Here is a 57,340-nt window from a genome sequence, read left to right on the forward strand (position 1 = left end):
CACGGTGCTCTTGCCCACGCCGCCCTTGCCGGACATAACCACGATCTTGTGTTTTACGCGGCGCAGGGTGCGGTTCATGCGATCCTGCTCGGGAGCCAGTTCCTTGTGGCCGCCGCAGCCGGAGCCGCAACCGCCGGAATGGCTGTGGTTGCCGGAATCGGAGGAACAGCCGCTGGAAGAACAATCGGTGCTGGTGCAACCGCAGGCTTTTTCACTCATCTCGAAAATCTCCTTGATGTGTCCGCACCGTGTGCGCAACACGCAGTATGTTCAATGGCCGCCTTGGACGGCTTTGGGGACATGATGTACAAACGTCCGGCCTCAGGGCAGGTCGAGCAGCTTTTGCCACAGGTCTTCAAATACGGGACGCCATGCATCCGGCCGGTACTCCACGAGGGACTGGCCGAGCAGCTGGGCCTTTGTGCAATCGTCCGACCATCCGAACTCCGCCAGCAGGGGAATGTTCTCTGTGTGGCACCATGCACGAACCTCGTCGGCAAGGCCGCTGTGAATATCCGCCTTGTTCAGCGCCACGGCGGCAGGAACGCGGAAATGGCGCGTAAGCCCTGCTATCCGTTTCAGATCGTGCAGCGCGGAACGGGTCGGCTCGGTTACTAAAAGGGCCAGATCGGTATTTGTCAAGGAAGCGATAACAGGGCAGCCGATGCCGGGGGGGCCGTCGGTGAGAATGACTTCAACGCCATGCTCCTGCGCCATCTTGTTGGATTCCGTCCGCACGGTGGTGACGAGTTTGCCGGAGTTTTCTTCGCCTATGCCCAATGCCGCGTGCACCATGGGACCGAAGCGGGAATCGGAGCAATACCATTCGCCGCACAGGCGTTCTTCCATGCGTATGGCTCCGGCAGGGCAGATGAAGGCGCACAGCCCGCAGCCCTCGCACAGCTCGGGACGGTGGCGTATGCCGTCGGCGATGGCGTTGAAGCGGCATTTTTCCTGACACAGGCCGCAATCAATGCACTGTGACTTGTCGAAAACAGCCCGCTGACCGCTGTAGAAGGGCGTGGTCACGGTCTGGTGCGGTCGGGCGATAAGGTGCAGGTCGGCCGCATCCACATCGCAGTCCGCAATGACCTTTGCTGGTCCGGAAGCGGCAAGGGCGGCAGTGATGGTGGTTTTGCCGGTTCCTCCCTTGCCGCTGATGACGAGAAGTTCACGCATTGCCGGCACCTCCTGCCTGTTGGCGCGGCATGTTGCCCTGAATGGCTTGCCAGAGGGCATCGTATATGCCTGTGGTTTCGGGCAGGGCGTCTATGAGCAGGGAACCTGCGGCGCACGCCGAGGCGGCTGCCTGACTGTAGGGAAAACGGGCCAGAACAGAGATGTCTTCATCCCGCAGCCAGTCGTCCAACGCCGTATTGTCCATTCCGGCGGACATGCCGTCCCTGTTGACCACCACACCGAACGGCTGACCCAGCAGGCGCAGAGTTTCCACGGCGAGGCGCAGGTCGTGCATGCCGAAGGGCGTGGGCTCTGTTACCAGTACTGTGTAGTCAGCTCCTTCCAGAGAGGTGATGACGGGGCAGGACGTACCGGGGGGGCAGTCGCGCAGCACAATGCCATCGGCATAGGGTGCTGTCTGCATTTCTTCCAGCAGGGCGCGGATGAGGGGGGGCGACATGGCCTCGCCTATGCGCAGTTTGCCGGAAACAAGGTGCAACGGATTGTCAGCGCTTCCGGTTGTCCCGTGGCTGAGAACACCCATAACCCGGCTGCCTTCCGTTATGGCTCCTGCGGGGCAGGCTTCCATGCACAGGCCGCAGCCGTGGCACAGCTCGGGAAATTCCATGACTTCACCCATCCATGCCAGCGCCTTGAAGCGGCATTCCCTGACGCATATGCGGCAGGATTCGCCGACGCACCGCTCCTGATTGATGCGGGGTACCGGCGCATGCGCCTCTTCTTCGCGGGTCCATTCCGGCGAGAGGAATATATGGCTGTTGGGTTCTTCAACGTCGCAATCCGCAAGGGTGACGCGAAGCCCCGTTCTGTTCAGTCGGGCGGCAAGGTTGACCGAAAGAGTGGTCTTGCCTGTGCCGCCCTTGCCGCTGGCAATGGCTATGTGCATGGTGTTTCCCGTTCAGATCCGGCTGTGGCGTCCTCTCCGGCCAGAGAACTGTGGGGTGTCGGATTCATTTGCCGGGCCATGCGGTTGAGACAGCTGCCGTCGCGCAGTCTCCTGCGCCGGCCCCTGCCCATGTCCTTCTGCCATTGTGCGGATTGCATTTCCGCATCGTTCTGCATGGCCGCATTTCTGCGGAAACGTCCCTGGCCGTTGCCAAGGCCGCGGGGCCTTTGATCCTGCATGGCGGCAGTTGCCGTTTCAGGTGTCATCAGGTTTTCATTTCGTGTCTGGTCTTCATTTTGCGTCTGGCCAAAGCCGTTACGATTGCCGCAGCGGCACTGGCCGAAATTACTCTGGTTACCACCTTGAGAGCCACCACGGTAACCATTGCGGTTTTGCTGTGTCTTATTCATGTGTCCTCCCTTGCTATTACCAGTGTCCTTCACGGTCGGGAGCATCAGCTTTGGAAAGTTCGCCGCGTTTGAACGCCTCAAGCGCTTCGGCCGCGGTTGTCGCTTCGGAGTAGTAGACCGCGATGTTGCCCTTGTTGAGGGCCAGGAAGGCCTTGGGACCGACGTGGCCGGTGATGAGGGTGCGGGCGCCGGTATCAGCCACGTTCATGGCAGCTTGAATGCCGGCACCCTGAGGCAGGTTGAGGTTCTGGCTGTTGTCGCGGTATTCGGTATTGCCGCTTGCCTCGTCCACGATCAGAAAACCGGCGGCGCGGCCGAAACGGGGATCGAGGGGGCTTTCCAGTGAGGTGCCCTGTGCGGTGATGGCGATTTTCATGATATCTCCTTGTTCTGTAGCATCGGTTTGCAGAAAGGCGTCATGCTCGTGACCGGGCGTCTGACCATATGTCTGATCTGGGGCATTTCCGGTTGAAACCGGAAACGGAGAGCCGTGACGGCAGCGGCCTTGCTGGCGCATGCCACCTCCGCCCCGCATGTTCCTGCAGCCGGGCATGGTGAGCGATTCCAACGCGTCTGAACCTTGTGCGTCTGAACCCTGTACGTCTGGGCGCAGTGCGTTCGAGCGCAGTGCGGTGAGCACGTCGTCGGCAGATCCGCATACCCACGGCTTTACGGCAACTCCCGCTTCGCTCAGTACCCGCTGGTCACAGCCGCACAGTGCGCCGCAGACAAGCAGGGCAACGCTGTAGCGGGTGAGCAGGTCCAGACGGTCTTTTCGTGCAAGGCCGTCAACAGGCACGGTACCCAGCAGACGGGCATCGTTTTCCTGAACCTGATGGATGGCATACGTGTCGGCAGATTCGAACAGAGATGCCAGCCGGTCGTTGTATTGGGCGAGACAGACGATCATGTTCCTTCCTGTGTTGAGTTTGGCGTCAGGCTGGTTCGGTGCGGGGGGAATGCGCATTCCGTCTGGTCTGCGGCTATGGTCCTTCCCGCGTCTGGCAGATTGCCGTATGGGGCTTCGTGCTCCATTCGGTCATTGCCTGATGCTGTCCGGCTATAGGCAGGAATGATGCCAAAGAACGAAGTGTCGTTATCTCGATAGGTTGTGATAATTACACTGGAGGCACAAGGGAATATCGGGCTAATTACTAGCCCGAAATGGAGGCTGGTTGGCGAATTATTCGCCTACATGAGAGCCGTTCGTCCGGTGGCGCGGACTGTTAGCTTTGTGGGGAATTGTCTGTCTGGGGAGGGGAGGTGTTATTCGTCTTGGGGGGACGTATCAGGGCATCGCTTGAGCAGGCTGCGCAGGGTATCCTTGGTGATGCCCAGTTCGCGGCAGGCAGCCATGCGGCGTCCGTCGTGGCGGGCGAGCGCGGCCTGCGCGGCACGGCATTTGATCTCTTCCATGGTCATGGGAAGGTCGGCTCCGGCCGTGACTGCGCTCCCCGTCTGCGGAGAGCTTGAGGCTGACGGATGCAGAGACTCGGGCAGGTGGTCGAGCTGAATGAAGCCGCTGCTGGCAAGAATGAAGGCGTATTCAAGAATATTCTCCAGCTCGCGGATATTGCCGGGAAAATCGTGGCGCAGGAGAACGGCCATGACATCTTCGGAAATGCCCTGAATATCCTTGCTCTTCAGCGTATTCAGACGGCGGACGAAGTAGTCCGCCAGCAGGGGAATGTCGCCGGTGCGCTCGCGCAGCGGCGGAAGGTGCAGCCGCACCACGTTGAGCCGGTAGAAGAGGTCCTGCCGGAATCGTTCGTCGCGCACGCGCTGTTCAAGGTCTGCGTTGGTGGCGGCTATGATGCGGGCGCTGGTTTTTTCCGGTGCCACGGAACCGAGCGGCTCGTAGGTGCGTTCCTGCAGCACACGCAGCAGTTTGACCTGCACCGAGTGGGGAATGTCGCCTATTTCGTCGAGGAATATGGTGCCTTCCTTCGCCAGCTTGAAGCGGCCTGCCTTGTCCCGTTTGGCATCGGTAAAAGCGCCAGCCTTGTAGCCGAAGAGTTCCGACTCCAGCAATGTTTCAGGCAGTGCGCCGCAGTTGACCGCCACGAAAGGATCTTCTTCCCTCGGGCCAATGTTGTGCAGGGCGCGGGCGATGCGTTCCTTGCCGGTGCCGGATTCGCCGGTAATGAGCACGGTGGCGTCGCTCTGGGCAATCTGGGGCAGAATGGTCATGATGCGGCGCAGCGCGGGGCTTTTGCCGATGATGTCCTCAAAGGTGAAGGCGGACTCCATCTCCTTGCGCAGCAGGGTTATTTCCGTGAGGTCGCGGAAGGTTTCCACACCGCCGATAAGCTCGCCTGCAGCATCCCGCAGGGGCGAGGCGCTAATGGAGACGGGCACCCGTGTGCCGTCCGTGCGCACGATGAAGATGGATTTGCCTGAAATGCTGCGGGAATGGGCAATGCAGTCTTCAAGGGCGCATTGTCCGTCGCACAGGCTTGAGCGCAGCACCTCCCAGCACTTGCGGCCGATGGCTTCGGACGCGGGTATGCCGGTTATGGCCTCTGCCGCCTTGTTGAAGAAGGTGACATTCCACTCCCGGTCCACGGTGAACACGCCGTCCGCTATGGACTGCATGATGGCTTCGCAGGGGATGTTGCCGGGAAGGGACATGGCGGCTCCGTGAAAAAAGTCTGCCCCCGTGGTGTGCGGGGGCAGTTCGTTAATTTCTTTTCTTGTTCAGGGCTTCCCGCAGCCAGTTGTACCAGCCTTCCAACCCTTCGCCGGTGCGGCAGGAGGTGAGGAATACGGGCATGTCCTTGTTGAGGTGGGTGGCAAAACGCGTGGCGCGTTCCACATCAAAATCAACATAGGGCAGCAGGTCGCTCTTGTTCAGCACCATGGCGGAGGATTTTTCGAACAGCACGGGATACTTTTCCGGCTTGTCGTCGCCTTCCGGCACGCTGAGCAGGGCTATCTTGAAATCTTCGCCGCAGTCGAATTCCACGGGGCAGACAAGGTTGCCCACGTTTTCCACGAACAGGATGTCGATTTCGTCCAGATCGAAGTTCTGGATGGCGGCCATGATCATGCTGCTGTTCAGGTGGCAGCCGCCGTCGGTATTGATCTGCACGGCCTTGGCGCCGGTTGCGGCCACGCGGCGCGCATCGTTGCTGGTCTGGCAGTCACCTTCGATAACAGCCATGGTGAATTCGTTCTTCAGGTCGGAAAGGGTGCGCTCCAGCAGCGAGGTCTTGCCCGCGCCGGGGGAGCTTATGAGGTTGAGCACCAGAATACGATGACGGGTGAACAGTTCTCTTACCTGTTCCGCCATCTTTTCGTTGGCTTCAAGAATATTGCGGACTACGGGAATTTCCATGTGCGTGCTCCATTACTCGGCTTCAAGGTGGTCCAGATACAGTTCCTTTCCGGTCAGCACCTCGTGCGCGAATTCCCTGCCGCAATGCGGGCAGGGCATGTAGAACAGGTCCGGATTCTCCGGAACGAATTCCTTGCCGCAACCGCCGCACGCCACGGTAACCGGAATTTCTTTCATTTCCAGTGTGGCGGCTGCAAGAGGTGTTTCCTGCGTCTGCACTTCAAAGGCAAACTGCAGTGCTTCAGGCACGATGTTGGTCAGTTTGCCATGGCATACACGTGCCATGACAAGCCTGGTGGCACCATGCTTGTTAAGCTCTTCCTTGATTATCTCTATGAGACTGGATGCTATTGCCATTTCATGCATGGCGGAAACCTACTGTAAAAAGAAACGTCCGTCCAGTGGGTTAGCAGGAGTGGCATTGAGTGACCAAACGGTTTTTCAAGAGGGTTTGCATACATACATCTCTGGTGATATAGAATGGATGCGCTGGGTTCCTGTTCCGGGGGGAGCAGGTACGGATTATTCTTAAAAGGCGTTTCTGGTCTGGATAACGCTGTTATGATGCGAGGGGGATTTTGATGGCGGGCGGGAAGATGCATAAAGGTGGAGTGTATTCCTCGAAAGGAAACAGCTGGATAGGTACCGGCACCACAAAACGCAAGGTGATGTCCAAAAAATACTGGTATGCCTTGGAGTTGCCGGACGGTACCTACAAGGTGCAGCCCCTGACGAGCAACATGGTGCCGGCAGGGACGCCGCGCACGGTGTCTGTTCCCGACTTTCGCAGGAATTATGAGTTCGAGCCGGATTTCTATGTGGACCCGCAGCGGTTCACCGATTTCATGCCTGAGCTGCAAGCCGTTGCCGCAGAGCCGGTTCTTGAAGAGGTGTCGGAGGAAAAGCTTGAACGTAAGCCCCCCCGGCAGGCAATTCGGCAGCAGAGCAAGGAAGAAATAGACCGGCTGGAAATAGAGGCCAGAACTGATTTCGGCATGGGGCTGACCTTTTTCAGAACAGGCAACACACGTAAAGCATTGGAAATTTTTAATGCCATTCCTGATATGAATGTGGACTGGCAGCCTGAACACAAGCACATGTTTTCTGAATTCGGTGCAGGATTGAGAAAAACCCGCTTGCTTGACGTGGCCTTGAAGCATTATTTCAAAGCTCTGGAGCTTGCGCCGCAGGACGAGAACCTGCACCATAACATTGCGCGCGTGTTCTATGAGCAGAGCAAGTATGACACCTGCAAGGAATGGCTGGAAAAATCACTCAAGATTAATCCTTCCCTTGTCCCTTCCAAGCAGTTTCTGACTTTCCTGCACAAGTCGGGGAAGTTGCCATCCTATCGGATTTGATCTGAGAATCCGGCGTGCAGTCCGCGCCGGTCGGGAGCATGCGTTTTGGAAATCGACAATTTTCGCGGCGTCTATTCCTCCCGGGAAACAGACCGCACGGCGCAGACTCCCGGTGCAGCCAGAACGCGCAAGCGCTACTGGCTGGTATGGGGCGATACCGACAATACCGTTATCGTGCAGCCCCTTTCCGCATCGCTTGAGCCTGCCGGAGTCAAGCGCATCATCCCTGCAGAAGATCTGGAAACCATGTACACCGAAGAGCCTTCGGTGGTTCCTTCGTTTTCCCAGCCTCACCTGACCGAACCGGACGGATGGGAGCGCATTACCGCCCCGCCTTCTTCCGCGCCCGCCGGGGATGAGAGCCTGTCGGGCGACGACTTTCTTCAGTTATCCCGCGAGGTGCGGCGTCAGGCCATTGATCTTGACGATTCGGGCCTTCTTTCCGGATTGCTGGATGCAGGGACAGGTGAGCCGGTTACAACGGGCAAAGCGGATTCTGCGTCAGGAGCGGAGGAAGCGGGCGCCCCTGTTGCCACCGGTCGGGATGCACGCCGTCAGGCTGCTGCACCTGTCGTTACCCCCGCCGCCGTATCCGGAGCGGATGAGGCTGCGGCGGAAAAAGAGCGGGAGCTGCGTGCCGTGTTCGGTATGGCACTCATGGAGCTCAAGCGGGGCAATACGGGCAAGGCTCTGGGCATGTTTGAAGGGCTGGTGGATGAAGACGGACTGGTTGCCGTGCACAAACATGTGTTTACAGATTTCGGCATCAGCTTGCGGAAGAGCAAGCTTTTGGATATGGCGCTCATACATCATCTCAAGGCAGTGGAACTGAGCCGTAATGATGAACATGCGCACCATAATGTTGCCCGTATCTATTACGAACTGGGTGACATCCATAACGCTGTACGCTATCTGCAGAGGTCTCTGGAATTGAACCCGTCACTTGCTCCTTCCGATCGCTTCCTGCGGTTCATCCGCAAACAGCGCAGAGGGAACGAAGTACCAAAGCTCGACATGTGATTAACGCGTAAACGAGGCATAGATGAACAAGAATATAGCCATGCTCATCCTTTCCGTGGTGCTGCTGGCAATGATTCTGATCGTGTTGAACCAGTGGGCGTTCGGCCCGTCTTCCGCACCGCAGAGCGGGGCGGAGTTTTCCGACATCCTGAAGAAGTCTCCCGTGGTCAAGGTGCCGCAGGATGCTCCCGGTGTGCGGATTCCCGTGGGGAACCAGTCCGAAGCGGAAGCTACCATGGGGGCCACGGCGGAGAACGGACAGGCCAGCATGGCAAGCGGTTCATCCGCAGCACCTGTTGTGGAGCAGCCACAGGCCGCAATCCAGCCTGAATCGCGTTCCGAAACTGAATCGGGCGCTATGAAGCAGGCCCCGCAGCCTGTGCAGGCCGTACGTCCCGAGCCGGTAATATCCGCTCAGGCCAAGCCCGTTCAGGAAAAGCCCGCACAGGTTGCCAAACCGGCCCAGACTGCCAAGCAGGCTGCACCGGTGAAGAAGGAAACTGCACAGGCCGCACCCAAGGCAGAGGCCGCGAAAAAAGCCGATACCGCCAAGCCTGCTGCGCAGGCAGCTCCCAAGGCATCGGCAAGCAAGCCTGCGGTGAATGCGTTGCAGCTGGTTTCATTCTCGGTAAACGGCAACACCGGCGTGCTGGAGATTGTTGCTACCGGCGCCTTTGACTACAAGGTGTTTTCGCTCAAGCAGCCCCAGCGTATCGTCATTGACCTGAACGGAAATTTCGAAAAGCTGACGGCGCCTTCTCTCAAGGCAAATGCCCTTGTCTCCGGCGTGCGTCTGGCCCGTCACGAGAAGAGCGTGCGAATTGTCATGGACGTTCCCGGTACTGTTTCGCGCAGCTGGGATGCTGTGCAGTCCGCCAGCAACAAGCTGCGGGTGAAAGTGAAATAATCGTTCCGTGTAATAGAACATAAAAAAACGAGGCCCATGGGCCTCGTTTTTTTTGTGACGATGTTCGTCCGTTATTCCGGTACGTCGAAACCGATGTTCGTAATGGCTGCACGGATGGCTTTGATATCCACCGGTGCTTTTTCGGTCCAGGAAGCTTCACCCTTCTGCAGGTCCACATCTACCGAGTCCACACCGGGAATTTTGGAAACGGCTTCGGTAACGGATGCCTTGCAGTGGTTGCAGGTCATGCCTTTTACTTTGATGCTGGGCATGGTTTTTCTCCATGGTTAACGGTTGTCTTTTCGTATCCATTCATTATTGTAAGTAGTGACGGCACAATGCGCAAGGCGCGATGCAGAGAATAGACATCGCCTATATGTGGCCTCTGTCAGAATACGGCACGACTATCGTGTTGATTCCGACCCTCACCCGGCACCATGCTTCACCCGACCTCGGCCGGAAAAACATAGGATGTGGATATGACCGATACGCTATCAGATTCCCGTTCAGAAACGGAGAAATCTTTGCAGGAAATACAGACTGGCAACGCGACGGAAGTGAAAAATGTGCGCATGCCCGTGCGCGGCATGACCTGTGCGGTATGCGCAGGACGCATTGAAAAGGTCGTGGGCAAGATGGAGGGGGTTTCCACTGCCAGCGTCAATCTGGCTTCCGAACTGCTCGACGTGCACTACGACCCCGCTGTGCTCACGCCGGAAACCATTGCGGAACGGGTCAAATCCATCGGTTTTGAGGCCTTGCCGCCCGCACCGGCAGTGGCGTCTGATGTTCTGCGTTTCGGCATACGCGGCATGCACTGCGCCGCCTGCTCCGGCCGCATTGAAAAGGTCGTGGGCAATATGGAAGGCGTGGATACTGCCGAAGTCAGCCTTGCCACGGATTCCGCCACCATTCATCTGCAGTCGGGCGTGTCGCACCGAGAGATGATAGACGCCATTGTGCAGCGTGTTTCCGCACTGGGGTTTGAGGCCGAATATGTGGCCGAAGGGCAGGATGACGCGGGCGGACTGTGGCAAATTCAGCAGGAAGAAACGAAAAAGCGCCTTGCCCTTATGCGCGGGCGTCTCATTCCGGCTTTCCTGTTCGCGCTGCCACTGCTTGTTCTCACCATGGGTGAAATGCTCGGTATGCCTCTGCCTCAGTCCATTTCTCCTCATCATGCCCCGCTGAATTTTGCCCTTATCCAGCTGGCGCTGGTGCTGCCTGTCATGTGGTCCGGCAGAGATTTTTACCGCATCGGTTTCCGCAATCTCGCGCAGCTTGCGCCGAACATGGATTCGCTCATAGCGGTGGGTACGGGTGCCGCCTTTGTCTACAGCCTGTGGAATACGGTGGAGATCGGCTGGTTCGGGCCGCATTCCGAGCGCAGCATGCAGCTGGTTATGGACCTGTACTATGAGTCCGCGGCCGTGCTTATCGCCCTTGTTTCGCTGGGTAAATATTTCGAGACCCGTTCACGTGCGCACACCTCGGACGCCATACGCGGTCTTATGGAGCTCACGCCGGACACGGCAACACTGCTCAAGGACGGGGAGCAGAAGGTCATACCCGTGGAGCAGGTGCACAAGGGTGATCTGCTGCTTGTAAGGCCGGGTGAACGCATTCCCCTGGACGGCACGGTGACGGAGGGGCGCTCCAGCGTTGACGAATCCATGCTGACCGGTGAATCCATGCCTGTTTCCAAGGACACGGGAGATACCGTTGCCGGCGGCACCATGAACCGTAACGGGGCGCTGACCATGCGCGTGGACCGCACAGGCGGCGACACTGTTCTGGCCCGCATTATCCGGCTGGTGCAGGATGCACAGGGTTCCAAAGCCCCCATCGCCAACCTTGCGGACAGGGTGAGCCTGTATTTTGTGCCGGTGGTCATGGCGCTGGCACTGGTTTCCGGTGTGGTGTGGTATCTGAGCGGTGCTGACTTCACCTTTGCGCTGCGCATATTCATTTCCGTCATGGTCATTGCCTGCCCCTGCGCCATGGGGCTTGCCACGCCCACATCCATCATGGTGGGTACAGGGCGCGGTGCACAGTTCGGCGTGCTCATAAAGAACGGGGCAGCACTGGAGGCAGCCGGTTCCGTGAACACGCTGGTGTTTGACAAGACGGGAACGCTCACCGTTGGCAAGCCTGAACTGGTGGATGTGGTGATGCTGGCGGATATGCAGGAAGCGCAGGTGCTGCGCCTTGCCGCATCGCTTGAGGCGGTATCGGAACATCCGCTTGCCGAGGCTGTAGTGCATGGTGCTGTTGCGCGCGGTGCATCATCTGTTTCCGTGCAGGATTTCCAGTCCGTGACCGGCAAGGGCGTGCAGGGTGTTGTGGATAGCCTGCTGGTGCGCATCGGCAATGCTGGCTTCGTGCTGGGGGATATTGCCCCCGGTGCTGATAGTCCGAAAGCCGGGAAGGTTGAGGAGCTCATGACCGCGCAGGCGGAACAGGGGCGTACTCCGCTGCTTGTTTCAGTACGTGACGCCAATGCGGAAGCCGGAGCGGCCGAGATTGTGGCCATACTCGCCATTGCCGACAGGCTCAAGGACGAAGCGCCCGAAATGGTGCGCAGGCTGGGCGACATGGGCATTTCCGTTGTCATGCTTACCGGCGACAACATGCGCACGGCCAAAGCCGTTGCTGCACAGGCCGGAATTGAAAAGGTGATCGCTGAAGTCATGCCCGATCAGAAGGATGGCACTGTGGCATCCTTGCAGGAAGAGGGCCGGATTGTCGGCATGGTGGGTGACGGTATCAATGATGCTCCCGCACTGGCCCGCGCGGATGTGGGCATTGCCATGGGTACGGGCATAGACGTTGCCGTGGAAGCGGGAGATATTGTGCTGATGAAGGGTAGCCTTGACGGTGTGCTTACAGCCATTGCCCTGAGTCGTGCAACCGTGTCCAACATAAAGCAGAACCTGTTCTGGGCGTTCGGCTACAACGTGCTGGGCATTCCCGTGGCCATGGGACTGGTATATGCCTTGTTTGACGGGCCTACGCTTTCTCCCATGATAGCTGGTGGTGCCATGGCGCTGAGTTCTGTTTCCGTGGTATCCAACGCTCTGCGTCTGCGCTTTTTCAAGCCCTGACCGGATCGGAGAATGAAAGACGAAAACCCCGCCGCTGGCGGGGTTTTTTATACTGCAGACAAAGACATTTCTGGTATTTTTTGGCTCCGCCGGGCAGGAACCTGACGTTCCTGCACCTCGCATAAGCAATGAGAATCCGTTTTTTGACCTCGGTTCCGGCTTAACGGAAATGCGGTTGTACTGAAAACGAGGGGGTTTTCAGATTGCTGACAAAGTCATTTCTGGTATTTTTTGGCTCCGCCGGGCAGGAACCTAACGTTCCTGCACCTCGTATAAGCGATGAGAATCCGTTTTTTGACCTCAGTTCCGGCTCAACGGAAATATGGTTTTACTGAAAACGAGAGGTTGTCATCAATCTGAAAACCCCGCCATAGGCGGGGTTTTTCGTGTCATGGTATTGGAGCGAGGGTCAATGCAGTTCAGCTATCAGTTCAGCTATCAGTTCAGCTGTCAGGCCAGCCTCAGTACTGCTTGATGTATTCGTCCAGACTCTCGGCCGAGCAGTTCTTGCTCACCCAGAATGCCGCTGCCCAGACCATGAGGGCGGTTGCCTGTGTGTCGTCCAGCCTTTTGAGCTTGGCCTCAAGGCTTGCCTTGCTGGCACCGTGCTTCACATGGATGTTCTGCACCTCGCACGCGTCGCGGGTGCGCAGCAGAAGATAATCCAGCCGCGTGTTTTCGGGCAGGAGTTTCATATCCTTGTGAGCTTCGACAATGGTCTTGAGTTCAGGAGCTGAAAACTGGCTTTTGATCTGCATGGTGGCGCGGAAGAAGGTATCCACCGCCCACGGCAGGATGAATTCCGCTCCGGCGCTTTTAGTGCGGAAATAATCTTTAAGCCACTTCTCCTGATCGTTGGTGATCCGTGCAGCTACTTGTGGCATTCGCTGGTCCCCACGCTTATGGGTAGGAAATTCTTAAGAAATTTTCCCCCATGTCCCCCCAAGGGTCATGGTATTTGGCCCAAACACTACACTACATTTTGTGGATACTCAAGAAAGTATCTAGACAACATATCACATTCATCATTGAAATTGTATTAATATTGTCTACACGCGCACGCGGCCCACAACGCAAAAGGCCCTTCCGTATTACGGAAGGGCCTTTGTTTTACAAGGAAAAACGTTGTTATTCTATGGTGATGTCGTGGTCTATGTGCATGCCTGAAGGAAGCCGAACCGGCAGGGCTGAGAAGTTGCGTATGACCACATCGCCGGTGATGACAATATCTTTGCCGAAGACCACGTCGCCCTGCACCGTGAGCGACCGGCATGCGGCAAGTTTGGGGGCACCGTGCGGGAAGCGTTCTTCCAGCTTGTCGATGCTGCCGTAATAGGCTTTGTCCAGATCAATGACGATAGGCGGGAGCAGGCGTGCCGGATTTGGAATGAGCGTGGCGTCCTTGCGCATGACAAAGCAGTCGGACATGACGGCAAGCAGGTCTGAGCACATCTTCACTGGCAGGAACCGGTCACGTGAGGTGACAATGGCCTGTGCTCCGGGGAAGCACGATATGGCTGCCCCCATGGCGCTTTCCACCTGATAGACCTTGGCAGAGTGCTGGTCGCGCGGGTTGACGGTCTTGGGGTTCAGGATAATCGGCAGCTTGAGCAGTCCATGGCGGCGAATGTGCTCGCGCAGTGCGTGCAGGTCTATCCATATGTTGTTGGTATTGAACAGGCCGTAGCGCTCTATGTCCTGAAATTTGTCCAGATCGTCAGAAGGGCATTGCGCCAGTTCGCGCAGGATGAGTCCGCCTTCGCGGGTGCGGGCAAGGTGTCCGCCTTTGCGGTCGGAAACCGTGCGCGGTGCAGCTTCCATGAGGAAGGGGATTCCTTTTTCAGCAATATAGCCGAGGATACGCATGTCCAGCGTGGCGCCGAGGTTGTCGGAATTCGAGATGAATGCGTAGCGTTTGCCTGCTTTCAGCAGCCTGTCGAGCAGGCCGGAAAGGGCAAGGGCGGAATACAGGTCGCCGTGGCCGGGCGGGTTCCATTCATGGTCTGGGTTTTCCGGATACTCGGCCGGTTGCAGCGTGGTGCGGTCAACCTTGGGAAACTTGTGCTGCATGAAGCAGTTGGAGATCATATCTTCCGCATCGAGCCTGCTAAGTGCATCCGCCGTATCGGTTTCGGTGTTGAAGCTGTTCATGAGGGCCAGCGGAACATCCTTCCCGCACTGTTGCGTCAGGGCGCGGGTCTGACGGACAATGATTTCCAGAAAGGACTGTCCGTCGCGGACGGTGATGAGCGATTTGGCATAGGTCATGCCCATGCTGGTGCCAAGCCCGCCGTTGAGCTTGATGACCACCGCATGTTCCGTTTCCTGCATGCCCCGTTCGGTATAGCGTTCCAGCGACGATATGCAGGGCAGGTCTTCAGATCCTACAGGGCGGATGGTCTCGTCGGGAATAAGGCCGGTGTGCTTGTGTACGATCTCGTCGTAATACGCTCCGAAAAGAATGATGAGCTGGCGCGGCAGTCCTTGCTCGGCCATCTTGCGCGCAAACAGGGCGAAGGGGTTTTCGTCTGTTGGCTGCACCGTGCCACTGCCCGCAGAATGATAGCTTGTGCGCGGCAGAGTATCGGATCTCATATGCGATCTCGTAACGCTTTGGCTCATGATGCACTCCGTGAAAAATGGTTGCTTGCTTGGCACATATCAGCGGATTGTGTCGAGCAGGCTTCGGTTTCAGGACGTCTCTCGTTTCCCAGAATAATAAGCAAAAACTGTTCCCTTGAATGGCATATCGGTAAGCAGGGAAGGCAGGCCCTTGCATTATAGCCGAGGGGACTTCCTTCATACCACAGCGCAGAGGGTATGGATGTTATATTCCCGTTTGCCTGCGGAAGAAGAAGGCGGCCCTTGAGCCGCCTTTGGTCATGCGTGTTGTGACGTTGCCGGATTACAGAATGCCGTGCAGGCATCCGCCCTTTGCGGCAAGTTTGTCCACTTTGGCAGTGATTGCAGGATCTTCTTCCAGCGCAGGGGCATGGAAGGACTTGAGCCGTGCATCGATGATGACAGGGCCTTTGCAGCCCCAGTGCTTGCAGTGGGTAAAGGCACCGGCCCCGTACATGTCGGTGGCGGGGTCGGAACGGGTGAAGGTGACCCACAGGAAATTATCCCAGTCGGCCGCGGTGAAGTCGGCATCGTCCGCCACCACGAAGAGCGGCAGCGAAGAGAGGTCCGCAGACTGGTTCTGCAGGTGCTCGGCAAGGGTGAACATGGCGGTATCGTGCTCGTCCCGCGCTGCAGTGTGCTTGGGACCCTGCAGCACCACAACACCCGGTGCGAAAATGCGGGGAGCTGAATAACCATCCGGCAGGGTAAGGCCGGAGGGCAGGGTATCCTGCAGGGAACGTTTTTTAGGACCGCAGGCGGCCCAGATCAGCTTGGAGCCCTGATTCAGACTTATGCCTGTATAATCAAGGGTATCAATGGTTGTGCGGGTGACGAAGTGCAGGTCGCGTTCAAAATCCGTGCGTTCCAGCATGTGGGTGAGGAATTCGCGGAAGTTGTGGGTGTGCAGCATGGGATTATCTTCATGCGCCGCAATGATCACGTATTTTGAAAGAGAGGTCTGCGTGTTGCCGAGCAGCGAAAGCCCGCAGGTTATCAGTTCCTGCGGCTGGCGTTCCTGCGCGTAAGGCACGTAACGTTCACTGCCTATGGCGAGCAGCAGCGGGTGTACCCCTGCCTGATCCACGGCATGCACTTCACGCACGCCGTTGAACACGGTGGGGACAAGTTCTGCGGTCAGTTCGTGGATGAAGGTGCCGAACACAGTGTCTTCCTGCGGGGGGCGGCCCACGGTGGTGAAGGGCCATACGGCGCCGTCGCGGTGGTATACCGTATCAACCCGCATGAGCGGGAAATCGTGGGCAAGGCTGTAGTAGCCGAGGTGGTCGCCAAAGGGGCCCTCCGGCTTCTGCTCGCCGGGATGGACCGTGCCGCAGATGCAGAAGTCCGCTTCTGCAAGAATGGGCAGCTCGCCTTTGCGGGTGACCATGGGAATGCGGAAACCTGCAAGTGCGCCCCCGAACAGGATTTCGGCAATGCCTTCCGGCAGGGGCATGATGGCGGCCATGGTCATGGCGGGCGGACCGCCAACAAACACGTTCACCTTGAGTGGCTCACCGCGTCGCAGGGCTTCCGCATGGTGGTAGCCGATGCCGCGGTGAATCTGGTAGTGCAGGCCCACTTCTTTGTCGGGAACAAAGCTCGGGCCGGTCAGCTGCACGCGATACATGCCGATGTTGGACTTCATGAAGCCCGGATTATCGGGGCTTTCCGTATAGACCTGCGGCAGGGTCACATAGCCGCCGCCGTCCATGGGCCACGAATGCAGCTGGGGCAGCTTGGTCACCGTGGTGGTGTTGGCCATGACAGGGCCGGTTTTCACCTTCCTGGGCAGGGTGGACCAGAGCGCACGCGGAGCACCGGCGTATCGCCACGGCTGCTTGAAAAAGTCGAACGGATCAATCTTGAGTTTGAACACGCCTTCCAGCGCGCGGAGCGAATCGCGGAATATCCAGCGGGTGCGCTCAAGCGTGCCGAACACGTTGCACACCATGGGGAAGGGTGTGCCCTTGACGCGGGTGAAGAGTATGGCGGGAGCCTGCGCACGGTAGGCCCGGCGCTGTATCTCCGCAATCTCGAGATAGGGGTCAACCTCTTCCGTCACCTTGACGAGCTGGCCGGTCTTTTCCAGATCTTCCAGCAACTGCTGCATATTCTGATAACGCACGATGGAATCCTTGTTTCTTGTCGTGTTCATACGGTCGCGCAGTAGGCGCGGCGCATGCGAAACGTGCTGCATTTTGCCTTGAAAGGCAAGCCAAGGAAAGTGCGATCAGTGATTTTTCTTACGAAAGGAAAAGGCTTAGGGCTTGAACATGTACCCCTGCCCGCGAACCGTGTGCAAAATGGTTTTGTCCGTTCCGCTGTGCAGCCGGTTACGCAGTCTGCAGGCCAGAACGTCCACGAGGTTCGGACGCGGATGGGCTGTGTAGTCGAAGAAGTTGTCCAGAATATACTCACGGGAGAGTACTTCGCCCGGTGCGCGCATGAAGCTTTCAAGCAGAAGGGTTTCTCTGGGGTGGGTGCGCAGCGAACGTCCGGCCTTGAAGGCGGCTCCGCTTGAGGTGGCGAGCTGGATGTCGCCTGCCTGCAGCACTTCGTTGGGCAATCCCTGAAGAGCCCGTTCGGAGCGGCGGATGGCCTGATACACGGCATTGATGCAGAAAGGCTTGCGCACCCGCACCGCATGGGGCGGAGTGGCGGGCTCATGTGCCTCCACATGCTTGCTGTTGACCAGCACGACAAGGGGGATGCGGCTCAGGGAAGCCGATTGTCGCAGCATATCCAGTATGACGGGGGCATGAGCGAAATCGAGGTCCAGAACCAGAACGGGATGATGGTCACCGCTCTGCTGCTCAAGTTCCGTCAGTGCTTCGGGTTGATGGATAGCGGTAATAAGCTCACCAGCTTTGGATAGCCTGTGAGAGACAAAGGAGACGATATCGTCAGATGAACACGCAAGATGGATATGCATGGCGTATGTGTATGTCGATAGAATTGGTCTGACAACCGCGTTAGAAATATTGTGCGGTTGTGACATGAAAAGAAAAGGGAGGCCGGAGCCTCCCTTTGATTTGTCAATGCACGGAGATGGTTAGATCTGTGCAGTGATTTCGGGGAACACGAGGTAGAACATGATGTATGCCATACCCAGCGTGAGTGCGAGGTTGAAGGACTGACCGCACACATACAGTACCAGCGGCTTGCCGCCCTTGAAGTAGTGGGCCAGTTCGCGGAAGTTGGTCGCAAGACCGATGGCCGCAAACGAAAGCGCGAAGAACCACTCACGGAACTCGCGGGTAAAGCCGCGTACAACGCCGTTGTCGATCATGGTGTACCCCATGTCGCCGCCGAGGCTGCCGTCAATCATCGAGAACAGGATGGATGCGGAAAGGAAGCCGAGCACGAACTTGGGGAAGCGGTGCCAGATTTCCATCCAGCCAACGCTCTTGCCCGCTTCGCACTCAACCTTGGTGCACCAGTATACGGCAACGCCGAATGCGGTAACACCGATGAGCACGTTCTGGATCATCTTGATGGTGGCGGCAACGTACAGGGCCTTTTCACCGAGGAAGGCACCTGCGGCTGCAACTGCGCCGGTGGCGTCAATGGTACCGCCCATCCATGCACCGCCGAGAACTTCCGGAATGCCCACGGCCTTGATGAAGGCGGGCATTGCTATCATCATGATGGCGGTGAACACCAGCGACAGACCGATGGACAGGGTCAGCTCTTCCTTCTTGGCGCGGCAGGCTGCTGCGGTGGCGATGGCTGCGGAGGTACCGCACACGGACATGTCCGCGGAGATAACGATGTTCAGGGTCTTGGAAGGCATCTTCAGTACTCTCTGACCGAAGATGAATGTGCAGATGAGCACGATGGGGGTAACCACCCATGCTACGAAGATACCGGGAATGCCGATGGCCACGATCTTGTTGAAGAGCACTTCAGCGCCCAACAGAACAAGACCGGTTTTGATGAAGTATTCAACTTCGCAGGCTTTCTTCACAAAGTTGGGGGTGCCGACCGTGTTGGCGATGAGCATGCCGATAATGACACCCCATGCTTCCGCACCCACACCATACTGCTTGGCTACGGCCTGCCCGCCCATCATGTAGGCGAGGGTGGCAACGCCGAAGACAACCACGAAGCCCTGCATGAAGCCTAAGGGCTCCTTGCCCATGAACTTCATGCCGATGCTGAAGAACAGGGCCAGAGCAACGCAGAGCCCCACAAGGGTGGGAATACGGTTGTAAGGCTTGTTGGATACCTTCTTCTTGACGTCGCTCTCTTTCTTCTTGAGTGCGTGCCATGCCTCGATCTTGGCCTTGGCATCGTCATTCAGGTCAACGTTCTGGAAAGAGGCGGCGGCAGCGGCAGTTTCGGCAGCCTGGGCAAGAGCGAACGCGCTTTCGGTCTTGGCCTTGGCTTCTTCATACTTGGGCTTTGCTGCTTCGTTCTTTGCGTCTGCCCGTTCCTTGGAAAGGATGAAGGCTTCAACAGGATTGGAACTCCAGGAACCAGGACTTGCGGTCCAGTGCTTGATGAACTTGCCCACGCCGCCGTCGGCAGCCTTGAGCTTGCCCTTGGCGTCCTTTGCTTTGTACCAGGCAATGGTCTTGAAAGGTGCCTTGGCAGCTTCCGTTTCCATTACGGCATTCTGCTGGGCTATCTGGTCCTTGAATTCCTGAGTGGGGGTAAAATTGAAATAGAGGAAGAAAGCGGTAGCAATAATTAAAAATCCGAGCCATATGGCCCAGTAGTCTTCCTTGGTCCAGAGGTCCGAAAAGGAAGATTTGCCCTTGTCGACAACTACATTTGAATCCTGAGACATTCCAGTCTCCTCCCATGTTACACAACCAGCTGTCCGGCGGGCGCTACGCACCCACACCGTCGCAACGCGATTCCAAAAAACAGGTCACACAATGCCACTCGAACGGTTGCCCAACACTTTCACGGGCTAAGGGGTGTTTCTCATAGGCCATTTCTCCTTGATAAAAATTGGGATGTGATGCTGGCGGTGATGAACTGCTTCAGCCGTTCCCGCTGGTATCACTTCATAATCAATGCTCTGTGCGCACCCTTGCTGCGTTGCCGCAGGGGGCATATGAGCCGTGCACGATTGCAATTCCCGTGCAGAAACTCATCGCACTCATAACGTGATGAAAGGTAACACTTTTCCATAATGCCATGATTGGAAAGGGTGATAACTTTCCATAGCACTGAAAATGGAAGTTTGCACTATAAATGCAAACATCTGTTGGCGAAAGAATGGGATGGGATGAAAAAAAAGCGCCGGAGCTTCAACTCCGGCGCCTTGCGCTGCTACAGCGTTTCGCGGACCGCTTCGAGCCATTCGGCGAAGCGGCCTCTGGCCCGTTCTGCATAGAGGGCTTTTCTGTCTTTCTTCTTTGCCCGCATGCCGAGTTCCGGCATCAGGCCGAACTGCACGTTGGAAGGCTGAAAGTTCTTCTGTTCCGTGCGCAGGTGGTTGAGCAGGCCGCCGAGGCAGGTTTCCACCGGGGGTGTTTCCACCTCGGTTCCCCGTGCCCGTGCGGCGAGAATGATGCCCAGCCACATGCCGCAGGCGGCGGATTCCACATAGCCTTCCACGCCGGTTATCTGGCCCGCCAGAAAGACGTTCGGCCGGGACTTGAGCGAAAGGTCGTGATTGAGTGTACGGGGCGCGTTCACATAGGTGTTGCGGTGCACGCTGCCATAGCGGACGAATTCTGCGTTCTCAAGGCCGGGTATCATGCGGAATATCCGGTCCTGCTCGCCGTATTTCAGCTTGGTCTGGCAGCCCACGAGGTTGAACATGGATTTGTTCAGGTCTTCGGTGCGCAGTTGCACAATGGCGAAGGGGCGGGTGCCGGTACTCGGGTCCGTGAACCCGACCGGCTTGAAGGGGCCGAAGGCCAGCGTCATTTCGCCGCGTTCTGCAAGTGCTTCTATGGGCATGCAGCCTTCAAAATGGATTTCTTTTTCAAAATCCTTGGTAGGTGCCTTTTCACCGGCTATCAGCGCGGCATGAAAGGCGAAATATTCGTCCCGCGTCATGGGGCAGTTCAGGTAGTCCTTGTCATCGGGCAGATACCGCGAACCCCAGAATGCCTTGGTCATGTCTATGGAATCGGCACTGATGATGGGAGCAATGGCATCGTAGAAATACAGATGGGTGCTGCCCACGGCTTCGGCGATGGATGCGCCGAGGCTCTCGCTGGCAAGCGGTCCGGCCGCGATGACAACGGCGTCGAATCCGGCCAGTTCCGGCGCGTCAAGGCTCGCAATCTCCTTGCGCACAAGGGTGATGTTGGCATCGTTTTCAATGACATTCGTGACATAGGCGCTGAACTTCTCGCGGTCCACGGCAAGTGCCTTGCCTGCGGGAACGCGGGTTGCTTCGGCTGCTTCCATGACAAGGCTGCCGAGTTCGCGCATTTCCTGCTTGAGCAGGCCCACGCCGGACTCAAGCTGGTCGGAACGCAGCGAGTTGGAACAGACCAGTTCGGCCAGCCCTTCCAGCTGGTGAGCAGGGGAGTAACGCTCCGGTTTCATTTCGAAAAGAGTTACGGTTATACCGGCCTGCGAAAGTTTGCGTGCGCATTCGCAACCGGCAAGACCACCACCTACGATGGCTACCCTTGAGATGGAAAGAGAAGTTTCGGACACGTAAGCCTCCTGCATGGAATTGGGCTTTCTGGTAGACCATCGGACCTGCGAAGGCAAGGAAATTGAGTGGCGGCGCACTGGCCTGCGGCCGGCTATTGGGTGGGGGTGTCGCGCTTTGTGCTGCCCGTTATCCCGCCTGACTCGTCTGCTCCGGTGCCTTCTGCCTGGGGCAGATAGGTTCTTATGAGTTTGGCGTGCAGTTCTTCAAGCCTGCCGGAGCGTTCAAGTTCTTTCAGCCTGCTGTTGAACAGGGGAAGAACGGTCTCGAATTGGCTGTATGCCTTATTGAAGCAGACATGGAGCGTCTTGTTTTCGATGTACGGCTGCTGGATGCCGAGTTCGGACCCCTTGTCCGATATATGGGTACGGTAAAGGTACATAACGGTGAGCGGATCGCCGATGATGATATCCACCCTGTTCAGGAGCAGTTTTCTGAGGTTGGTGAGGTCGTCGGGAGAAAGGTCTTTCTGCAGATAGTGTGCGTTGTCGAATTCCTTGAAATTGATGTAGCCCGCCACAACTCCGGTGCGATACGGCCTGAGGTTTTCGACAGAGGAAAAGACGACAGGGTCTGCGGTGCGGTGCATGAAGGCGAGCGGGCCGCCGGGAAAGGGGGCCGAATAGACGCACTGTGCTTCAGTTATGGCCGGGTCATAGTATTCGGGAAGGTAGCCTGCGATATCCCTGCGGGATGTATAGCTCAACGCCCGCTTCCACGGCAGGAAGACAAGTTCAACGTTGTAGCCGGCGGGCAGGAACGTTTCACGCAGGACGTCGGCAACATATCCCAGACCGGGCAGTTCTGAGGAAATGTACGGCGGCCATTCAAGAGTGGCGAAGCGCAAGGTTCCGGGTGCGGGCGGATGCAAAGGCAGCTGAGTGTAGCTAGTGAGGGATGCGGCGGGGGCGTGTGTCTGTCCGGCATGCACGGGTCCCCTGGCGTGGCGGGATTCCGCATGGGCAATGCCGCTGACATATACCAGAAAGCAGGCGCAGAGCAGGATTGATCCGATCTGTTTCAGCATGGCATTGCCGTTGTTGTTGCTGTTGCTGTTGTTGCCGTTGTTGTCGCTGTTATCGCTGTCGTGCTGCATATGCGCAACAGGGTGAAATGCAGGGCGCCTGAGCGCCCTGCGTTGCATGTTGTCTTACGGTTGAGCCCAGCGTATGAGGCCCAGCGAGTGGGGGTCCAGAAGGTGCGGGTGTGCAGGCACCGCCCTTACCGTGTAGCCGAACCTTCCGGCTTCCGGCGGAGTAGCTTCGCCTCTGTACCGTACCCAGCCGTCCTGTACGTTCTGTACATCCGGGACGGGGGTCATGGGAGCAATTTCACGCGAAGCGAAGCTGCCGTCCTGCTTGATCGGGCCGAAATACGATTCCACAAGAATGTGCTCCGGCGGCAGGCCGTTGAGGTGGATGTCCGCTTCAATGACAAGTTTCTCGTTCACATAGAGATTGGGGGCGTCCACAGTCTGAACGTTGCGGATTTCAACGGAGCTCCACTTGGTCATCATGTCCATGCGCCACGCTGCCAGTTCCCGCGCCGCGGCAAAGCCGTTTTCGCTCAGGCGCAGATAGTTTTCGTAGGCGGGCACATAGGTCTGGTGTACGTAGTTCGTCACCATGCGGTGCGAGTTGAAGGCCGGTCCCAGTTCCACGAATGCCTGCTTCATGCGGCGTATCCATGCGCGGGGCAGGGCGCCGTGACCCCGATCGTAAAATTCGGGAATGATCTCGTTTTCCAGTACATTGTAGAGGGTCTGGATTTCCACGAAATCCTGATAGTCAGGGTCGCTGTATTCCTCGCCTTTGCCGATGGCCCAGCCAAGGCTGTTGTCCGGTTTGTAGGCCTCGTCCCACCAGCCGTCCAGCGTGCTGAACTGCAGAACGCCGTTGAGCATGGCCTTCATGCCGCTCGTTCCGCAGGCTTCCAGCGGGCGGCGCGGGTTGTTGAGCCATACGTCACAGCCGGAAATCATGTGCTGGGCCACTTCCATATCATAGTCCTCTATGAAGACCATGTTGAAACGGCATTCCTGCGAGCGGCACAGCGTGATGAGGTCCTTGATGAGCTGTTTGCCGCCGTTGTCGGCGGGGTGCGCCTTGCCCGCAAAGATGAACTGGATGGGGCGCTTTTTGTCGGCTATGAGCCGCAGCAGCTTCTCCTGTTCCTTGAGCAGCAGATTCGCACGTTTGTATGTGGCAAAACGTCGGGCAAAGCCGATGGTAAGCGCTTCAGGGTTCAGCACCTCGTCCGCATGCTGCAGTTCCTTGCGGCGTGCTCCCTGCGCTTCGAGCTGTTTACGCAGGCGCATGCGGGCAAAGTCTATGAGCCGGGCGCGAAGGCGTTCATGCGTACGCCAGAGTTCCGCGTCGGGAATGTTCATGGCCTGACCCCACGTGCGTGAACAATCCGGATCTTCCCGCCAGTTGGGACCGAGATAGCGGTCGTTGAGCTGGCCTATGTCTTCGGCAACCCATGTGGGGGCGTGCACGCCGTTGGTCACCGCGCCGATGGGCACGTCTTCCACGGGATATTGCGTCCATACCTGCTTCCACATGTTGCGCGAGACGTATCCGTGCAGTTTGGAAACCCCGTTGGAGAAGCGGGAAAGCTTGAGTGCCAGCACGGTCATGCAGAAATCTTCGTTGTCGTTAAAGGGGTTTTCGCGGCCAAGGGCCATGAATACCTTGAAGGCAAGGCCGATTTCCCGCGCGTATCCTTCAAAATAGCGGCGCATCATTTCCATGGGAAAACGGTCGTTGCCGGCCGGAACAGGGGTGTGGGTGGTGAATATGGAGCTCGATGCCGCCACTTCCTGCGCCGCCTCGAAGGAAAGTCCCTGCTGCATGAAGCTGCGTAGCCGCTGGAGTCCGGCAAAGGCCGAGTGCCCTTCGTTCATGTGAATGACCTTGGGGAACAGGCCGAGCACTTCAAGCGCGCGCATGCCGCCGATGCCGAGAAGAATTTCCTGCTGGATGCGCATTTCAAGGTCACCGCCGTACAGGCGGGAGGTGAGTGCCTTGAACTCCGGCGGGTTGTGGGCCGTGTTGGTATCCAGAAGATACAGGGTGATGCGGCCTATCTGCGCCTTCCATATCTGCACTTCAAGGGGGCGTCCGCCCACGTCGAGCATGAAGCAGGCCGGCTGCCCTTCCGGTGTGAGGGCGCGCTGAATGGGCATCTGTTCGAAATCATAATCCGGATAACGTTCCTGCTGCCAGCCGTCGGGGGTGAGATACTGCCTGAAGTAGCCCTGCTTGTAGGCAAGCCCCACACCCACGAGGGGTATGTTCAGGTCGCTTGCGGATTTGAGATGGTCGCCCGCAAGAATGCCGAGACCGCCGGAGTAGATGGGCAGGCATGAGGATATGCCGAATTCGAAGCTGAAATACACAAGCGCCGGATTAACCTGAGAGGCTTCCTTGAACATCGGGGAAGACGGGCGGGAGAGATAGTTCCTTGCCTTTTGCACAGCCTCATTCAGGCGCTGGATGTAAAAGTCGTCGCGCGCGAGTTCACGCAGAGTGCCCTGCGAAAGCTTGTTCAGAAAACGGACAGGGTTTTTTTCCGTTTCGCGCCACAGGGTCTGGTCAATGTGGGCGAACAGGCTTTCGATTTCGCCGTTCCATGAAAACCACAGGTTATACGCGAGTTCCCAGAGTCCGTGCAGGTTTTCCGGCAGACGGGGAATGACACTGAAGACTTTGAGCGGTTGCATTCGCTACCCTCCGTATTGGCTGGCGAAGATGAATTGTCATAGGGCCGTTCCGCCATGGGCGGCGCGGTATCGGCTCGCGGAATAATAACGCGTCCTTCTGTTCTATCAATGAGAAATTTTGCTTGCATCGGCAACCTGCGGCAATCCTGTGACATCTCTTTACTTGCACATCTGTCTGGCATATCAAGGTGCGACCGTCCGTTCCGTTTTTTCCGGAGCGCGGGGAGAGCAGGAGCCTGCCTCTGTCAGGGACAGGGCTGGTTATGTAATGATAAATGTTACACAGGAGAAAGGTAGTGACAAGCGAAACTTGCAGACATGCCGCGCCGCCCCGAATCGGGGTCCGGGTGCGTTTCCTCAGGGATGCGCAGGGCGTGTATGCCGGTGAAGGCGAAGGCTCCGCAGAAAGCGGATTGGCCTACGCCACGCCGTGGTCGGCCGGTTTGGACTTGCGCGCCTGTTTCGATGAGGAGACCATCACGATCCCGCCCGGAGGACGACACGCCATTCCCGTGGGTGTCGCCATTGAGCCTGCTGTGCTCAATGTTGCGGGATTCGTGTACTCGCGAAGCGGCCTCGGCACGAAGCGCGGATTGACCGTGAGTCAGGGAGTCGGCGTTATCGACCCCGACTATCGCGGTGAAATCATCGTTTCGTTGCTGAACACATCCGGCGAAGAGCGCACTGTCACCCGCGGGGAGCGTATAGCGCAACTCGTGTTCCAGCCTTTCTATCAGGCGGAGATAACGGTGGCGGATGAGCTCGGCGATACCCAGCGCGGTGCCGGAGGTTTCGGGCATACCGGAACCATGTAACCGCTTGCGGCAGCGTTATTTCCCTGACGGATTCCGGCAGGGGGCTGTGCGCGGCGGAGAGGTTCACCTTTCCAAAACCGATTTGTTACCCGATTTACGTAAAGCGTAACGGCCAGCAGGATATTTATCATGAGTGATACTTTTGACGCCCTCAAGAAACGTGAAGAAGCGTTGTTGTGCCGCACATACGGGCGTTATCCCCTTGCAGTAAAGTCTGCCCTCGGGGCCCGTCTGTACGATTTTGACGGCCGGGAATATATTGACCTGCTTGCCGGCATAGCCGTGACCAACGTGGGGCACTGCCGTTCCGAACTGGCTGATGTGGTCGCAGAACAGGCACGCAAGCTGGTGCATGTGAGCAACCTCTTCTATCAGGAAGAGCAGCTCGTGCTTGCCGAAAAACTGCTTGCCACCAACCACTTTACCAAGGTGTTCTTCTGCAACTCCGGTGCAGAGGCCAACGAAGCCGCCATAAAGATCGCCCGCCGTTACGCGCAGCGCGTGAAGGGCCGCGATGCTGGCGAGATAATCACTTTTACCGGCGCTTTCCACGGCCGTACTCTGGCCACTGTGGCTGCCACAGGGCAGGCCAAGTTCCAGGACGGTTTCGCGCCCATTCCCACCGGATTCCGTCAGGTGGAATGGGGTAATCTGGAGGCACTGGCAGAAGCCATGGGGCCCCAGACCGCCGGTGTGCTTGTCGAGATTGTGCAGGGTGAAGGCGGCGTGCGCCCCATGACTGCCGAATTTGCCAAGGGCATTCAGAAGCTCTGCCGCGAACGCGGTGTGCTGTTCATGGTGGACGAGATTCAGACCGGCCTTTGCCGTACCGGCAAGTTCTGGGCTTTCCAGAATTACGGGCTGGAGCCGGATGTGGCCACCTCTGCCAAGGCGCTTGCCAACGGTCTGCCCATGGGGGCCATGATGACTACGGACGAAGTCGCACGCGGCTTTGAACCCGGCAGTCATGCCACCACGTTCGGTGCCGGTGCCACCATGTCTGCCGTTGCCGCCAAGGTTATCGACATCATGCGTGACGAAAAGCTCGACGAGCGTGCCGCCGAACTGGGCGAATACGCCATGGGACTGTTCAGGAGCATCGGCGAACGCCACCCCGGCACCATCGCCGAAGTACGCGGCATGGGGCTGATGATAGGCGTGGTACTGGCCTTCCCCGGTCAGGAGATCTGGAAGGCACTGATGGCAAAAGGCTTTGTGCTCAACCTCACGCAGGAGCGGGTGCTGCGCCTTGTGCCGCCGCTGGTCATTGCCAGAGAAGATATCGACGCCTTTGCCGCAGCTCTTGAAGAACTGCTCGCGGCTCACACGGTTTAGAAAGGCCGGATATGGAAATATGAAGGGCGCCCCCACGGGCGCCCTTTTTTATGGCCGGTGCACCATTATTCTGTTCGTTGCCTTTCTTTACGCAGGCCTTTTGCGCGCAATTCATCCATATGCAGACCTTCTGCACGCAGTTCATCCGTACGCAGTTCACTTATGCATACTCTGCAGAGGATGTGATTTTTTATAGTCCAACTCTGTTCAAGAGTTATGTTTTGCCGTAACAATGATTATTGTAAGAGTGCGCCTCATGCTCGATCAAGGAGGGGAGACCATGAACGACATGACATCCATGGGCGGTATTACAGACCGCCAGACCTTCGGTGCCGCAGTGGTAACAAAGACACTGGACACCATGAACAACACAGGCTCCGGCCCTGCCGCTTTTGACAAGCAGACCTTTGGTGCTGCTGTGGTGAGCAAGACGCTGGACTACATGAACGCCGGGGAAACCGGCAGGCACAGAGCGCAGTCCGGCATGGAGCAGACCTACCAGTTCGGCAAGGATGTGCTCAGTGCCGCGTATACAGGAAAGGGAACCGTCATAGATTCCTACACCTAGGAGTGCTGTGCCATGCTCCGGAAAAAGGAGTGTTCCCTGCTGCGTAGTTGCAGCTGGAAACACTCTCTTTTCGTATTTTGTCAAATTTCGGTTTCAAGTTGCAGAAAACACGCATCGGAATGGCATCATTCTGAAGAATTCAATTTATCTGCATTTTTTTGAATGTTCACTCAGTCTAAGGCTTGCGGTGTATTTGTCTTGCTGCCAACCTTTTTAAGCGCACCGTTAGATTCAGCGTTTGTTTCAATAAAACTTTGAAAGAAAAGGTTTTTGACATTTGTGTAAAATGTTTGTCTTGACAGCCCCGCCTGCCCTTGTCTACAAAAACGCTCAAACTCCACTGATTTGTCACCGGAAAATGATGATTTCGGCTGTTCTATGAGCGGCTGTTGTCATCAAACGAAAACTGTGCGGAGTTGCACAGACTCTTTTCGTTGCAACAGTTCCGGGTTCATGCATCCGTCTTCCGTATTTTGCGGCAGGACACCTGATTAGAGGAATCCATAGGTAGCTTTGTCATGGCGATGATCGAGATTAAGGATATTCACAAGTGGTACGGCGATTTTCACGTTCTCAAAAATGTAAGCCAGAGCGTGGAGATGGGCGAGGTGCTGGTCATCTGCGGTCCCTCCGGTTCGGGCAAATCCACCTTCATCCGCTGTATCAACCGTCTTGAAGAGATCCAGAAGGGCGAAATTTTTCTTGAAGGGAAAAACATCCATGACAAGGATGTAAATGTGAATGAACTGCGCACGGAAGTGGGCATGGTTTTTCAGCAGTTCAATCTGTATCCGCACCTCTCCGTTCTGGACAACGTAACCCTTGCTCCTACCAAGGTCCGTAAAATGCCCAAGAGTCAGGCAGAAAGCATCGCCATGCAGCTGCTTGAGCGCGTGGGCATTCACGATCAGGCCAAGAAATACCCCGTGGAACTTTCCGGCGGCCAGCAGCAGCGAGTGGCCATTGCACGCGCGCTGGCCATGAAGCCCAAGGTGATGCTCTTTGACGAGCCGACCTCGGCCCTTGACCCCGAAATGATCAACGAAGTGCTCAACGCCATGAAGGATCTTGCCCGTGACGGCATGACTATGCTCTGCGTGACCCATGAAATGGGCTTTGCACGTGAAGTGGCAGACAGGGTCATCTTCATGGATGGAGGCGCGATAGTGGAGGAAGGCACACCCGAGCACTTCTTCACCAATCCCCAGCACGAACGTACAAAGGCTTTCCTCAAGGAAATTCTTTAGGATACTGGCATGGACTGGGCAGTGCATTGTGCACGTCCGTAACAGCTTACTCGTGAGGGAGTTTAGGCATGAAACGTATTGTACTGATCGCAGTGGCTCTTTGTCTGGTTTTTTCCAGCGCAGTTGCCTTCGCCGGCAAGATTGACGAAATCAAGGCTCGCGGCACGCTGATTTGCGGCGTGAAGGACTCCGTTGTTCCCTTCGGCTACGTTGATGAAACTTCCAAGCAGCTGGTCGGTTTCGACGTAGACATCTGCAAGGCCCTTGCCGACAAGCTGGGTGTGGGACTGGATCTGAAGACCGTTACCTCCTCCACCCGTATTCCCATGGTGACCCAGGGCTCCATCGACATCGCCGCTGCTACCATGACCCACAAGCATGAACGCGACGAAGTTATCGACTTTTCCATCACCTACTTCATGGACGGCCAGAAGCTTCTGGTTCCCGCCGATTCCGGCATCAAGTCCGTTGCCGACCTGAAGGGCAAGAAGGTCGCCACTGTTAAGGGTTCCACCTCTGAAAAGAACATTCTGGCTGCCCAGCCCGATTGCAAGGTTCTTTCCTTTGACGAATACCCGCAGGCCATGCTGGCCATGAAGCAGGGCAAGGCCGTTGCCGTGACCACCGACTCCGTTATTCTTGTAGGCCTCAAGGGTTCCGACCCCGAGCCTGCCAAGTGGTCCATCGTGGGTGACGCCATTTCCGCCGAACCTTACGCTCTGGGTATGGCTGAAAACGATTCCGACTTCCGCGATTTCGTGAACAAGTCCCTGAACGACATGTGGCGCTCCGGTGAATACAAGACCGTCTACGACAAGTGGCTCGGTCCCGACACCAAGTACTACATGCCCCTGACCTGGACCATGGAACTGTGGCCCTAGTCCTTGACTAACCGGCGGGGAGTGCGGTTCTCCCGTACTCCCCGTTTTTCATGCTCCCGAGGCTCGTTTTGAATTATCAATTTCAGTGGAATGTCGTTCTGTCCGGTGAGTATCTGGACTGGATCATAAAAGGGTTGGTGGTTACCTGTCAGATTTCGGCGGTATCCCTGTTCTTTGCCCTTGTCATAGGTACAGCTCTGGCTGTCATGCGTCTTACGCGGTTCAAACCCTTTGTGTGGTTTACCGTTGCCTACACGGAATTTTTTCGCAACACGCCGTTGCTGGTACAGATTTTCTTCTGGTATTTCGGCTCGGACGGGCTTCTTCCCCGCCCGCTGCTCGTATGGCTCTATGAGCGGGATTTCGAATTTGCCGCAGGTGTTATCGCGCTTACGGTCTACACATCCGCCTTCATTGCGGAAGAAATACGCTCCGGCATCAACTCCATTCCCAAGAACCAGCTGGAAGCCTCGCGCGCATGCGGCCTCTCCTTTGTGCAGGCCATGCGCTATGTCATTCTGCCGCAGGCTTTCCGTATCATCATTCCGCCGCTGATTTCACAGTCGCTGAACCTTATCAAGAACTCCTCGCTGTGCATGACCATCGGCGTTGCCGAGCTTACCTACATGGCGCGGCAGATCGAATCCTATTCGTTCCGCGGTTTCGAGGCGTTTACCATCAACATGGTGATATACCTCGCAATCTCCTTGCTGGTTTCGCTCGCCATCAACCAGTACAACAAGCACTTCCTGCGCATGGCAGGCTAAGGGGGTACTGGCATGCAATGGAATGTAGTTATCGACAACTTTGATTACCTGCTCTTCGGTGCCTATCCCGAAGGGCCTCTCGGCGGCATTGCCCTGACCATCGTTCTGGCGGTCATTTCCATTTTCGGCGCGTTCTGGGTCGGCCTTGCGGTGGGCCTGATGCGTCTTTCCAAGCGCCGGTGGCTCAGGTATCCCGCAATGGTCTATATCGAGATCGTGCGTGGTGTGCCGCTGCTCATGCTTATTCTGTGGTTCTATTTCATGTTCCCGGTTTTCTTCGGCACGGCGCTGCCGGAATGGGATTCCGTCATAATCTCATTTGTGGTCTTCACATCGGCGTATGTGGCAGAAATTGTCCGTGCGGGTGTTCTGGCTCTGCCCAAGGGACAGATGGAAGCCTCGCGCGCCACGGGCCTGACGCATTTTCAGGCCATGTGCTACGTTATTCTGCCGCAGTCGCTGCGGAACATGATTCCTTCGTTCGTCAACCAGTTCGTTTCACTTACCAAAGACACCTCACTGGCGTATGTCATCGGTGTTGTGGAGCTGACCCGCGCGGCAGAGCAGGTGAACAACAGAACCTTGTCGGCGCCCATGGAGATATACCTGACAATTCTTGTGATGTACTTTATCATCTGTTATGTGCTCACCTCGTTCAGCCGCAGGCTGGAGCGCAAGATGGCACGTTACCAAGCACGAGGATAAAGATATCATGGAACATCTGATCAAGCTGGACATTACCGTTCCCGAGGAAATGCAGGATCTGGCCACCGTGGCCCTTGTAAGCAAGCTGCAGTATGGCTGGGAGGAAGAAACCCTGCCCACGGGTGACATCCGTTACCGTGTGTATGTGGAGAATCCCGCATTCTGCGAAGAGTTTCTCGCCGAACTCAGAACGTTTGTGCCGGATGCTCAGGTGGAACGCGACGAGGTGGAAAACCAGAACTGGGCCATGGCATGGCGCGAGTTCTTTACCCCGGTCAAGGTCGGCAACCTGTTCATGGTCATTGCGCCGTGGATGACCGAAATGGACCTTGAAGGTCGCATTCCCATCGTCATTGAGCCAAAGAGCGCTTTCGGTACGGGCCATCATCCCACCACCGCACTATGTCTTGGCTGTGTTTCCAAGCTGGCGGAAGAAGGGCGTATCCGTGAAGGCATGAATTTCTTCGATATCGGCACCGGTTCCGGCATTCTCGGCATCGGCTGCGCCAAGCTGGGACTCAAGGGGCTCGGCGTGGATATCGACACGCTGGCTGTTGAGAACAGCGAGGAAAACCGCGAGATCAACGGCGTGACCCCGTTGTTTGATGTTGCCAAGGGCAGCGCCGACTATACGGATGATACCTTTGACGTGGTGCTTGCAAACATTCTTGCCCAGCCCCTCAAGGACCTCGCCTCCGACATTATCGCCCGTGTTGCTGCCGGTGGCTGCCTTGTGCTTTCCGGCTTGCTCGCCACGCAGGCGGACAGTGTGGAGGAAGTGTATGTGGCGCAGGGGCTGCCCGCCGCCCGCCGCGAGATCGAGGGCGAATGGGCCGCGCTCATTTGGGAACGCCTTTAGTTTTTGTTGCGGTTTCTATTGGTTGGAGCATTGTCAGGCGCTGGTTTTACCGGCGCCTTTTTCATGGTCCCGACCAAGAAGACCAAGAAGACCAAGAAGACTAAGGGGGGGGGGCGTGCTGCTTCGCGTTGTCAGGCATTCGTTGACAAGAAGGGGAGTTGGTTCAACACTGCCGCCATATCTCCTTTGCCGCAGGCATGGTTTGCAGATGCTGCCAGCAGTGCTGTATGGCCCTTATTTCCAAACCTTTCACGGGAACACAGGATGGAACAACACAAGCAGATTCTATGTGCGTTGCAGGCTGATCTCAGTCTGTGCTGCGCTGAAACTGAGGCTCTGGAGGAGCTTGCGGGCAAGGCCGGACGATTGTGTTTTGATAAGGGTGAATATGTTTTCAGGGCCGGAGATGCGACCACACACTTTTATCTGGTGGAAAGCGGGCTGGTCATCCTTTCCAAGGAATCGTCCTCCGGCAAGGCGTTTACCTACATGGTGGCAACACCGGGAATTCCCCTTAACGCCATTACGTGTTTTCGTCCCAGCCCGCGCATATTCTCCGCACTGGTGGCGGTAAAAGCTTCGGTCATTGCCATTCCGGCCGGAGAATTTCGCCAGTGGGTGCTGGCCAATCCTCCCGTTGCCAACAACATTCTGAGTACCATGGGCGACCTGCTTGACGGAGCCTACACCCGTATACTTGATCTGGTAGACGAGAGTGTGGAAACCCGCATTCTGAATGTGCTCAGCATGCTTTCTTCCCGTCTGGGCGTTGAGTTGCCGCTGACCAATACGGATCTTGCCGAAATGGTGGGCACCTCGCGGGAGTCTGCAGCACGGGTCATATCCCGGCTGCAGCAGATCGGAGTTCTTTCAAAGCTCAGGGGCAGCATCTCCATAGTCGATGTCAAACAGCTTGAGTCAATGGCTCCCGGTCCCTTCTTCATGATTTAGGCTTTTTCGTGCAACAGTGATTGCTGTCACTGACACCCCGCGCACGGTGGGGTAGTGGTGTCTCTGCGGTTTCTGTTGGTGGCGATCGCGCAAAATCTTGAGGAACTTCCCGTGACGAAAGGATATTTTGTTACCTTTTTTACACAGCAGAGCAGAGTGCATGAAGGCATGCCCCTGGCCGAGTGGATTATCAGCGAGGCCAAGAAGATTGGGGTGCGGGGCGCGACTCTGTTTTCAGGCAGGGAAGGATTCGGGCATGATGGCCGATTCCATTCCGGAAACTATTTCGACCTCGAAGACACGCCCCAGCTGGTCACCATGGCGCTGACTGTTGAGGAGTGCGACCAGCTTATGGCTACTCTGAAATCTTCCGACCAGCGGGTGTTTTATACACGATCAGAGGCGGAGTTCGGTTTTACCTGCGGCGATTGAGCTGGTAGCGGGACTCCGGTGATGTCCGCAGAGGCTGGTCTGCTTCGTATGCGTGCGGTCAACGTGTGATCCGTTTACGGTCTGCCACTGCGATCAGGCTGCGATTTCGCCCTGCAATTCGTACGCAGCCAGCCCTCCCCGTCATCTCTCTTTTACCCTTCCTGAATGTGCGAAGCAGATGGGCGTGCCTTGCACCCTTTGTCTGTTCTGCTGTTTCCGGCAAATACGGCATCGTCCGTTTCATACAAGGAATCAAAAGTGATAGGTCCATATGTCAATGGGGCTGCAGTGCTTGCTGGCAGTGTGGCCGGGGCTCTTATCGGCCCCAGAATTAATGCCAATATCAGAACCAACATGCCTCTGGTCTTCGGGTGTGCGGCCATGGGGCTTGGTGTTGCGATGGTGGTCAAGGTGAAGCTGCTAGCGCCGGTCATGCTGGCGCTTGTGGTCGGTTCTCTGCTGGGCGAACTGATCCATCTGGAAACACTCATCCAGAAAACAGCAGCCAAAAGCCGCATTGTCATCGAAAAGCTGACCAAGCCCGCAGTGGGCATAAGTCAGGAAGAATATCTGGATAAATTCGTCGCGCTCATGGTGCTCTTCTGCATGAGCGGAACCGGCATTTACGGCTCCATGACAGAAGGCATGACCGGCGATCCGACCCTGCTGATCGTCAAGGCCATCCTCGACCTGTTTACCGCTCCCATATTTGCTTCAACCATGGGGCTGAGCGTGGCCATGCTGGTTATTCCTCAATTCATGATTCAGGCGATGCTTTTTTTGGGGGCTTCGCTGATCATGCCGCTCATGACTCCCGACATGCTGGCGGATTTTTCATCGTGCGGCGGACTCATCATGCTTGCCACGGGCCTGAGAATCTGCGGCATAAAGCAGTTTCCAGTGGCCAACATGATACCGGCGCTGGTGCTTGTCATGCCTTTTTCGGCGTTGTGGGCAATGTACTGGGGCTAGCCTGTCCGGCAATAACGAGCTGCGCGATGCATGTTATATCAAGAGGGTATCCGTTTTCAGGATACCCTCTTTTTTTCTGCGGCAGAGGGAGGTGCACCGCCTTCTGAAAGGCCGTTGCTGTGCTTGAATGACCGGAAAACGTTTCCTCTGCGGTGCAGGGGGTGTATGGCATGTGCCTGCTTGTCACAAGCTGCGCGAAACTGAAAATAAGTGTGGTGTCGCCATTAATTTTTGAGTTGAATGAATAACCAGTATTTACGGTATGTTGCAAGGCGTTCTGTGCTGTGAATGATAAAGTATTGTCCTGAATTTATTGCTTAATATAATTTTCACAAGGCGATTGACAGAATCTTCCAACTGGTAAATAAGATGCAAACAACAGTTTGAGCATGCAAACAATTGTTGGCGCATGGCTCAGGAAGCACAAACCAACGGATGAGGAATTGAACAATGATGACGCTATCTCCGCAGGAATATGTGGAAGCGTTCTTCGGTGAGGGCTGCGTTGAAAACGCAGCGGGTGGAGACTGTCAACCTGCCGGAGCACGTAAGACCATGGCCCTTCAGGCCGCACTGGATAACTACCGTTACGAAAAGGAAATGTACTGGAAGAAGTCAGTATGCTTCTGGACCTTCATAGCCTTTTCCTTTTCCGGCCTTATCGTAACCAACGCCACCATGCAGAATCCTTCCTTCCATCAGTTCATTGTCTGCTGCATCGGTGCCGTTATCTCTTTCGCCTGGGTGGCCATTACCCAGGGCAGCAAATACAATCAGCAGAAGTGGTGCCGCATTGTGCACACCCTTGAAGACGGCGCCTTCGGCCCGCTTTTCAAGACGCACACCATGGTGAAGCGCACCGACAGCGGCGTAAACCGGCTCTATCATCCTTCCAAGGGTGTTGTGACCGACCCCGCATCCTCCTCCTACGAGCTGCGCCCGTTCTGCGTTTCCAAGATCAACGACTATCTTTCCTTCTACGTGGCGTGGACATGGGTGTTCCTTGCCGTGCGGTATTTCGTGAAAACCGCGCCCGAGCTCGTTTCCACCTTCATGCCCGTTTTCACCGATCCTGCAATGGAACAGAGCTTCGTCTCCTTCTCCTTCCTGGCGTTTTCCGCCTACTTCCTCATGATGATGTTCTTCCGCTGCCGGACCAACCCGAATGAAGTGAACTGCTCGGACGAGAGCTTCTTTCAGGTTGCCAAGTTCAGCCGGTAATGATTCGGAGGCATCGGTGATGCTTCGTTGGCAGCGATTTCCGGTATAGTCAGGCACGCTGTCGGTTAAGGCATTATCCCTGCGAAAGATATCTGCCAGCCTGTCCGTGCCGGACATCACCGCATCCGAATTCGTATACGCCCCCGGAAACCGACCCTTCCGGGGGCTCTTTTGTTGTCCGTGCACAGGTGCAGCTGCTACGTCCCGTATATAATGATGTAAGGTTCGAATTGACGCAGGGGCGCTAAGTCAGTATCGCTGGCATCACAACTTTCATGGAGTGACACGTGCATTCAGCCCCCCCGGTTTCCTCTGCGGAGGTTTCTCTTATCGATATCAATCCTGCGGACGTGCGCAGGATTCTTGTGTGCCAGCTGCGCCAGATCGGCGACGTGCTGCTGGCCACCGCCTCACTTGCCCTGCTCAAACGCCGTTTTCCCCGTGCCGAAATTCATGTGCTGACGGAAAAGAAATGCCTGCCCATGCTGGAAAACAATCCGGACGTGAGCAAGGTGTGGGCCATAGACAAGAAGCAGCTTACCAACCTGCTCAAGGAAATGGCTTTTTACTGGACCGTGGCCCGGCAGGGCTATGACATAGTGATCGATTTTCAGCAGCTGCCCCGTTGCCGCTGGGTTGTGGGGCTTTCTGCCGCGCCGGTGCGTTTGAGCTATACGCCTGAATGGTACAATCGCTGGCTGTTTACCCATACCGTGACGCCGCTGGATGGCTACTCCGCCATGGCAAAAGCCAGCGTGCTGCGGCCGCTTGGCATTGAATGGAACGGTGAACGCCCCCGTCTGTACCTTACCGAAGCGGAAAAGGATTTTGCTGCAGGGTATCTGGCCCGTTACGGCGTGACAGCGGAACACCGGCTCATAACCGTGGACCCGACCCACAGGCGTGCCACCCGCCGCTGGCCTGCCCGCCATTACGGTGAGCTGATTGCCAAAGCTGTGGAAGCGCAGCCTGATCTTCGTTTTCTGGTGCTGTATGGTCCGGGAGAGCTGGAAGAGGCAAAGGCCGTGCTGGACGCCTGCCCGTGCCCCGAGGCTGTCATTCTGCCCGACGAGATAATATCCCTGCGCGAAATGGCCGCCTGCATCGAGCGCGCCGTGCTGCACATAGGCAACTGTTCTTCGCCGCGCCACATGGCCGTTGCGCTGGGCGTGCCTACCTTCATTGTGCTCGGGGCCACAAGTCCCGCGTGGACCTTTCCTTCGCCGGAACATTCACAGGTGTTTCTGGGCAAGGAATGCCAGCCCTGCAACAAGAACACCTGCGATATTGGCTATGCCTGTCTGGAAGGGCTTTCTCCCGATGTGGTATGGCAGGCCATGCAGGCGCATATGAACGAATGCGGGCTGTAACCCGCGTTGTGTGAATCAGCTATGAACGCCGCCGGAACTCTAAGAGTTCCGGCGGCGTTTTTTGTTCTGTGCAGGTGGCAAGGTGCCTTGCGGCAACAGTGTGCCAGCCCTGCTTGCCATCAGTTGCCAAACACTTCCTTGAGGGCGGATTCCGCAAGGTCGGTGGTGAACAGGTCGCGCAGCACAAGCGGTCGGCTGGCCTTGTCACCCTTGGGGAACAGCGCCACCACAGGGATGGATTGCGAACCGAGCGCCTTCAGCAGTGCCTGCCCTTCCTCATTATGCCGCGTCAGGTCCACCTTGATGTAGGTGATGCCGTATTCTTCTGCCCAGCGCGCTCTGTTGTCCGCCGTGAGGACCGTGCTTTCCAGTATCTTGCAGTTGGGGCACCAGTCGGCGGTGAAGTCCACCAGCATGTTTTCTTTGCCCAGCGAGGAGAGGAATTGCTCCTGCCGGAACGGTTTCCACGGAATTGACTGGGTGGTCGGGGTGCTGTCGTAGACCAGCGGCAGGGCAATGAGCGCCACGCATAGGCTTCTGACAAGCCAGCGCCTCCCGCGCGGGGCGTTGAAGTCCGCAAAGGTGCCCCACAGCCATGCGGCAAGGGCAGTGACCCACAGCAGGGCAAGCAGGAAGGGCAGATTGTCCGCAGGCAGAATGGTCAGCAGATAGCCCGTGGTACCCATGAGGAAAAAGCCCACAACCCGTTGCAGAACAACCGTCCAGTTGCCCGGTTTGGGAAAGTGACGCACAAGGCCGGGGAAGATGGCCATGCCTGCATAGGGAAGCGCCATGCCCGACCCGACCGCAAGAAGAATGGCGGCCAGAACCAGCGGCGGTTGCAGAAAGGCCCAGCCCAGCACGCCGCCGAGGAAGGGGCCGCTGCACGGAGTGGCGAGCAGGGTAGCCAGCAGGCCGGTGGAGAAGGCGCTCCATTTGCCGCTTTGCTGCGCAGTGCTGCCGTGCAGGGCGAGCATGGGTAGCTCGAAGATGCCGAAGGTGGAAAGGCCCAGCGCAAACATCAGCAGCATGAGGCCGGTTACAAGGCGCTCATCTTGAAAGAGCTGGCCCCATGCGGTGCCTGCTGCCAAGAATATGGCAGCCAGCATGAAGAACCAGACCATGATGCCAAGAGCGAACCAGATGTTGTGTTCCCTGAAACTGGCCATGCGTTTGTGCTCGTCGATAATGCCGGAGGCAGAAACCAGCGACGAGAGCTTGAGGCTGATGACGGGTAGCACGCAGGGCATGAAATTGAGAATGAAGCCCGCAAGCAGGCCGAAGAATATGGCCGCACCGATCGTTGTCACTTCAAGCGACTGCATGTGATAGCGGGGGGAAAGGGAATAGCCGCTGTCCGGTGAAAAGAATGGCGAATGCGTGCCTTGCGTCTTTTTGAGAGGGACGGCGACGGATGTTGGACTTGATGGAGTAACGGAAGTCGCAGAGGGTGCCGTTCCCGCATTCAGACCTGTAGCTTGGCCCATAGTTTCTTTGGCCGAGCCGGTTTGCCCGAGACCGGGAGCTTTGCCCGCACCGGGTTGCGGCAGGTCCTGCCCCAGAGATTTTGTGCCGGAGGAGGGCAGGGAGACGCCCAGTTCCTGCGCAAGCGCGGTAACGTCGGGAGCGGTTTTTACGGCAGCCGTTTCAGATTGCAGCGCAGGTTTTGCCGTATATCGGGCAAGCGTCGGCCACCATGCCTGTGTTTCCGCTGTGGCAAGGGGGGTGTTTTCCTCGTTCCATTCTGCGGTCAGTTTCTCGTGCACGGGCCAGCAGTTGCTGTCTGAGCAGAGCAGCAGGCGCGCGGCAAAGGGCAGGCTGCCCGCAGTGCCGCCATCAGGCAGATGGATGAAAAACGGTGTAGCGGTTTCATGGATCATGACCGTGGCGGCAGGATCGAACACATCCTTGGCGGCGATACCGACAGGATAGAGCAGGGTCATATCCCGGCTTGGTGCGGCCGGAACTATGTCGGTGGGGCGGCCGGAGTCGCCGGGATCATTGGCATAAAAGTGATAGCCTTCCTGCGGTGCAATCCATACGGCAACGAGAATGCCGGCTCCCTTGGCCGCTGTGCCGGATAGGACGTTCCCGGCGGTTGGCAGTTGTGAGTTCAGCCGGAATACTTCTGTCCTGAAGCTCACCGGAAGGGTGCTCTTCTGGGCGGAAAAAGCGCGGGAAGCCGCCCCGGCCGTGATGAAAAGAGCCAGCACAGCAAGCAGAACAAGGCTTGAAGCAGCAGGGGTATACGGGCGCAAACCGCTGAAGATGGCGGAGAATCGGTGGTGGTGTGTGCGTTGCATGAATCTGTTATGGGGTTTTTATAAAAATTTTGCAAAATAATGTTGACAGAAACGGGTCTTCCAAATAGGTTCCATCTCCGCCGCGGGTCGAAGCAATTCAGGGCCGACGGCACCAAAAAGCGTGGGGCATTGGCTCAACGGTAGAGCAGTTGACTCTTAATCAATTGGTTCGGGGTTCGAATCCCTGATGCCCCACCACGCTTACAACGCCTTTGGCGACACAATAGAATTTTGGGGCATTGGCTCAACGGTAGAGCAGTTGACTCTTAATCAATTGGTTCGGGGTTCGAATCCCTGATGCCCCACCATATTTAAGGCGCCTCGCGGTAACGCGGGGCGCCTTGATTTTTGTCTGCCTTCTGTTTGTTTCGTCGTCGCACACAGCTTTCGCCCTGTTCGAATCTGTTCAAATCTGTTCAGACCTGTTCAAATTTGTTCAGACCTGTTCAAACACCTCTCCTGCTGCGGCAATGCCGTTGAGGGAGGCAGGAAATCCTGCATATATCGCCAGATGAACTAGCAGTTCCAGAATGGCTTCCTGCGTCATGCCCACATTCAGGGCCGCATGCATGTGCACCTTCATCTGCGGAATCATCCCTCCCCGCGCGCAGCAGCATGCGATCATCGCCACTTCCTTGTGTATGGGCGAGAGGTTGGAGCGGGCTATGACATCGCCGTAGCTGAAACGTATGAGCAGGTCTGCCATGGCGGGCACTCTCCGGCGCATGTTTTCCAGCACAGCCTTGCCGGCAGCGCCGCTTGTTGCCTGCAGGCTCGCGTATCCGCGGCTCTCCCGTTCCTCGTCTGTCAGTTCTTCCGGTTCTGGAGTGAAATTCACCGCCTTGTCCGCAAAGACCTCCCGCGCGACAGATATGCCGTTCAGGGCAGCGGGGAATCCCGCAAACACGGCCACCAGATAGAGAATATCCACAATCTGCTGCGGTGCCAGACCGCTGGTCAATCCGCCGCGCATATGCACGGCCAGTTGCGGGGCGGCGTTGCCGAGGGCGGCCAGTGCTGCAATGGTTGCCACCTCGCGGCTTTGCAGATCCAGTCCGGGGCGGGTCATGACCTCGCCACCTGCCACATCAATGATGAAGCGTATCATGTCCGGCGCGACAGGGCCGAGAGCGGTGGCGAGCTTGTCCGGCATGTCCGGCAGAATGGTGTTGAAGATGCCGAGCCCGCGTTCGTGGGCGGACTGCTTTCCGGTCTGCTCTGTTGTTATTTGGCTGTGTTTGTTGTGTTTTTCCGGCGTCATGGAGGCCTCCTGAAATATGTGGGTATGTGGCTCTGTGTAGGGTCTGTTTGCACTTTGCGCCTTGTTCAGTTATTTATCCAATACTGTTTTTGTTTGGCTGTAATATATTTTGTATATGGTGAAGATATGGAACTGCGACTCATGGAACAGTTTGTGGCAGTGGCCGAGACGCTGCATTTTGGCCGCGCCGCAGAGCGCCTGCACATGTCGCAGCCGCCTTTGAGCATGGCCATGCAGCGGCTGGAGGGTGAGCTGGGAGTTGCGCTGCTGGAGCGCAACAGACGGGGTGTGCGTCTTACTGCCGCAGGCGAGGTATTTCTTGCCGAGGTCCGGCAGGTGCTGGCCGGTGCGCAGCGGGCCATGACCCTTACTCGCCGCACAGCCAGAGGAGAGGCTGGTATGCTGCGGCTCGGGTGCATGGGGCCTGCCGTTGCGGCGGGGCTGCCAGCTCTGGTGCACGGTTTCAGGCAACAGCATCCTGATGTGCGTATTTTGCTCGAAGAGCAGGTCTCGGTGCGCCAGCTTGCCATGCTCAGGGATGGGGCGCTTGATCTTGCCGTTGTACGGTTGCATGGCGAGCTACCCGCCGGTATGCAGGTTCGCCTGCTGTTCAGGGATGAATATGTGGCGGCGGTTCCGCAATCACATCCGTCCGCGGCAAAAGAAATGGTGCGCATGGAGGATATGCGGGACGATTCCCTTATCCTCTATCCGCGTTCCATGGGGGCGGAGTTGTATGATGCAGTCATAGCCGCATGCCACGGTGCCGGATTCAGCCCGCGCATAGAGCAGGAGGTGGCCACCAAATCGACGACACTGGCACTTGTCGCCGCCGGATTGGGGGTGGCCTTTGTGCCTGCATCGCTGGCACGGGCGGGGTACGCCGGAGTATCGTTCGTACCGTTGCAGTCCGCGCTGCCGGTTGTGGAGATGTACGGGGCATGGCTTGCGGGGTGTACGAATCCCGTGGTTGAGCGTTTCATGGAGTATGCCCTGCATAGCGCGCAGCCCTGCATATAAACCATGTGCGAACTGTTGGGGTTGGGATGTGAGAGTCGGTGACAAAAAAAGGGCACACCCGGAGGCGCGCCCCTGTAGTGTAGTAATGGGTTGCGGTGATCAGTCCACGCAGACCATGTCGTATTCGTTGCCTGTTATGCATGTCGAGCCTGTTTCGGTGATCTCGAAGGTGTTTTCCACCCCGACCATGCCGATGCCCTCTATGCCTATCTTGGGTTCCACTGCCATGACCATGCCGGTTTCCATGGGAGCGTCAAACTTGTTGGCCAGCACGGGAAACTCGTCAATGCCAAGGCCGATACCGTGTCCCACAAAGGGAACCTTGCTCTTGCCAAGCGCCATGAAGCCTTCTGCAAAACCGGCCTTGTCCGCCATCTGCATGGCTTCACGATAGATTTCGGAAGGAATGGCACCTGGGCACATCCGCTCCGCCACATGCTGCTGAATGGCAATGCAGGTGTCGTGTGCGCGGCGCACGGTGTCCGGAATGGTGTCGGCCTTTCCGCCCCAGTACAGCTGCGTCTTGTCCGTGTGGTATCCCTCAAGGCAGAAGCCGATGTCCACGGCAAGGGGATAGCCCTTTTTCCAGACGGAACCGGCATAGCCCATGTACGGGGTGGCCGGATGCTCGCCCTTGACCCCGAGAGGGCCGTTGAAATGGTTGGGGTAGTTGCCGTTTTCACCGGCAGCCACATGGCCGAGAAAAATTTCTTCACCAAACGAATTCATGCGCAGAATGCCTGAATGGCCGCGTGCGAAGAAGGCGTCCCACGCCCTGTGCGATATCTCGCGCTCATTCATGCCCGGACGGATGAGTTTTGGCAGGTCAACGTGCAGGCTTTGATGGTGGCGTTGTCCGGCAATGCGCAGCTTGGCAAGCTCCCACTGTGTTTTCACCGAGCGGGCAAGGGTGAGCACGTTGTCGCAGGGGACAAAGGTTCTGTCTGCAAGCTTGGCCCGCAGCATTTCGCCCAGTTGCCATGTGAGGCCGGAATATTCCACTGCCACTGTGCTGCCGAGCGGTGATCCGGCACCTTCCAGCGTTCTGGCGATGTCGCCGTAGGAACGGAAGGTGAGAATGTTCTCAAGCGGGCTTTCCAGCTTGCAGCGTTCGATGCCGTGGCGCACGAGCAGCACGGGCGCGCCTTCCTTGGGCAGCCAGAACAGGCCGTTGCCGAGTGTGCCGGTGAGATGATAGATGTTCACCCTTGCGAAAACGAGCATGCCGGAAGCCTCCGGTGCCTGCGCATCCAGCAGGGCGCGGCAGCGTGCGTGGCGTACTTCCAGCTCCTCTGCGGGAATGACTTCTATGGCGGTATGCCGGGTCACTGTGTGCTCCTTGGGTATCGTCGTGGTTTGTCCGTAATGGCCTATGGTTGGCCTGGCTCCGGCTGGGCGCGTTTGCACCTGACGCTACAGACCAGGCCCGCATTTTCAGGGTAGTCGGATGCTGTGTTGTACGGGATGCCGCGCCAAACCGCAATCTCCGCCCCTTCCGCAGAGAGAGGGCGGCGCGCGGTGACCGGATGGAATGCTGCAGTTTTTGCGAGGGATTTGTGCAATCTGTGCAATTGCACTTGGCCGTAGTGAAGCGTATGATGGGTAATTACGATATGTTAAAAAAGGACGATAATGCTGTTTGACGATACCCTGCGCGATGTGCTGAAAAAGATTCGCACCATCGCCGTTATCGGTGCCAAGGACAAGCCGGGGCAGCCGGTGGATATGGTGGGCCGCTATCTCATAGATGCCGGCTACAATGTTATTCCCGTGCATCCTGTGCGCAAGAGCGTGTGGGGGCTGCCCACGTATGCCTCCATCCTTGATATACCCGTTGCCGTGGATCTGGTGGATTTGTTCCGTGCTTCGGAAGCCTGCCTTGCCCATGCGGAAGAGGTGAGCCGCCTTGCGGTAATGCCTTCTGTTTTCTGGATGCAGTCCGGCATCAGTAACCCGGATGCAGGCCGCTTGATGGCGGCAAAGGGCGTGAAGGTGGTTGAGGACAAGTGCCTGATGGTGGAACTTGAGCGGCTGGGTATTGCCGGACCGGCTTAGCCGGTCCGTTTGGTATTGCTCGACCAGCTTAGCTGGTCAGTTTGTATTGCTTGACCGTCATAGCCGGTCAGTTCGAATTGCTTGACCGGCTTAGCCGGTCCGTTGGCCGGATGCAGCGTTGCCGTATGCACCCGCGCCGGAATATATACGATTCGGGGCTGTTGCCCCGAAGCATGAGCCGGTTCCATATGTCCTGAAGGAACCCGGAAAGTGTGCGGACAGCCTTGCCATGTCCGTATCAGACAGAGAAGGGTAATGCCGTATAAGCGGCCTTAGCGAATACGATTGGGGGAAAAGAGCGTGGAGACTTTTGAGCCTGTTAACGAATCTGTTGTCGAGCCTGCTTCGGGTGACGATGCCTTTGATTGCAAAATGTGCGGGCATTGTTGTCTTGGCGAGGGCGGTATCGTCGTAAGCCCCAAGGATTTGGTGCGCATTGCCGCCCACCTGAACCTGACAGGTGATGAATTTGCGGAACGCCACGGCGTGCGCAAGGGCGACAAGCTTTTCATCCGCGTGGGAGAGGACGGCTACTGCACGTTCTTTGTCACGGGCAAAGGATGCGGCGTGCATATTGCGAAGCCGGATATCTGCCGTGCGTGGCCCTATTTCAGAGGCAATGTGGTGGACCCGGATTCTCTTGAGCTGGCTAAAGATTTTTGTCCCGGCATCCGAAGTGATGTTAGCCATGCGGAATTTGCAAAGCAGGGGCGTGCATACCTCAAGGAAAACGGTCTGCTGGCATCTGACCCCACCTGCGAAGCCCGTGCCCTGATACTGGACGAATAGGCGAGGCGGTTCCCCTGCACGGGGAGCGCCCTGAAACTGGCCGCCAGAGGCGGAAATTACTGCGGAGGGCATGTGACGCTCAAGGAATGCTACCGGATACTCAAGCTTAAGGAAAGCGCAAGCGTGGACGAGGTGAAATCGGCCTACCGCAAGCGTGCTTTTGAGCTGCATCCTGATTTGCATCCTGACAACCCCGATGCTGCACGCCAGTTTCAGCAGTTGAACGAAGCCTATGTTCTGCTCACCCGCACCGACGGAGCTGATGAAGGATTCCGCACCAAGGCCCGCCAGACGTATGACAAGGCCAAGAAGGGATTTGACGCTTCCCAGACCTCGCAGCCCGGCTCAGCTGGTAATTCGTCTGGTAATTCGTCTGGCAATTCTTCTGGTAACCCGTCGGGGAGCGCGTCCGGCAATTCGCAGGAACAGAAGTCGCGCGCCTCGGAAGCCTATTCCAAGGCCAGTTCCCAGAAAAACGGCGGTTCTGCCGGTGGTGCGCGTTTCACATCTTCCCGCCAGCAGGTGCGGCAGGAAGATGTGCTCAATGACATTTTGAAGGACCCCTTTGCCCGTCGGGTATTCGAAGATATCTACAGCCAGATTCGCCGCGATTCAGGCAAGCAGGTCGGGATTCCCAAGAAGCGGAAGCTGAGTTTCGAGTGGGGCGATTCCAAGCTGTCGTTCGACATGACCCACGGGCTTGCCGCAGGCGTGAAGGGCTGGATGCGTAAACAGATGGATGACGAGCAGACCATTCATCTGCAGCCGCAGAGTCTGGCACCGGGAGCCCGTGTCCGCATTACTCTGTCGCAGGGCATGAACGAGGAACCGAGACAGATAGAAATAACCCTGCCGCCGGACTTTGTGGTGGGGCGCCCCATTCGCTTGAAAGGGCTGGGACGCAAGATCGGCCCTTGGACGGGCGATCTGTATCTGCGCATTCTTGCCAAGGTTTCGTAGCAGCTGCGACAAATTTCAAGGCTGTGCCAGCCCTGCAGCCACATCAATATGAACGGTTGCGTCAGGTCGCACGGCGGTGTCAGGCTTCATAGTCGAAAGAATCCGCGCCGTGTGAATCCGCAGCGCGAGAATCCGTCCGGTCGCGCCAGTTCGCACGGCCGCGCCGGTTCATATAGTCGTGCTGGTCCGCATGGTCGCGTCTGGCCTCACAGCCGCGCGGTTCATACCCTGTAGCCTGACGACCTGGGCCGAACGGGCCGTTTCTTTCCGGTCATATCGCTTCCGCACGGTGTTCCGATTCCGGAATGCACCCAGCTCCATCCGCCATCACCTTATACGTTCCAGTCCTTCGCGCATGCACAGCGGCACAATCCGTTCATGGAACGGGCGAACCACCAGAAAATAGGTCCTGCCCAGCGCGTTGTTGAATCGCACGCAGGTGCTCAGGCGCAGTCTGTCCGTTCTGTGTTCTGTTTCGTCTCCCGTCATTCGCTCAAGCACCAGAACAAAATCGAGATGCGTGTCGGATTCCTTGAACAGCAGCAGATTCTCTTCCTTGTGCACGAGCCTGAATATGCCCAGCCGGTCGCCTATGGCAGGTTCCGGCAGTGTGTCACCGGCTTTGCCAGATTCACCATCCTGAGCATATGTGCCGCGCGTATGTGCCGCTTTGTCTGCAGTTTTCAGTCCCAGCGGTCCGACGATCATGTCGCGCAGGCGCATGAGGCGTTCAACGGCCTTGGGGGAATGGGCAAACATGTGGTGCGCCAGAACATGCAGGGGCAGGGTGCAGCCCTGCGGCAGTTCGGCTTCAAAAGTATCCTGATAGTCGATGCGGCTGAGCAGTCCGCGGATCATACCGGTATGCAGCCGTATAGCAACCTTGCGTACTTCCGGCTTGAAGGGGCTGCCGTCTGCCGGTTCCGGCGCGGGCGGAGTTGATGAAGTCTGCGCTTGTGGAGTCTGGGCTGCCGGGGGCTTGGTTGAAGCGTTCTGCGTCATGGTGATACCTCGTTGCGTCCGGTTAGAATTCCCTGTCCAGAATCAGGTGCGAGAGATAGCCGACCACGGCGGCAAGGTAGTAGGGCAGGGTTTCTTCCCACGAGGTGCGGAAGAAGACCCACGGCAGCGCCATGATGGGCAGCGGAACAAGCAGCATGGCCCACCATGTGTGTGTCCAGCCTCTGTGTTTGCCAAGCGCGGGCAGCATGGCGAACAGGCCCAGTATGCTGGCCCATTTGTAGTGCTCGTAAATGATCAGCGCAATGTCCGTGACGGCCATGATGGCGTAGAAGAAGTTCTGTCCCTTGGACTCCGTGTCGCAGTCGGGAAACAGGGCGGCCAGCGTGGCGATGGTGACCAGAATGGCGGTGGACATCGGGTCGGTGCTGATCCAGCCCATGTAGGTGGCTCCGCCTATTATGCCGCCGGCCATACCGGCCCCGGCGATCATGTGTGCTTGGTATCCGGGCATCGGAATATCCTTTGAGAGATGTAGTGTGGCGGGAGAATAGGCAAAAGGTAATGCAAGGTAAAGCTGCAAGTGGCCGTAGCGGGTACGGTCCGCCTTTCTCCTCAGGAGCCTTGCGGGTGAGCGTAATATGCCGGATTGGACGCCGGAATTGTGCGCTGTCCTGATTGACAGGAACAGGACCTGAGCGTAGCCCCATGGCATATCCGTTCCGGCAGGAACGGAATGCCCGCGCATCGTGCCGCAGTATTCTTACCGCCCGGAAGGTTTTCATGAAATCCCGTTCGCATACCCAGACAGAGGCTCCTACTTCTTCATCTGAACTCTCCACGGCAGAGAATGAACTGCTTGCGGCGGAAGCGTCTTCTACTGCTACCGGTGACGAGGCGGAGAATGGCACTGAGAGCACCGCGAAGGACGAGGCGGCGGGCGACCTGAAACGCAACGCCATTGCCGGAGTGCTCTTCGCCCTCTGCGCCACCATCATATGGTCCGGCAACTTTATCGTGGCACGCGGTCTGAGTGATGTGGTTCCTCCGGCTACTCTTGCCTTTCTGCGCTGGGTTACAGCCTTTACCGTGCTTCTGCCATTGGGCTGGAAGTCTCTTCTGCGTGAGCGGGCAGTGGTGAAACGGCACTGGAAGCACCTTGCCTTTACCGCGCTTCTGGGCATCACCATATTCAATACGCTCATCTACGCAGCCGGACGCAGCACCACTGCGTTGAACATGTCACTCATAGCCATTACCTCGCCCCTGTTCATCATGCTGCTTGCGCGCATATTCCTCGGCGAAAAGGTTTCCAGAAGCCGTGCCGTGGGCGTTTCCGTGGTGGTGTGCGGCGTGGTGATGCTGGTGACACGGGGAGACTTCGCCCGCCTTGCAGGGCTGGAATTTTCCATAGGCGATGTATGGATGCTCTGCGCGGCCATGCTGTTCGGGGCGTATACCATTCTTGTGCGGCGCATGCCCGAGCGCATTGAGCAGGCCGCCTTTCTGCTTTTCACCTTCGGCGTGGGCGCGCTCATGCTGGTACCCGGTGTGGCGTGGGAGTGGGCGCAGGGACTGCGCTTCGAGTTCACGCCATCCCTTTTCGGCGTCATGCTTTATGTCGGGGTGGGGGCTTCGCTCATTTCCTTCTGGTGCTGGAACAAGGCTGTCGGCCTTATCGGTCCTTCGCAGGCGGGCATAGTCTATTACAGCCTGCCCCTGTTCAGCGGTGCCGAGGCGGTTATCCTGCTCGGCGAGCCGGTAAGCTGGGTACATTTTGTCAGCGGCATACTCATTCTCGGCGGCATACGCATGGCCACCCGCGGCTAGCTCCGCTGTGCCGGAGCCTTTTCGGTATGTGCGGAAGCTGCATACGGCAGAGCGTGGTCTGATTACATGGCTGTCTGCGCCCTTTGCGCGCGTGTCATGTCTGGTCGTCTGCTTGGCCTGTGTACCGGATACCCTGTTTGGTCAGCTTGCGCAGCCTGCGCAGTATGTAAATCAGGCCTTAGTAAATTCGGGTTGCGTGTAAAGTCGGGCAGCTTGACCGTGGCTGCCTGATAATTGTCTGATAACTGTCCCCTCCATGCCTTCCTTTCTTTGACAACCTATCGCCTTCTTTGTATATCCTATCAGGAATCATTTTTATCTGAGAGGACATGCATGAACGCATCAGAATTGTTCGTCCGGTGCCTTGAGGCAGAGGGCGTTACCCATATTTTCGGTATTCCCGGCGAAGAGAATCTTGCCTTTCTTGAGGCGCTCCGCACGTCATCCATAAAACTGGTGCTGACCCGCCACGAGCAGGCTGCCGGATTCATGGCGGCCACCTTCGGCAGGCTCACGGGCAAGCCGGGGGTGTGTCTTTCCACTCTGGGACCGGGGGCCACCAACTTTGTCACGGCTGCCTCGTATGCGCTTCTGGGCGGCATGCCCATGGTGCTCATCACGGGGCAGAAGCCCATAAAGAAAAGCAAGCAGGGCCGTTTTCAGATTCTGGACGTGGTGGGCGTGATGGAGCCTGTGACCAAGCTCGCACGGCAGGTGGTGAGCAGCAATGCCATTCCCGCACTGGTGCGCGATGCCTTTCGTGTGGCGCAGGAAGAAAAACCCGGTCCTGTGCATCTGGAACTGCCTGAGGACATAGCCGAAGAGGTTGTCTCCCTATCTCCCCTCACGGTTGCCGGACCGTATATTCCGCAGGCAGACAGGGCCGCGGTGGTCAAGGCCGTTGAGCTTATCCGCAAGGCCGAGCGCCCCTTGCTCACTATAGCGGCGGGGGCCAACCGGCACAGCGTGTGCGAGGCCGTGGAAGGCTTTGTGGATGTGACCGGCATTTATTTCTTCTCCACCCAGATGGGCAAGGGCGTGGTTGACCAGCGGCACCCGCAGTCGCTCGGGTCCGCCGCGCTTTCCGATCATGACTATCTGCACTGCGCCATAGCCCGCGCCGACCTCATCATCAACGTGGGCCATGATGTGGTGGAAAAGCCTCCCTTCTTCATGGAGCCGGACAACGGCAAAACCGTTATCCACATCAACTATTCTGCCGCGCAGGTGGATCAGGTCTATTTTCCGCAGCACGAGGTGGTGGGCGACATTGCCGAGAGTCTGTATTCGCTCACCGAGGCGCTGGGCGACTGCCGCAGGCCCAGCTATGAGTATTTCACCCGCATCAAGCAGGAAGTGGAGCGCAACGTATACGGCAACGGACAGGCTGCCGATACCTTTCCTCCCACACCGCAGCGCATAGTGCTGGACATGCGCGAGGCCATGCCCGACGATGGCGTGCTGTCGCTGGATAACGGCATGTACAAGATCTGGTTTGCGCGCAACTACAAGGCCTATCGCCCCAATTCGTTGCTGCTGGACAATGCGCTTGCCACAATGGGGGCAGGATTGCCTGCAGCCATAGCCGCCAAGCTGCTGCATCCAGAACAGACGGTGGTGGCGCTGTGCGGCGACGGCGGGTTCATGATGAACTCGCAGGAGCTTGAAACGGCGTTGCGCCTTAGGCTTGATCTGGTTGTTGTGGTGCTGCGCGACGATGGCTACGGCATGATCAAGTGGAAACAGGCAGGCATGGGCCTTGCCGTATACGGGCTGGATTTCGGCAACCCCGATTTCGTGGCTTATGCGAAAAGTTATGGAGCGCGCGGGCACCGCATCACCCGTAACGGTGAATTGGGCAAAGTGCTGCGCGCGTGTTTTTCCGAGGGCGGCGTGCATGTGATAGAGCTGCCCGTGGATTATTCTGAGAACGAACGGGTGTTGCTGCAGGAACTGCGCAGCAAGACCTGTCTATTGTAGGAGGTTGGGCATGTCCGGCGTATTGCAGGTATTCAATCCGTATGACCGTGGTCTTTTCACCACCTTGGAAGCTGTGGACGAGGCCGAAGCCTTTGCCGCGCTTGACCGGGCCTATGCGCTCTACAGGGACCGCTCGCGCCATATCCGGCCGCATGAGCGGATAGCCATATTGGAACGGGCTGCCGGACTCATGCGCGAACGCAGGGAAGAGCTGATCCACGAGGCCGTGATGGAAGGCGGCAAGCCATGGGCGGATTCCGTTGTGGAAGTGGACAGGGCCATCAACGGGTTTGCCGTGGCCGTGCAGGAGCTTGCAACGGGGCATGGCGAAGAGGTGCCCATGACCTCCACGCCTGCTGCGGCGGGAAGGCTTGCCATGACCATGCGCGAACCGCGCGGGGTGGTCATGGCCATCAGCGCCTTCAACCATCCAGTGAATCTTCTCGTGCATCAGGTGGTGCCTGCCTTTGCAGCCGGATGTCCCGCTCTGGTGAAACCCGCATCGGCCACGCCGGTTTCTTGCCGCAACGTGGTACGCCTTCTTCATGAAGCCGGTGTGCCGGAAGAGTGGGTGCAGTTCCTGCCCTGCAGCGGTGCGGTGGCGGAAAAACTGGTGGCGGATGAGCGCGTGGCCTTTCTTTCCTTCATCGGCTCTGCCCGTGTGGGCTGGATGCTCCGTTCACGCCTTGCGCCGGGAGCCACCTGCGCGCTTGAACACGGCGGGGCGGCTCCGGTGATTGTTGATGCCACGGCGGATCTGGATGCCCATGTGCCTGCCTTGGTCAAGGGCGGCTTCTACCATGCCGGGCAGGTGTGCGTTTCGGTGCAGCGCATTTATGCGCATGCCTCCATTGCCGGTGAGCTGGCCCGCAAAATGGCTACAGCGGCAGAGCGTCTGGTGGTGGGCAATCCGCTCGATCCGCGCACGGAAGTGGGGCCGCTCATCAACCCCGCAGAGGTGGAACGGGTGGAGGCATGGGTAAACGAGGCCCGTGAGGCCGGAGCGCAGGTGCTGTGCGGCGGTGAGCGTTTTTCTGATACCTGCTACAAGCCCACGGTGCTGTTCAATCCTTCGGACGATGTGCAGGTCTCGCAGCAGGAGGTTTTCGGCCCCGTGGTCTGCGTCTACAGCTACACGGACCGCGACGAGGCCATAGCCCGGGCCAATGCCTTGCCGTATGCGTTTCAGGCATCGGTTATTGCACAGGATATTGATGCCGCGCTCTATGCCGTGCGCAGGCTCGATGCCATGGCTGTGATGGTCAACGACCATACCGCTTTTCGTGTGGACTGGATGCCCTTCGGCGGATACCGCCGCTCCGGCATGGGTGTGGGCGGCATAGCCCATTCCATGCGTGAGATGAGCGTGGAAAAGCTGATGGTGATCAAGTCTCCGTCGTTGTAACGGAGAAGAGTCCGCGCGATCTGCTGATGGAATCTCTGGTTCTGCCGGATTATTTTTCGTAGCACGTATACAGCCGCAGGCAATTCTCTGTGTCACGCCGCCTTCAAGGTCGTGGTTGGAGCAGTTGCCTGCGGATTTTGTATTGGTGAGGGGAAAAGGACGATCTATTCCCCGATCAGGTCGTAGAAGTAGGAACGGTAGGCGAGATAGGCAGCATCGACGCGGGCAACGGCGGCCTGAAGAGGGGACGTGTCGGTGGTTCCTGCGGTACTGTGCGCTGTGGCTTCTTCCGTAGTGTGGTCTGTCTGGGCTGGCTCGTCGTTTTCGAGCATGTCGAGCACGTCGAGCAGATGCTCCAGCGCGGCGGCAAGCTCAAGGCTGGTGCTTCGTGCCACGGGGTTGTGCAGGCTGTTGGGGGCATCGCGAAAGTAGCTGATCATGGCCCACGCGCGCATGGTCATGCCGGAATCGAGCGAGCCAGCGTTAAGGCACTCATCCAGCAGGGTGCGCATGTCCTCGTCGTCGATGATCTCCGCAGCCTCGGTGAAGTGCTTTATGTCATACCAGTTCGGATCGGTCGGTGCTTCGCGGTCGCGCTCCTGCGCACTCTTCACGACACCGTAGACCAGAAAAAGCATGCTGAACACGAGCAGCAGTATTGTCAGATGCATGGCCTGCCTCCCATGCTGCAACTATTCGACAGTATTGTCTTAATGTCAACTCCGGCCTGTGTGTTGTGCCTGCCTGTACATGATCTTTGCCTATGCACGCGGGCTGTCCGCGCGGGTGGCTGACCGTTGAAATTGACGCGGCACGGTATGGCGGCTAGGTTGGTTCTCGTCTGTCTCGAAGTTAGTCCCGCAGTTAGTCCCGAAGTTAGTCGCGAAGTTTGTTCCGAAGTTGTTACCATCCGGCAGAGCATCGTTTCCCTGTATGAGGGAATGAAAGCTCTGCCTGTCAGGAGTTTCCCCATGACCTGTGCCACAGATTCCGCCACGGTGCGTTTCTGGCGTGATGATGCGCTTGATGCGGTTGAGGTGCGCTATTCGCACTTCGACGGTTATCGCTTTCCTGCGCATGTGCACGACACATGGTCGGTGGGACTGGTGGACGAAGGGCATAGCGTCTTCAGGCTCAGCGGCCGTTCGCAGTCTGTGCGCGGCGGGCAGATTGCCATTATTCCCCCCGGCATGGTGCACGACTGCAACCCCAGAGAGGGAGCATGGACCTACCGCATGTTCTATGTGCAGGATTCGCTTATGCGCTCCCTTGCCCGAGACCTGTCCGGCGGATGCCATGATGCGGCGGGAAGCGGCGGTGATGTGGCGGCTTTTGATTCGCTGGTCATAGACGATGACGAGGTTTTTGCCGCACTTTCCGGCTTTCAGCGGCTGATGGAGCAGGGGGCTGATGCGGCCGATACGGTTGATGCCCCTGATGCGCCTGATGTGCTGGATAAGCGATCTGCCATGACGGAGGCTTTCTCGTTGCTGCTGTCGCGGCATGGTTCCGTGCGGGATGAGCTGCCGCCTGCCGGTTCTGAACGTGCTGCCGTGCGCCGTATCCGTGAGTATCTTGCGGACAATCTGGCGGAAAAGGTCACGCTTGAACAGCTTGCAGCCGTCAGCGGCCTGAGTGCCTGCCATCTGCTGCGGGTGTTCCGCCATGAAACCGGCCTTACGCCGCACCAGTGGCAGACCCAGCTGCGGGTGAACCATGCAAAGCACCTGCTTGCAAACGGAGATCCCATAGCCGATGTGGCCTTTGCCGCAGGCTTTACCGATCAGAGCCATTTTACCCGCACATTCAGGACCGTCACCGGAGCGACTCCCCGCCTGTATCGCATGGCCGGCTAGCTGCCGGACGACTTCCGCATTCGTTGCCGTGGCCGTTTACGCTGCCGCAGCCGTCTCGTATCCGTCATACTATCTGGCATAGTATCCGTGATCGTATCTGGCAAGTATCTGGCATCGTATCCGGCGTCGTATCCGCTGTCGCATCCGTCGTATCGGGTGCAGTATCGGCTGTCGGACCCTTTGCCCTACCAGATCTCCAAGCATTGTCATCCCGACTCGGTCTTCCGGATTGTCATTCAGGTATTTTGCTGGTTCGCTACCAGTGGAATATGAGGGGCAGGTGCGGTCTGAAGTCGCGCGACATGCCCCGTGTTGCACCATCGAAATACAGTTCCAGCAGATGTCCGGCTCCGGATGTAATCTCCAGTGTTCCTTGCGATGCCACATGGCCTGCGGTGCGTGAAAGCGGGGCAGATGTTGCGGCTGTAACGCGCGCCATCGTCACTTCTTTCAAGCCGTGGGCGTGGTCGAGCGGTTCTCCGGTGGCGGAGTTGTCCCTGCGGGTAATGAAGTCGAGATAGACGTAGTTAGGCTCTTGCGTGCCGTTATCCGTGGCCACCTGCATGCCCAGCGGGGCGGGTAGGTAGGCGGGAAGGTACATGGCGTGCTCGGGCAGAGGGGCATTGTCGCGGGCGTTTTCCGGCAGTTCGGGACGAAATATCAGCCCGAAGGGTGAGCCGCCCTGCGGCAAGGCATCAAATCGCTCCTTCAAGCGGATGGGGCTGCCTTCCAGCGCTGCAAGCTCCTGCGTATCCGCTATCCACAGCAGTTCCAGCATGAAGTTATGGAAGAAGAAGCGTCGGTTGGCGGTTCCCTGTCCGGGGTGGACGTTGGAAGAACCTTCCTGCAGTCCGAACTGGACGAGGCAGTCTCCCTCCGGAGCCTTCGGGCTTGTGCATATGTATATGTGGTCAAGTTCCATGGTCGGTGTTCCGGTGTGTGTAATGCCGTTTGCGGCGTGTATGTCAGGTCGCCATTCAGGTGAGTCTACGTCCGGTTTGCCAGATAGGCATGACAGGCATGACAGGCCAGATAGACGTGGCGGCGTGACGGCGGGGCAGGCAATAGCCACATATCCAACGCATTCTATTATGCCGGTATAGCGTAACTTTTATTGCAATGTCTTTCGGGCTACTCCCTTGTCCGCAAGAAGTAAAGCCGCTGCGTATCGCAATATTGTACCATACCTTGCCCAGAGCATGGCGTAGGGTGCCTTCTTCAAACCACAGGAGGCATACTATGACCGTGAACAAGGATTCCAAGTGCGTATTCGTGATTGATGAGAACCTGCCCAAGGGGCTTGCAGCCAACACGGCTGCGGTGCTGGCAACGGCGGTGACCGTGAAGGTGGGTGGCATGGTGGGAACGGATGTGACAGATGGCGGCGGCTTCTGCCATCCCGCCATCACGCAGGTGCCCATTCCCATTCTCAAGGCCTCTGCAGACGAGCTGGCAACGCTGCACGCCGTGGCGCGGGCAGATGACGCTCTGCTTGTGGCGGGATTTTCAGACATTGCCCAGCGCTCGCGCAGCTATGATGAATATGCGACCAGCATGGCCGCGCTGGAACCGGAAGGCATGCGTTTTCTGGGCGTAGCCCTGTTCGGCAGGCGCAAGCGGGTGGCATCGCTTACCGGCATGTTCGGGCTCATGTGAGGGGAAGAGGAATACTCCCCGGCATAGCGGAACAGACTGTAACAACATATAGTTCTTGTCCTGATCGGCATTAGCGATTAGGCAAGAACTTCTTTCTCAATCACACCGCCTGCCGCGCCTGCGGCAGGATTCATTTTTCGGAAGGGTGCAGCATGGTTTCCCGTAATTCGCCTGCGTTCCTGCCCACTATGGCCCTGCTGGCCGCGGTGGGGCTGTGGTCCAGTTCCTTTGTGGGCATGAAGATCGCCCTGCGCGAGGTTGCCCCGCTCACCATCATCTGGATGCGCCTTGTCTGCGCCTCCATCGTGGTGTTGCCCATGCTGCGGCGGGGCATGGGGGCCAACCGCAAACCAGGTGACTGGAAATGGCTGCTTGTGGTGGCCCTGTTCCAGCCCTGCCTGTACTTCACCCTTGAAAGTTACGCCCTGCAATATACCTCCGCTTCCGAGGCGGGTACCATTTCCGCCACCATGCCGTTGATGGTGGCTGCTCTTGCCGCGCTGTTTCTGGGTGAAAAGGCTTCCGTGACCATGCTTGCGGGGCTGTTGCTCTCCTGCGGCGGGGTGGCATGGTTGACCCTTGCGGGAACCCCTTCGCCGGACGGCCCCAATCCCGCCCTTGGCAACGCGCTGGAATGCGGTGCCATGGTGGCTGCGGCGGGCTATACCCTTGCCCTGCGCAAGCTGGAAGGGCGATACGGCCCGTGGGCGCTCACAGGGTTGCAGAGCCTTGCGGGCTTTTTCTGGTTCCTTCCCGGTGCGCTTTTTTCCGGCTTTCCCGATTTCACGGATATTGCCGCCATCTGGCCCAGCATGCTGGCCGTGGTGTATATGGGCGTGTTTGTCTCGCTATGTGCTTTCTGGTGCTACAATTATGCGCTGGCATACCTTCCTGCGGGGCGGGCTTCTGCCTTTATTAACATGATTCCGGTGCTTTGCCTTATTCTGGGATGGGCTGTTCTTGATGAACGGCTGAATGCCCTGCAATACGCCGCCTGCGTGGTTGTGCTTGCCGGGGTGTGTCTCAGTCAGGAGCTTGCGCCTTGGAAAAGGGGCATGCAAAAGGCCTGATCGGCCTGAAAGCCGCAGGCAGCAATGTGTCGGCGGACTGGCAATATTTGTGACGGGATACAATAAAGATCAATGTGTCTTAGCTGCGGTATGTAAGGTTACACCCGTTCCGTAATCCATTGTCTTGCTTGTGATTGGGTGAATAATCGGGTATTCATTGAGTGATTAATGAATAAAATTCGTATCATACCGTAGTCGTTAATTTTGAGCTTCCCCCTAGGGGGAAGGACTTGTCCTGCCTTGCAAATCCCTGTAAGCGCACTCGAAGAGTATTGATGTTGCGCTCGCAAGGATGGATGTGGCATCCTTGTTTTGCTCTTCTGCCGTAGATGAAAACAGTGCCGCTTTATGCGTGCATTGCCCGGAGGAGCAAGCCGGGCGCAGGATAGCGAGACCGATAGACATGAAACCAGAACCATGCCGGATGTAGCCGAACAACTTTGTCGCCCGCAGTGTTCCGCAGGGAACATGCCTTCAGCCCGCACGGCGTTTTTGCCTGCGGGGTGCGCTTGCTCGCGGGACGACGAGTGGGTTTTGCCGCCGGTTGCCGGTTTTGGTTGTCTGATCCCTCCTTCCACACTGGCCGGATTGGCCAGCGTCGCTCCACCCTGATTCTGAAGGGTGCGACACCGGGTTAGTGCCGCTTTTCGTACCTAACCGTTCCCCATTGTCATTATCGACGGCCGCCAGCCTGTCTGGTTTTGTGCGGTTTGTGTATTCAACCGGATTACATCAGGGAAAAAGCATGAAAACAATCTCTCTGCAGAAGCCGGACTCCCAGTTCATACGGGAAGTCAGGGAGCGCAGCGGGCAGGAGCCGAGCCACTGTTATCAGTGCGGCAACTGTACCGCCGGTTGCCCCTACAACTT

52 protein-coding genes and 2 tRNA genes (2 of these 54 only partly in view) are annotated in these 57,340 nt (G+C 57.4%); 30 read left to right on the plus strand and 24 right to left on the minus strand.

Annotation, left to right across the window (positions count from 1 at the left end; genetic code table 11):
- The 8 genes from HUV30_RS07155 to HUV30_RS07190 form a co-directional block, all read right to left on the minus strand.
- A protein-coding gene (locus HUV30_RS07155; RefSeq protein WP_174404761.1) for an iron-sulfur cluster carrier protein MrpORP crosses the window boundary here: on the minus strand, positions 1–219 show its 5' end (the start). The gene continues 1,098 nt to the left of window position 1, outside the view; 219 of the gene's 1,317 nt are visible here — the first part of the coding sequence; it begins with the start codon at positions 217–219; its stop codon lies off the left edge, out of view.
- A 102-nt stretch (positions 220–321) separates the two neighbouring features.
- Complete coding sequence (locus tag HUV30_RS07160; RefSeq protein WP_174404762.1) at positions 322–1,179, minus strand: ATP-binding protein; 858 nt, start codon at positions 1,177–1,179, stop codon at positions 322–324.
- Positions 1,172–2,086: a nucleotide-binding protein gene (locus tag HUV30_RS07165; RefSeq protein WP_174404763.1), complete on the minus strand. Its 915-nt coding sequence runs from the start codon at positions 2,084–2,086 to the stop codon at positions 1,172–1,174. The genes HUV30_RS07160 and HUV30_RS07165 overlap by 8 nt, the downstream gene beginning before the upstream one ends.
- Positions 2,077–2,496, minus strand: coding sequence for a hypothetical protein (locus tag HUV30_RS07170; protein WP_174404764.1), 420 nt, complete (start codon positions 2,494–2,496; stop codon positions 2,077–2,079). The genes HUV30_RS07165 and HUV30_RS07170 overlap by 10 nt, the downstream gene beginning before the upstream one ends.
- Before the next feature lie 16 nt (positions 2,497–2,512).
- Complete coding sequence (locus HUV30_RS18510) at positions 2,513–3,406, minus strand: NifB/NifX family molybdenum-iron cluster-binding protein (protein ID WP_308481072.1); 894 nt, start codon at positions 3,404–3,406, stop codon at positions 2,513–2,515.
- Positions 3,407–3,762: 356 nt separating this feature from the next.
- Positions 3,763–5,127: a sigma-54 interaction domain-containing protein gene (locus HUV30_RS07180; protein ID WP_174404765.1), complete on the minus strand. Its 1,365-nt coding sequence runs from the start codon at positions 5,125–5,127 to the stop codon at positions 3,763–3,765.
- A 49-nt stretch (positions 5,128–5,176) separates the two neighbouring features.
- On the minus strand, positions 5,177–5,833 hold the full coding sequence (hypB, locus tag HUV30_RS07185) for a hydrogenase nickel incorporation protein HypB (protein WP_174404766.1): 657 nt from the start codon (positions 5,831–5,833) through the stop codon (positions 5,177–5,179).
- A 12-nt stretch (positions 5,834–5,845) separates the two neighbouring features.
- The gene (locus tag HUV30_RS07190) at positions 5,846–6,199 is read right to left on the minus strand and encodes a hydrogenase maturation nickel metallochaperone HypA/HybF (RefSeq protein WP_174404767.1); all 354 of its coding nucleotides are present in this window, start codon (positions 6,197–6,199) and stop codon (positions 5,846–5,848) included.
- Positions 6,200–6,429: 230 nt separating this feature from the next.
- Here HUV30_RS07190 and HUV30_RS07195 point away from each other — a divergent pair, with 230 nt between their 5' ends.
- Genes HUV30_RS07195 through HUV30_RS07205 form a run of 3 tightly spaced genes read left to right on the plus strand, consistent with a single transcriptional unit; the run spans position 6,430 to position 9,121 of the window.
- Positions 6,430–7,194, plus strand: a complete 765-nt coding sequence (locus HUV30_RS07195) for a tetratricopeptide repeat protein (RefSeq protein WP_174404768.1) — start codon at positions 6,430–6,432, stop codon at positions 7,192–7,194.
- Between the two features lie 45 nt (positions 7,195–7,239).
- On the plus strand, positions 7,240–8,214 hold the full coding sequence (locus tag HUV30_RS07200; RefSeq protein WP_174404769.1) for a tetratricopeptide repeat protein: 975 nt from the start codon (positions 7,240–7,242) through the stop codon (positions 8,212–8,214).
- 22 nt (positions 8,215–8,236) lie between these two features.
- The gene (locus HUV30_RS07205) at positions 8,237–9,121 is read left to right on the plus strand and encodes an AMIN domain-containing protein (protein ID WP_174404770.1); all 885 of its coding nucleotides are present in this window, start codon (positions 8,237–8,239) and stop codon (positions 9,119–9,121) included.
- A gap of 71 nt (positions 9,122–9,192) precedes the next feature.
- Here the strand turns inward: HUV30_RS07205 and HUV30_RS07210 are convergent, their stop codons facing one another.
- Positions 9,193–9,393 (minus strand): heavy-metal-associated domain-containing protein, encoded by a 201-nt coding sequence (locus tag HUV30_RS07210; RefSeq protein ID WP_174404771.1) that lies wholly within the window; start codon positions 9,391–9,393, stop codon positions 9,193–9,195.
- Between the two features lie 300 nt (positions 9,394–9,693).
- Here HUV30_RS07210 and HUV30_RS07215 point away from each other — a divergent pair, with 300 nt between their 5' ends.
- On the plus strand, positions 9,694–12,225 hold the full coding sequence (locus HUV30_RS07215) for a heavy metal translocating P-type ATPase (RefSeq protein ID WP_243452184.1): 2,532 nt from the start codon (positions 9,694–9,696) through the stop codon (positions 12,223–12,225).
- Between the two features lie 461 nt (positions 12,226–12,686).
- On the opposite strand, the gene HUV30_RS07220 is transcribed toward HUV30_RS07215, so the two are convergent.
- From HUV30_RS07220 to glgP, 8 genes are all read right to left on the minus strand, one after another.
- Positions 12,687–13,109, minus strand: a complete 423-nt coding sequence (locus HUV30_RS07220; RefSeq protein WP_174404774.1) for a hypothetical protein — start codon at positions 13,107–13,109, stop codon at positions 12,687–12,689.
- 244 nt (positions 13,110–13,353) lie between these two features.
- On the minus strand, positions 13,354–14,820 hold the full coding sequence (locus HUV30_RS07225) for a UTP--glucose-1-phosphate uridylyltransferase (RefSeq protein WP_174404775.1): 1,467 nt from the start codon (positions 14,818–14,820) through the stop codon (positions 13,354–13,356).
- Between the two features lie 310 nt (positions 14,821–15,130).
- Positions 15,131–17,005: a UbiD family decarboxylase gene (locus tag HUV30_RS07230; protein WP_373869329.1), complete on the minus strand. Its 1,875-nt coding sequence runs from the start codon at positions 17,003–17,005 to the stop codon at positions 15,131–15,133.
- A 105-nt stretch (positions 17,006–17,110) separates the two neighbouring features.
- Complete coding sequence (locus HUV30_RS07235) at positions 17,111–17,782, minus strand: winged helix-turn-helix transcriptional regulator (RefSeq protein WP_174404777.1); 672 nt, start codon at positions 17,780–17,782, stop codon at positions 17,111–17,113.
- Positions 17,783–17,902: 120 nt separating this feature from the next.
- A complete protein-coding gene (locus tag HUV30_RS07240; RefSeq protein WP_174404778.1) occupies positions 17,903–19,642 on the minus strand; it encodes a YeiH family protein in 1,740 nt (579 codons plus the stop codon).
- A 491-nt stretch (positions 19,643–20,133) separates the two neighbouring features.
- The gene (trmFO, locus tag HUV30_RS07245; RefSeq protein WP_243452104.1) at positions 20,134–21,480 is read right to left on the minus strand and encodes a methylenetetrahydrofolate--tRNA-(uracil(54)-C(5))-methyltransferase (FADH(2)-oxidizing) TrmFO; all 1,347 of its coding nucleotides are present in this window, start codon (positions 21,478–21,480) and stop codon (positions 20,134–20,136) included.
- Between the two features lie 92 nt (positions 21,481–21,572).
- Positions 21,573–22,574 carry a substrate-binding periplasmic protein gene (locus tag HUV30_RS07250; RefSeq protein ID WP_174404780.1) on the minus strand — a complete coding sequence of 334 codons (1,002 nt, stop codon included), beginning with the start codon at positions 22,572–22,574 and terminating at the stop codon, positions 21,573–21,575.
- 54 nt (positions 22,575–22,628) lie between these two features.
- Positions 22,629–25,202 (minus strand): alpha-glucan family phosphorylase, encoded by a 2,574-nt coding sequence (glgP, locus tag HUV30_RS07255; RefSeq protein ID WP_174404781.1) that lies wholly within the window; start codon positions 25,200–25,202, stop codon positions 22,629–22,631.
- 296 nt (positions 25,203–25,498) lie between these two features.
- Between glgP and dut the strand changes: the two genes are divergently transcribed.
- The 13 genes from dut to HUV30_RS07320 all read left to right on the plus strand — a co-directional run bounded on the left by dut (position 25,499) and on the right by HUV30_RS07320 (position 37,325).
- Positions 25,499–26,017 (plus strand): dUTP diphosphatase, encoded by a 519-nt coding sequence (gene dut, locus HUV30_RS07260; RefSeq protein ID WP_243452105.1) that lies wholly within the window; start codon positions 25,499–25,501, stop codon positions 26,015–26,017.
- Between the two features lie 129 nt (positions 26,018–26,146).
- A complete protein-coding gene (locus HUV30_RS07265) occupies positions 26,147–27,352 on the plus strand; it encodes an aspartate aminotransferase family protein (protein ID WP_174404783.1) in 1,206 nt (401 codons plus the stop codon).
- 280 nt (positions 27,353–27,632) lie between these two features.
- On the plus strand, positions 27,633–27,920 hold the full coding sequence (locus tag HUV30_RS07270; RefSeq protein WP_174404784.1) for a hypothetical protein: 288 nt from the start codon (positions 27,633–27,635) through the stop codon (positions 27,918–27,920).
- A gap of 518 nt (positions 27,921–28,438) precedes the next feature.
- Positions 28,439–29,167 (plus strand): amino acid ABC transporter ATP-binding protein, encoded by a 729-nt coding sequence (locus HUV30_RS07275; protein WP_269890954.1) that lies wholly within the window; start codon positions 28,439–28,441, stop codon positions 29,165–29,167.
- A 68-nt stretch (positions 29,168–29,235) separates the two neighbouring features.
- Positions 29,236–30,048, plus strand: a complete 813-nt coding sequence (locus HUV30_RS07280; RefSeq protein ID WP_174404785.1) for an ABC transporter substrate-binding protein — start codon at positions 29,236–29,238, stop codon at positions 30,046–30,048.
- Positions 30,049–30,116: 68 nt separating this feature from the next.
- On the plus strand, positions 30,117–30,815 hold the full coding sequence (locus HUV30_RS07285) for an amino acid ABC transporter permease (protein WP_174404786.1): 699 nt from the start codon (positions 30,117–30,119) through the stop codon (positions 30,813–30,815).
- A 12-nt stretch (positions 30,816–30,827) separates the two neighbouring features.
- Positions 30,828–31,520, plus strand: a complete 693-nt coding sequence (locus tag HUV30_RS07290) for an amino acid ABC transporter permease (RefSeq protein WP_174404787.1) — start codon at positions 30,828–30,830, stop codon at positions 31,518–31,520.
- A 7-nt stretch (positions 31,521–31,527) separates the two neighbouring features.
- On the plus strand, positions 31,528–32,379 hold the full coding sequence (locus HUV30_RS07295; RefSeq protein ID WP_243452106.1) for a 50S ribosomal protein L11 methyltransferase: 852 nt from the start codon (positions 31,528–31,530) through the stop codon (positions 32,377–32,379).
- Positions 32,380–32,442: 63 nt separating this feature from the next.
- On the plus strand, positions 32,443–33,330 hold the full coding sequence (locus HUV30_RS07300; protein ID WP_174404789.1) for a Crp/Fnr family transcriptional regulator: 888 nt from the start codon (positions 32,443–32,445) through the stop codon (positions 33,328–33,330).
- Between the two features lie 111 nt (positions 33,331–33,441).
- The gene (locus tag HUV30_RS07305; protein WP_243452107.1) at positions 33,442–33,762 is read left to right on the plus strand and encodes a DUF190 domain-containing protein; all 321 of its coding nucleotides are present in this window, start codon (positions 33,442–33,444) and stop codon (positions 33,760–33,762) included.
- 258 nt (positions 33,763–34,020) lie between these two features.
- On the plus strand, positions 34,021–34,734 hold the full coding sequence (locus HUV30_RS07310) for a DUF554 domain-containing protein (protein WP_205245204.1): 714 nt from the start codon (positions 34,021–34,023) through the stop codon (positions 34,732–34,734).
- Positions 34,735–35,184: 450 nt separating this feature from the next.
- Complete coding sequence (locus HUV30_RS07315) at positions 35,185–35,955, plus strand: RipA family octameric membrane protein (protein ID WP_174404791.1); 771 nt, start codon at positions 35,185–35,187, stop codon at positions 35,953–35,955.
- 350 nt (positions 35,956–36,305) lie between these two features.
- Positions 36,306–37,325, plus strand: a complete 1,020-nt coding sequence (locus HUV30_RS07320) for a glycosyltransferase family 9 protein (protein WP_174406125.1) — start codon at positions 36,306–36,308, stop codon at positions 37,323–37,325.
- A gap of 119 nt (positions 37,326–37,444) precedes the next feature.
- Here the strand turns inward: HUV30_RS07320 and HUV30_RS07325 are convergent, their stop codons facing one another.
- Positions 37,445–39,628 (minus strand): protein-disulfide reductase DsbD family protein, encoded by a 2,184-nt coding sequence (locus tag HUV30_RS07325; RefSeq protein WP_174404792.1) that lies wholly within the window; start codon positions 39,626–39,628, stop codon positions 37,445–37,447.
- Between the two features lie 123 nt (positions 39,629–39,751).
- On the opposite strand from HUV30_RS07325, the gene HUV30_RS07330 reads away from it, so the two are divergent.
- Positions 39,752–39,826, plus strand: a tRNA-Lys gene (locus HUV30_RS07330).
- A gap of 35 nt (positions 39,827–39,861) precedes the next feature.
- A tRNA-Lys gene (locus tag HUV30_RS07335) sits at positions 39,862–39,936 on the plus strand.
- Between the two features lie 128 nt (positions 39,937–40,064).
- On the opposite strand, the gene HUV30_RS07340 is transcribed toward HUV30_RS07335, so the two are convergent.
- On the minus strand, positions 40,065–40,889 hold the full coding sequence (locus HUV30_RS07340; RefSeq protein ID WP_174404793.1) for a carboxymuconolactone decarboxylase family protein: 825 nt from the start codon (positions 40,887–40,889) through the stop codon (positions 40,065–40,067).
- Positions 40,890–41,015: 126 nt separating this feature from the next.
- Between HUV30_RS07340 and HUV30_RS07345 the strand changes: the two genes are divergently transcribed.
- Positions 41,016–41,909 (plus strand): LysR substrate-binding domain-containing protein, encoded by an 894-nt coding sequence (locus HUV30_RS07345; protein ID WP_174404794.1) that lies wholly within the window; start codon positions 41,016–41,018, stop codon positions 41,907–41,909.
- 99 nt (positions 41,910–42,008) lie between these two features.
- On the opposite strand, the gene HUV30_RS07350 is transcribed toward HUV30_RS07345, so the two are convergent.
- A complete protein-coding gene (locus HUV30_RS07350) occupies positions 42,009–43,238 on the minus strand; it encodes a M24 family metallopeptidase (protein WP_174404795.1) in 1,230 nt (409 codons plus the stop codon).
- 303 nt (positions 43,239–43,541) lie between these two features.
- On the opposite strand from HUV30_RS07350, the gene HUV30_RS07355 reads away from it, so the two are divergent.
- From HUV30_RS07355 to HUV30_RS07365, 3 genes are all read left to right on the plus strand, one after another.
- Complete coding sequence (locus tag HUV30_RS07355) at positions 43,542–43,964, plus strand: CoA-binding protein (RefSeq protein ID WP_174404796.1); 423 nt, start codon at positions 43,542–43,544, stop codon at positions 43,962–43,964.
- A gap of 372 nt (positions 43,965–44,336) precedes the next feature.
- A complete protein-coding gene (locus tag HUV30_RS07360; protein ID WP_174406126.1) occupies positions 44,337–44,753 on the plus strand; it encodes a YkgJ family cysteine cluster protein in 417 nt (138 codons plus the stop codon).
- A gap of 72 nt (positions 44,754–44,825) precedes the next feature.
- Positions 44,826–45,713, plus strand: a complete 888-nt coding sequence (locus tag HUV30_RS07365) for a J domain-containing protein (RefSeq protein ID WP_174404797.1) — start codon at positions 44,826–44,828, stop codon at positions 45,711–45,713.
- A gap of 327 nt (positions 45,714–46,040) precedes the next feature.
- Here HUV30_RS07365 and HUV30_RS07370 read toward each other — a convergent pair whose 3' ends face one another.
- Together HUV30_RS07370 and HUV30_RS07375 are read right to left on the minus strand one after the other, a co-directional pair.
- Positions 46,041–46,715, minus strand: a complete 675-nt coding sequence (locus HUV30_RS07370; protein ID WP_174404798.1) for a DUF2867 domain-containing protein — start codon at positions 46,713–46,715, stop codon at positions 46,041–46,043.
- 22 nt (positions 46,716–46,737) lie between these two features.
- Complete coding sequence (locus HUV30_RS07375; RefSeq protein WP_174404799.1) at positions 46,738–47,187, minus strand: metal-dependent hydrolase; 450 nt, start codon at positions 47,185–47,187, stop codon at positions 46,738–46,740.
- A gap of 269 nt (positions 47,188–47,456) precedes the next feature.
- On the opposite strand from HUV30_RS07375, the gene HUV30_RS07380 reads away from it, so the two are divergent.
- The 3 genes from HUV30_RS07380 (at position 47,457) to HUV30_RS07390 (ending at position 51,888) form a co-directional block, all read left to right on the plus strand.
- Complete coding sequence (locus HUV30_RS07380) at positions 47,457–48,503, plus strand: DMT family transporter (RefSeq protein WP_174404800.1); 1,047 nt, start codon at positions 47,457–47,459, stop codon at positions 48,501–48,503.
- Positions 48,504–48,836: 333 nt separating this feature from the next.
- Complete coding sequence (locus tag HUV30_RS07385; protein WP_174404801.1) at positions 48,837–50,483, plus strand: acetolactate synthase large subunit; 1,647 nt, start codon at positions 48,837–48,839, stop codon at positions 50,481–50,483.
- A gap of 10 nt (positions 50,484–50,493) precedes the next feature.
- Positions 50,494–51,888 (plus strand): aldehyde dehydrogenase family protein, encoded by a 1,395-nt coding sequence (locus HUV30_RS07390; RefSeq protein WP_174404802.1) that lies wholly within the window; start codon positions 50,494–50,496, stop codon positions 51,886–51,888.
- 164 nt (positions 51,889–52,052) lie between these two features.
- Here the strand turns inward: HUV30_RS07390 and HUV30_RS07395 are convergent, their stop codons facing one another.
- Complete coding sequence (locus HUV30_RS07395; protein ID WP_174404803.1) at positions 52,053–52,559, minus strand: hypothetical protein; 507 nt, start codon at positions 52,557–52,559, stop codon at positions 52,053–52,055.
- A gap of 300 nt (positions 52,560–52,859) precedes the next feature.
- On the opposite strand from HUV30_RS07395, the gene HUV30_RS07400 reads away from it, so the two are divergent.
- Positions 52,860–53,744 (plus strand): AraC family transcriptional regulator, encoded by an 885-nt coding sequence (locus HUV30_RS07400; RefSeq protein WP_174404804.1) that lies wholly within the window; start codon positions 52,860–52,862, stop codon positions 53,742–53,744.
- A gap of 256 nt (positions 53,745–54,000) precedes the next feature.
- On the opposite strand, the gene HUV30_RS07405 is transcribed toward HUV30_RS07400, so the two are convergent.
- Positions 54,001–54,666: a glyoxalase-like domain protein gene (locus tag HUV30_RS07405; RefSeq protein ID WP_174404805.1), complete on the minus strand. Its 666-nt coding sequence runs from the start codon at positions 54,664–54,666 to the stop codon at positions 54,001–54,003.
- A gap of 317 nt (positions 54,667–54,983) precedes the next feature.
- On the opposite strand from HUV30_RS07405, the gene HUV30_RS07410 reads away from it, so the two are divergent.
- The 3 genes from HUV30_RS07410 to HUV30_RS07420 form a co-directional block, all read left to right on the plus strand.
- Positions 54,984–55,400, plus strand: coding sequence for a DUF2000 domain-containing protein (locus HUV30_RS07410; RefSeq protein WP_174404806.1), 417 nt, complete (start codon positions 54,984–54,986; stop codon positions 55,398–55,400).
- Between the two features lie 152 nt (positions 55,401–55,552).
- On the plus strand, positions 55,553–56,470 hold the full coding sequence (locus HUV30_RS07415; protein ID WP_174404807.1) for a DMT family transporter: 918 nt from the start codon (positions 55,553–55,555) through the stop codon (positions 56,468–56,470).
- A 745-nt stretch (positions 56,471–57,215) separates the two neighbouring features.
- On the plus strand, positions 57,216–57,340 hold the beginning of the coding sequence (locus HUV30_RS07420) for a 4Fe-4S dicluster domain-containing protein (RefSeq protein WP_174404808.1). 460 nt of this gene lie beyond the right edge of the window; only the first 125 of its 585 coding nucleotides appear in the window; the start codon lies at positions 57,216–57,218; its stop codon lies off the right edge, out of view.

The organism is Desulfovibrio subterraneus (assembly GCF_013340285.1).
Taxonomy (GTDB): Bacteria; Desulfobacterota; Desulfovibrionia; order Desulfovibrionales; family Desulfovibrionaceae; genus Halodesulfovibrio; species Halodesulfovibrio subterraneus.

Excerpts from the sequence above, each read along its gene's own strand:
- HUV30_RS07160 (WP_174404762.1), bottom strand. The coding sequence starts at position 1,179 with ATGCGTGAACTTCTCGTCATCAGCGGCAAGGGAGGAACCGGCAAAACC.
- HUV30_RS07165 (WP_174404763.1), bottom strand. The coding sequence starts at position 2,086 with ATGCACATAGCCATTGCCAGCGGCAAGGGCGGCACAGGCAAGACCACT.
- HUV30_RS07170 (WP_174404764.1), bottom strand. The coding sequence starts at position 2,496 with ATGAATAAGACACAGCAAAACCGCAATGGTTACCGTGGTGGCTCTCAA.
- HUV30_RS18510 (WP_308481072.1), bottom strand. The coding sequence starts at position 3,406 with ATGATCGTCTGTCTCGCCCAATACAACGACCGGCTGGCATCTCTGTTC.
- HUV30_RS07180 (WP_174404765.1), bottom strand. The coding sequence starts at position 5,127 with ATGTCCCTTCCCGGCAACATCCCCTGCGAAGCCATCATGCAGTCCATA.
- hypB (WP_174404766.1), bottom strand. The coding sequence starts at position 5,833 with ATGGAAATTCCCGTAGTCCGCAATATTCTTGAAGCCAACGAAAAGATG.
- HUV30_RS07190 (WP_174404767.1), bottom strand. The coding sequence starts at position 6,199 with ATGCATGAAATGGCAATAGCATCCAGTCTCATAGAGATAATCAAGGAA.
- HUV30_RS07195 (WP_174404768.1), top strand. The coding sequence starts at position 6,430 with ATGCATAAAGGTGGAGTGTATTCCTCGAAAGGAAACAGCTGGATAGGT.
- HUV30_RS07205 (WP_174404770.1), top strand. The coding sequence starts at position 8,237 with ATGAACAAGAATATAGCCATGCTCATCCTTTCCGTGGTGCTGCTGGCA.
- HUV30_RS07210 (WP_174404771.1), bottom strand. The coding sequence starts at position 9,393 with ATGCCCAGCATCAAAGTAAAAGGCATGACCTGCAACCACTGCAAGGCA.
- HUV30_RS07215 (WP_243452184.1), top strand. The coding sequence starts at position 9,694 with ATGCCCGTGCGCGGCATGACCTGTGCGGTATGCGCAGGACGCATTGAA.
- HUV30_RS07220 (WP_174404774.1), bottom strand. The coding sequence starts at position 13,109 with ATGCCACAAGTAGCTGCACGGATCACCAACGATCAGGAGAAGTGGCTT.
- HUV30_RS07225 (WP_174404775.1), bottom strand. The coding sequence starts at position 14,820 with ATGAGATCCGATACTCTGCCGCGCACAAGCTATCATTCTGCGGGCAGT.
- HUV30_RS07230 (WP_373869329.1), bottom strand. The coding sequence starts at position 17,005 with ATGAACACGACAAGAAACAAGGATTCCATCGTGCGTTATCAGAATATG.
- HUV30_RS07235 (WP_174404777.1), bottom strand. The coding sequence starts at position 17,782 with ATGCATATCCATCTTGCGTGTTCATCTGACGATATCGTCTCCTTTGTC.
- HUV30_RS07240 (WP_174404778.1), bottom strand. The coding sequence starts at position 19,642 with ATGTCTCAGGATTCAAATGTAGTTGTCGACAAGGGCAAATCTTCCTTT.
- HUV30_RS07250 (WP_174404780.1), bottom strand. The coding sequence starts at position 22,574 with ATGCAGCACGACAGCGATAACAGCGACAACAACGGCAACAACAGCAAC.
- glgP (WP_174404781.1), bottom strand. The coding sequence starts at position 25,202 with ATGCAACCGCTCAAAGTCTTCAGTGTCATTCCCCGTCTGCCGGAAAAC.
- HUV30_RS07265 (WP_174404783.1), top strand. The coding sequence starts at position 26,147 with ATGAGTGATACTTTTGACGCCCTCAAGAAACGTGAAGAAGCGTTGTTG.
- HUV30_RS07270 (WP_174404784.1), top strand. The coding sequence starts at position 27,633 with ATGAACGACATGACATCCATGGGCGGTATTACAGACCGCCAGACCTTC.
- HUV30_RS07275 (WP_269890954.1), top strand. The coding sequence starts at position 28,439 with ATGGCGATGATCGAGATTAAGGATATTCACAAGTGGTACGGCGATTTT.
- HUV30_RS07280 (WP_174404785.1), top strand. The coding sequence starts at position 29,236 with ATGAAACGTATTGTACTGATCGCAGTGGCTCTTTGTCTGGTTTTTTCC.
- HUV30_RS07290 (WP_174404787.1), top strand. The coding sequence starts at position 30,828 with ATGCAATGGAATGTAGTTATCGACAACTTTGATTACCTGCTCTTCGGT.
- HUV30_RS07295 (WP_243452106.1), top strand. The coding sequence starts at position 31,528 with ATGGAACATCTGATCAAGCTGGACATTACCGTTCCCGAGGAAATGCAG.
- HUV30_RS07300 (WP_174404789.1), top strand. The coding sequence starts at position 32,443 with ATGGTCCCGACCAAGAAGACCAAGAAGACCAAGAAGACTAAGGGGGGG.
- HUV30_RS07315 (WP_174404791.1), top strand. The coding sequence starts at position 35,185 with ATGATGACGCTATCTCCGCAGGAATATGTGGAAGCGTTCTTCGGTGAG.
- HUV30_RS07325 (WP_174404792.1), bottom strand. The coding sequence starts at position 39,628 with ATGCAACGCACACACCACCACCGATTCTCCGCCATCTTCAGCGGTTTG.
- HUV30_RS07340 (WP_174404793.1), bottom strand. The coding sequence starts at position 40,889 with ATGACGCCGGAAAAACACAACAAACACAGCCAAATAACAACAGAGCAG.
- HUV30_RS07345 (WP_174404794.1), top strand. The coding sequence starts at position 41,016 with ATGGAACTGCGACTCATGGAACAGTTTGTGGCAGTGGCCGAGACGCTG.
- HUV30_RS07355 (WP_174404796.1), top strand. The coding sequence starts at position 43,542 with ATGCTGTTTGACGATACCCTGCGCGATGTGCTGAAAAAGATTCGCACC.
- HUV30_RS07360 (WP_174406126.1), top strand. The coding sequence starts at position 44,337 with ATGTGCGGGCATTGTTGTCTTGGCGAGGGCGGTATCGTCGTAAGCCCC.
- HUV30_RS07370 (WP_174404798.1), bottom strand. The coding sequence starts at position 46,715 with ATGACGCAGAACGCTTCAACCAAGCCCCCGGCAGCCCAGACTCCACAA.
- HUV30_RS07375 (WP_174404799.1), bottom strand. The coding sequence starts at position 47,187 with ATGCCCGGATACCAAGCACACATGATCGCCGGGGCCGGTATGGCCGGC.
- HUV30_RS07380 (WP_174404800.1), top strand. The coding sequence starts at position 47,457 with ATGAAATCCCGTTCGCATACCCAGACAGAGGCTCCTACTTCTTCATCT.
- HUV30_RS07385 (WP_174404801.1), top strand. The coding sequence starts at position 48,837 with ATGAACGCATCAGAATTGTTCGTCCGGTGCCTTGAGGCAGAGGGCGTT.
- HUV30_RS07390 (WP_174404802.1), top strand. The coding sequence starts at position 50,494 with ATGTCCGGCGTATTGCAGGTATTCAATCCGTATGACCGTGGTCTTTTC.
- HUV30_RS07395 (WP_174404803.1), bottom strand. The coding sequence starts at position 52,559 with ATGCATCTGACAATACTGCTGCTCGTGTTCAGCATGCTTTTTCTGGTC.
- HUV30_RS07400 (WP_174404804.1), top strand. The coding sequence starts at position 52,860 with ATGACCTGTGCCACAGATTCCGCCACGGTGCGTTTCTGGCGTGATGAT.
- HUV30_RS07405 (WP_174404805.1), bottom strand. The coding sequence starts at position 54,666 with ATGGAACTTGACCACATATACATATGCACAAGCCCGAAGGCTCCGGAG.
- HUV30_RS07410 (WP_174404806.1), top strand. The coding sequence starts at position 54,984 with ATGACCGTGAACAAGGATTCCAAGTGCGTATTCGTGATTGATGAGAAC.
- HUV30_RS07415 (WP_174404807.1), top strand. The coding sequence starts at position 55,553 with ATGGTTTCCCGTAATTCGCCTGCGTTCCTGCCCACTATGGCCCTGCTG.